This window comes from Chlamydia caviae GPIC (assembly GCF_000007605.1).
GTDB classification, from domain to species: Bacteria; Chlamydiota; Chlamydiia; order Chlamydiales; family Chlamydiaceae; genus Chlamydia; species Chlamydia caviae.
In genome coordinates, this window is sequence record NC_003361.3 from 1 (window position 1) to 57,671 (window position 57,671).

Consider the following 57,671-nt stretch of genomic DNA (forward strand, 5'->3'; position numbering starts at 1 on the left):
TATATAAATACTCTATCTTTTTCTGAAGGTGTGGAAAGTGTTGAAGGATTGTAAAAATGAGCTCATTAGCCCTGCTTCGACGTCCTCGAAGGAATAGAAAAACCGCAGCTATCCGAGATTTGGTGGCTGAAACAGCTTTATTACCCCAAGATTTTATCTGCCCATTTTTCGTTAAGGAAGGGAAGAATATTTGCGAGGAAATAGAAAGTCTTCCGGGCGTCTATAGGTGGAGTATAGACCTTCTTTTAAAAGAGATTGAAAGGTTGTGTTCTTTAGGATTGAAAGCTGTGATTCTTTTTCCTGTGATTCCTTCAGATCTTAAGGATGCTTATGGTTCGTATTCTTCCAACCCTAAAAACATCCTTTGTAAGAGTATCTATGAGGTGAAAAAAGCTTTTCCTGATTTGTGTGTGATTAGTGATATTGCTTTAGATCCTTACACCACTCACGGTCATGATGGTATTATGGATCAGGGTGAAGTGTTAAATGATGAAAGTGTCCGTATATTTGGAAATATAGCGACATTGCATGCTGAGATGGGAGCTGATATTGTGGCTCCTAGTGATATGATGGATGGTAGAGTTGCTCATATTCGCGCAAAACTCGATCAATCCGGATGGACGAACACATTAATTCTTTCTTATAGTGTTAAGTATGCTTCTTCTCTCTATAATCCTTTTAGAGATGCTTTAGGATCACATTTACAATCCGGAGATAAACGAAATTATCAGATGAATCCAAAGAATGTTTTAGAAGCTTTGTTAGAATGTTCTTTAGATGAGCAGGAAGGCGCAGATATGCTGATGATAAAACCTGCAGGATTGTATCTCGATGTTTTACATCGAGTAAGAAATTCTACAACTTTGCCTTTAGCAGCATATCAAGTTAGTGGTGAATATGCCCTAATTGCAGCGGCTGATAAGATGGGATGGTTAAACAAGGAAGCGATGTTTTATGAATCTTTAATAGCCATAAAACGAGCAGGAGCTGATATGATTATTTCCTATGCAACTCCATTAATTTTAGAGATGCTAGTTTCTTCGAAATTCTAGGTTCTTCGAAGAACTTTATTCTTTATCTTCGTATTCTAGATTTAAAATACCTGTTTCTTTCGCATAATCTTTCAGAGCGTCTTTGATTATCGTTAACATTTCTGTTTTTGAAGGATCTATGAAGGTTGGAAGAGCAAAGTCTTCAGGACAAACCTCTAAAAATCCCAACATACAGGCTAATTCAAAATCTTTTGTAATGACAGCTTTGATTAGGGGGACCACGGGGATTTTTAGAGGCATAACCTTATCATAAATTTCTGTATCTATGATGGGTCGGGTTTCACCGTGGAGATTGGTATCTGGATCCATATAAGTGTGTTTTCTTTTTAAGAATCCAGAAAGGTAGGTTCTTGTATGGGTTGGTTTGTTAATTCCTAATCTTAAGAAATTGAAAGCTTGCCGTGTTTTAGGATTAGGGAGAACGGAAATCGTGGAATCTCTCATGCCAAGACAAGGAAGGCTTTCTCTATCGCAAAGTCTTCCTGTTAAAGGATCACCGGAGATTAAAGATACGTCTGAGGAGATATCTTGCAAAGGAAGTAAACTTTCAAAATTCGCACCTTTGGTGGTGATAACGTAACGTCTTAAAGATGATTTTAAACCTGATCCTGCAAGAGCGACAACTTGTTCATTTAGAATTCTTCCTTTTAAGAATAAGTGTCCTATGGTCAGGACTTCTTGGAAGGATAGCGTAAAGACTATGTCTTTTTCGTTGGTAATAGGTGCTATATAGTGAATATGTGTAGAGGGTGATCCTGAAGGATAAGGACCTGTAATCTTGTGCAAATGCGCTATAGATTTTAAATCTTTTTCAGGAAGAGCGAGTCTATCGGTAGAAACGATGTGAGGACATAAACCGAAAAGTTTCGCTACTGCACGAACACCCACGTTAAAAACGTAAAATCCTTCTTCTCGCGAAGAAAAGACAGCAAGTTGTTTTTCTGTAGAGGGAGTAAAGGGACGATTATCAGCAAGGTTGATAAAAACATCTCTAGGAGTTTGAGTTGGAAGCGCGGGAATATCAAAAGGACGTTGCTTAAATAAAGCAAAAAGCCCTTCTTTCTTAAAGATCTCTAACAGCTCTGCTCGTGATAATTTAGATAAGTCGTAAGAGTATTCTGTTAGATTTTGTCCCGGAGTTTTTTTGATCACAACGTCCAAAAGAGAACGTTTTTCTCCTCTACGTATTTCCTTTACGATTCCAGAAACTGGACTAGTGATAAAAACGCCTGGAAAGTTTTTGTACTCCGCGATAGGTGATCCGGAAGAGATAACATCATCCTGCTCCACCTTAAGCTTTAAAGCTAAGGCAGAATAAGGGCGCAGGTCTACAGAAACTAGAGCGGGATCTATTCTTTTTAAAAACCCAGACTCTTTGGGAGACCCTTGCAAAGATAGATCTAAACCCCGAGTAATCGCAATTTTCATACTTTGGGATTATAGGCGTTTTTATAAGGGAATCCAGTTTTTTTTCTTATTTTTTTTGGATGAAGTGGTTTTTGTTTTCTTATTGGAACTAGAGGTTTTTGTTTCTCCTCCTAAGTCCTTAGTAACTTCGTTAATTAGAGCTTCAGTCTCTTTTTTATACGCGTCACACGAAGAACGTATATTTTCTAAAGCTAACCATTCTTCTGGAGAAAAGTTATCAGGATTATTAGCAAACACTTCCATTTGTTCTCTAGTCATTCCTGTTTGTTGAAGGATGTCTTGAGAACGCTTATCCAATTCCTGGATTTTTTCTTGGGTTTTTTCCATCAAATATTCGTAATCTACTTCAGAGTCAGAAGATAAGGAAGAACCAAATGAAGGATCGAAGTCTATATTATAAAGAGTAAGTATTTGTTTTATAGAGTCTATTATTTTTTGTGCGGAATTACTATTCATTAATACACCATGGATTTTAATTTATTATAAAACAAAAATTATTATTTTGTGTTGTGATATTGCTCTTTTTTATAGTTAAGCGTATATTTCCCGTTAAAAACGGGAGACATCGTGGACTATCTAGAAAAGTTGCAAGTCTTAATAGACGAAGAGCAGCCTTCAAGTTTCTTTAATTTGTGGGAAGAATATTGTTTTAACGATGTGGTGCGAGGGGCAGAGCTAGTTCAAATCTTAGAAAAAGTAAAGCATTCATCTTTAGCGCCTTTGTTTGGTAAAATAGCTGACACAGTTCTCCCTTTATGGGAAATGATTCCTGATGGAAAAGAAAAAGATCGGGTTCTTCAATTAGTTTTGGATGTTCAAAATACTAATGCTAAACCGTTTTATGACGCTGCCATCGACTATGTGAATAGAAAATATGCAGGTCGAGAAAATTTTAATGAGGCGTTAAGGGTTGTTGGCCTGCGTGATGGTCGTGAATTTCAGTATAGTTTGAGTCGTTTTGATTTCCTAATGCATTTAAGCGAGGGGAATTTTGTTTTCCATTCTGGAGGGTGGGGTGTTGGAGAGGTTATGAGCGTATCCTTTCTTCAACAAAAGGTTCTCATAGAGTTTGAGGGAGTTATGATGGCTAAAGATATCTCCTTTGAAACCGCGTTTAAGAGTTTAATTCCTTTAGAGAAAGATCATTTTTTATCACGAAGATTTGGTGATCCCGATGGTTTCGAGTCTTATGCTAAGGAACATCCCTCAGAAGTTATAGAAATGCTTCTTAAAGATTTAGGTCCAAAAACTGCTAAAGAAATCAAAGATGAACTTGTAGATTTGGTTATTCCTGAAGCTGAATGGAATCGTTGGTGGCAAGCAACAAAGACTAAAATTAAAAAAAATATCTGCATAACAACCCCAAAGACGATTAAGGATTATTATAGATATAATCCCGGAGGGGACTCTTTAATAACTCAATTAGAAACACGCCTCTCTCAAATCGAAGATACTTCTGCGAAGCTTGTTGAAATTTATCAGTTTATTCGTGATTTGCACAGTGAATTAAAGAAACCTGAAAATCGAGAAATTGTAATCAAGGCTTTACAAACCCTTTCTGTTGAGGGGAACCAATCTTTAGAAATTCAAAGAGATTTACTACTTTCTGATTTTTTAGGTGAGAAATCGAGTGTTTTAGATAGTGAATTCTTATCCTCTCTTCCTGAAGAGGAGATAGTCTCTATAGTGAACAATATTTCTATAGTGGTTTTGCAAAAAGCATTTTTAATGTTGATCAAGAAACATTCTCCAGTTTGGGAGAATGTTTTTATGAAGATCTTTCTTTCAACCACATCGCCATCTCTTAGAGAGCTTACTTTTAAAGTGTTTAGAGGTGAGGACTCTTATCGTAAAAAAATCGAGAAAAAACTTCTTGAATGTGCTGAACATCCGATGATGTATCCTGAAGTTTTTACTTGGTTTTTCTTAAAACTAGGATCTCACGATGATGGTATTTTTAAACCGAATGATAAAAAGATCGAGAGGCTGTTTTTAGAGGCAGCGCTGGTCTTTATGTATCATGTTGCGTCAACACCACAGAAAGAATTAGGGAAAAAGATTTACACCTTTCTTGTAAGCCAGCGTTATTTAGCTGTTCGTAATATGATAGAGGGGGCGCCTCTGTCTTATTTAAAAGAGATATTACTGCTGTCCACCAAGTGTAGTCAGTTTTCTTCTAGTGATCTTAGTGTATTACAAAGCCTAGCTGAGGTTGTGCACCCTGATTTGAAGAAAAATACTGTTGTTGTAGAGGAAGATATTCTTTGGACAACTCCTGAAAGCTTTACCAAAATGAAAAACAAGCTTCAGTCTCTTAGCGGTAAGGAAATGGTTGATAATGCTAAAGAAATAGAGGATGCAAGAGTTTTAGGAGACCTTAGAGAAAATTCTGAGTATAAATTTGCTTTAGAAAAACGTGCGCGTTTACAAGAAGAAATTCGCGTGCTTTCTGAAGAGGTAAATCGCGCTAGAATATTGACTAAGGATATTGTTTTTACTGATAAGGTTGGTGTTGGTTGTAAGGTTTCTTTGGAAGATGAAAACGGAAATCTTATTACCTATTCCATTCTTGGTCCTTGGGACGCAGACCCTGATAACTATATTCTTTCTTTAAAATCCAAGCTGGCTCAAGAAATGCTTGATAAGAGCGTGGGAGCGGCTGTGCAATTTCAAGGAAAGAAATATAAGATAAGCCGAATACAATCTATTTGGGATGAATAATTGGGAAAAATGGAGCATAGCGGAATCGAACCGCTGACCTCAACAATGCCATTGTTGCGCTCTACCAATTGAGCTAATACCCCGAGTAGATAAAATTATCATGAGATAAGGTTTAGAATCAATCTTTGTTGTACGAAGGATTTTCTTAAGTATGAGTTTTTTCAATCAATTACCCACGTTCTCACCTGATTCTATTTTAGGTTTGCAAAAACTATTTTTAGAAGATGAGCGAGAGGAAAAGGTGAATCTTGTTATAGGTGTCTATGAAGATCCTAGCAAGGCATATGGTGGTTTTTCTAGCGTCCGTAAGGCGCAATTTCTTTTTTTAGAAGATGAGATGAATAAGGGGTATTTACCCATCAGTGGCTTATCTTCTTTTAATCAAGAAATGGAAAAGCTGGTTTTTGGTGATGTAAATTCTAGTTTTGTTGTTGGTGCTCAGGCGCTAGGGGGAACTGGAGCTTTGCATTTAGGGGCTAAGATTTTTTCTATGGCCTATACCTCAGGCAAAGTATACATTCCCGAGCAAACTTGGGGAAACCACGTAAGAATATTTGCTCAACAAGGTTTAGAGGTTCTTAAATACCCTTATTATAGCTCAGAAAGCAAAAGTTTGCTTTTTGATGAGATGCTTTCTGTATTGAAAGCCGCTCCAAAAAATTCTTTGGTGCTTTTGCAGTGTTGTTGTCATAATCCTACGGGAATGGATCTTAATGAAGATATGTGGACACGTCTTGCTGAAGTTATGAAAGAACATCAGCTTCTTCCATTTTTTGATACCGCTTATTTAGGTTTTGGGCGAGGCATCAAAGAAGATAGGCGTCCTATAGAGATTTTCATAGAAGTTGGTAATCCCGTATTTGTAGCAGCATGCGCAAGTAAAAATTTTTCTCTTTATGGAGAGAGGGTAGGCTACTTCGCAGTTCATAGCAAAATTACTGAGGATTTAGATAAGATTTCTAGCTGTCTCGAAGAGAAAGCCCGTGGAGAATATTCTTCACCTCCTAGACATGGAGCTAAAATTGTTTCAACGATTTTATCCGACGCTTCTTTGAAGAAAGAATGGTTGTCAGAATTAGATACGATTCGTAGTTCTTTAGGGAAAACTCGCGCAAGACTTGTTCAAGCTATGCGAAATCACGTCGGTCATTCGTTTGACTTTATCTTGTCTCAGAAGGGATTTTTTGGTTATCCCGGATTTTCTGTAGAACAGGTGCTCTTTTTAAGATCAGAGAAGGGTATCTATACGACGAGTGGAGCAAGATTTAACTTAAACGGAATTACTGATAAAAATATCGACCACGTCTCTCAGAGTTTTGCTGAGGCGTATCAGTTGTCTTAGTCTGTGTTTAGATAAGAGCATTTCTTCGTCTTATCATTTTCTTTAAAGAGAAAATTTTTACTATGAATATCAGCGCAGATATCCATCTGCGCCTGTTTTTGTTTTGTTTCGTATTAAAGTTTTAATCATGTTTTATTTTATCCGTTTGTATCATAAAACAAGGTGTTAAACACTGATCAATTACATAGAAATATATTTTAAATAGGTTGATAAGGCGTTTTTATTCCGTATTGCAACAAAGATAAGAAATATGTGTGCGATAAAAAAACCAGAAGGGCATCGTTCTGCGATTAAAATGGCAGGATCTGTTGCTTATCGTCGTCATAGAAAAAACAGGCTCTATGTCTATTTAGTGCTTGCTCTAAGTGTTATTTTGTGTTGGTCTTTACCAAGACCTTTTTATGAAAATATCCAGAAGCATTTTGTATCTTTGTATACGCGTGTTTTTTTCAAACGTAGTGGGGTTCCTTCTATAGATTATACGATTCAAGATGTCGAAAATATCATCTTAAAAGACCGCATTGCTATTTTAGAAGAGCGTTTACAGGCTTATGAGATTGCTAATTATACACCGCCTGTATTTTCTGAAATCTTATCACCATATTTTCGTAAGCTAATTACTAGTCGTGTTATTTACAGAGATCCTGCTCATTGGGGAAGCTCTTGTTGGATAAATGTAGGAAAAAACCAAAAAATACAAAAAAATTCTCCGGTGTTGTCGGGGAAGGTTCTTGTTGGTCTTGTAGATTATGTAGGAGAGCAACAATCACGAATACGTTTAATTACTGATGTAGGTATGCAACCTTCTGTGATAGCTGTTCGTGGGGGAATACAAGCTTGGTTAGTAAAAGATCAGATACAGGGTCTTACTAAACACCTTGAACGCCTTTCTGATTCCTATATTCTTGAAAAAGACAAATATGAAAAAGTTGATCAGTTAGAAGAGCTCAGCTCTTCTATACAGTGTAGTGATGATAACACTTTACTTTTACGAGGGACGTTGTCGGGGAGTGGCGGTCCTTTGTGGAAAGATGAAACTTTGGTTTTACATGGTGAGGGCTTTTGTTTCTCTGATGGAAAAGGTCTTCGGGTAGGAGATATTTTAATCACAACAGGATTAGATGGGGTGTTTCCCCCAGGGCTGTTTGTTGCTGAGATTACTAAAGTTTGTCAGCCTAGGGAAGGCGCGTGTTCTTATAAAATAGAAGCCAAGTCGTTGGCCGAAGACTTAACAAACCTCTCTTCCGTTTTAATTCTTCCTGCTATGGAGTTTAATCCTAATGATAGGCCGGACATTTTCGGGTTATTGTGGGATTAGATATTTTCTGATTTGGTAGGCATAGGAATCCATTTCCCTCAGGATCCATACCCCGGATAAAAATAAATCCCATTTCTACATCGCTAACAATGTCGAATTGCTGAAGAAATCGTTTTGCTGCGTGGGTATAAATAGCACCTTGATAATCAAGGTTTTGCTCTTTTATATAGTTGAGAAGATTTTCTTTAGAGTATTCTAAGCTTGTTTCTCCTAAGAATGATGTCTTCCAATCGATAATGTAGTACTTATCATTATACTCGAAAAATAGATCGATAACCCCTTGCCATAACTGTTCTTGATTGGAAAATAAGAAAGACTCTTCGCAGGCTATTTTACTTGGGCAGATATCCTGTAAGGAAAAAGATTCTGTGGCAAAAGATAGGGGAGAAGAGAATGTTGTTACAAGCTTTTGAGAAATGATTTCCTCATAGCCTTCTAAATGCGTATTTTTAACAAAATGCGTAACTATGGACACAATTTTAGAAAAAGAAATTTTAAAATTCGGAGAGATATTTTCTAGGATTTTATGAATGATAATCCCCGTTTTCCTTCCTCTAGGAAGAACAAAAGAAGCTACAGGTTCCGCAGGAACATTATCTAAAGAAACTTCATTATCAAATGCAAGCTTTACAGAAGAGAAAGAGAAGATTTGTTTAGCAGGAGCTATGGATAATGTAAAGGTCGACGGTGGAATAATTTTATAAACGGGATCGGTAGTTTCAGAACGAGTTTCTGTAATTGATAAAGAAAAAAGGCGGGGATGTTCTTTGGTTAGCTGTTGCGCTAAATCTAGAATAGATTCGTAAGAACCTACATGTTTTACATAGTTGGTTAGTGCAGAATTGCATCGTGAATTTGAAGAGTTTTGTATAGGGATAAACAGTTGTTTTTTTGCCCGTGTACAAGCGACATACATCTCCCGTATCCATTCTGATGCGCTTTTATTTTTCTTAGACTTATCTAACCCTGGGCAAAAAACAACATCATATTCTAATCCTTTAGATGCGTGAATCGTGGTGATTTTTAATATTTCCGTATCTTCAGAATACGAAGAGAAGGAGAGGCTCTCTTCCCAGCGTCCAGTTTCAGAAAAGTATTGTAGATAGAGTAATTGATGTTGGGGATGAGAAGAAACGGTATCTAAATAAGCACAAAGCCTTTCCATTTCTTGAAAAGAAAGATCTCCTTGTGGGGTTTTTAGCAACGCTTCTCCTTGAAGAGTCATAAAATGATAGAAAGTTGCTAAAAGCCCATAATCAAAGACATAACTGCGAAGTGAAAAGAAATAGGTCGAGTAGAGCTCTTTCTTTTCTATAGTATCGCTAAGATTATGTCTAAAAAGGCTACTTAATAATACCCTTTGTATTTTTTCATAATTTTCCGGATGGAGAATAGCTTCTAACCACGCTAAGGTTAACAAATAGGTTTCTGTAAGATGAAATATCGATTTGTTCTTAGAAAATGCTACAGGGATGCTGCAATGGGTAATGAGATCGAAAGCTTGAGCAGAATCCGACACTAAAATTGCCATGCGTCCTAGGGGAATATGGTAAGTAGCCTGTAAATAAGAAGCCGTATGGGAAATCCACGCAGCTTGATCAGAAATATCATCATAGGAAAAGAAATGAATAGGAGCGTGGTGAGAATTCTCAAAATGCTCACTACTTTGAGGACATAGGGGATGATATTCTATGGGTTCATAACTAGGAATTTGTAGAAAGGGTGAACATTTACAAAAGAGAATATTAACCGCTTCCATCAGTTGAGCAGTAGAGCGGTAGTTGTTTATGAGATGCAACTGTGAGGATTTTGGAAATGAGGATTTAGCTTTTAGATATGTCGCGAGATCGGCATTTCGCCACTCATAAATAGATTGTTTCGGATCACCTATTAAAAATAGGGATCCTGAAAAAGCATCATTGGCAAATAGCTTTGAAAAGATGTTCCATTGTTTCCGATCGGTATCCTGGAACTCATCAATTAATACTAACTGAAAGCGTTTTCTTAGAGTTTCTATGATTTCTTCAGACCTTGAAGATAACAAAATTTCTTCTAAAGCTAAGATACTCTCATCAGGGGATAACCATTGTGTGTAATGATTTTTTAAATACAGTTGTACATCTTGGAGTAAGGTATTGAAAATCAGCTCTATATTACAAAATTGTTCCGTATAGAGACTCCACAAAGTCTCTTCTATATGGCTAAAAGCTTTAGAGGGTTTGTAGCGTGTTAAGCGGTTTTTAGGATGGAAAGTTTCTGCAATTTTAGAAAAAGAAAATAACTGTACAGATGTTTCTGAAGCGTATAAACACTCTACAAAAAGCCGCAGATCTTCATCTATAGGGAAAGGTTGTTTTTTAAAACCATCTTTATGCTGAAGTATTTGCCTTAGGAAGTCTTCTTTTGGAATATCTTGTATTTTAGAGCGGATAGAGTTGTGCCATGAGCGAAGTGCGTCTAAAGTAGTGCTTGTTTGCGGCAAATGCTCAAAAGTTTGCAGCGTGTAACTAGAGAGTAGCTTATCGGTTAAAAAGGCTGTGTGTTTGGAGTTAGAATTATATTTAGCTGCAAGTAAATAAAATTGCTCAGGAAATAAAACAGAGCGCCAAAGATCTTGAGACAGATATTTTTTTATATGATGAAAAACAGCCTGTGAGTGCGTAAGAGCAGCATTTTTCTGCGTCATTTGCATTTTGGGAAAATGCTGCTGTAAAACGTAATTGCAAAAGCCATGAATGGTAAAGATCGCCATACGATCTATAGTCGCTAAAGCATTACGCACCTGCATGTAAAGCAGCTTTACATTAGACGTGTCCTTTAAGTAAGGAGGAAGAGATTTTGAGGGATCTTCAAGGACTGATTTTATCTGGCATAATGCCTGTTTAAGATTGTCTTGAATTCTGAGTTTCAATTCATTGGTTGCAGCGTTTGTAAATGTGACCGCAAGAATGTTTTCCACATGAGAAACGGAACCTTCTAAAAGGGCTCGTAGAACAATTTGTTCGATAGTAAATGTCTTTCCCGTGCCTGCAGAAGCTTCTAAGAAATATTTCCCACGAATAGATGTTTGAGGATTAAAAATATCAAACGGTTTCATGCACATCCTTAAACAAAGAAAGAAGTAACAAACGTTGCTCTTCACTTATCGTGAATTGATCTTGATAATCACGGTTATGAAATTTCCAGAAAAGCGATAGGGTGGGATTGTTAGCATCTGTTTCTATCGTAGCAGAAACCGCTTCATGAAACTTTTCAGGATTGTCTAGAAATTTCCAACATTCAGAAGAAATTAAAGGAATCGGATGCTCTTTCATCATTTGATATACCTGTAATACCTGATTTAGGTATTTTTCAGGACTAGAAAAAGGCAGAGAAAGATCCTCGAAGTTATCATGAGAGGTTATGTTTCTTATGATTGCATGTTTTGTAATAGCATTGGATTGTTGTAACATTGCTATAGCAATGTAAGCTTTCAAATAGTTCTGCATTTCAAAAGAGTTTTCTGGAACAGCTCTAGTTTTCTTAAGCGTTTTTCTTGTTTTAGCTAATGGATCAATAGAACATAAATATATGCCTTTAGAGAATACTCCAGAGAATCTTCCATGCAGAGACACCTCTTTACCGTTCATATTCAGGCAAACAGGAAGGAGAATCTTATCCTGATCGTTAAGGTAATCGTGGAATAACAGAGAAGAAAAAATTACCGTATAGGGTGAGGTAGAGGGGTATTGACGTGCCTTTTCTAGCCACTTTTCTATAAGTTCATCGTAAGCGGCGAACATAGCTTTAGAAGATGAAGATAGATAATTATTTGAAATATTCTCTGACGTGTTTGAAAGCTGTTTTTCCCAAAAAAGCAGAACCTGCTTTTTTGTTGGGAAAAGCTTTTCTCTAGTTTCTAATGTTGCAGGAGATCGTAGAGATACATGATAATTAGCTTTTAAAAAGAAATCTAAGGGAGAGGAGATTGCCTTAATAATTTGTGATACAGATACATGACAAGGAAGAGTCGGGGTGTTCTTAGAGGGTTGAAATAAAGAAGGCAGGGGCTCTTTTATAGAGCAAAATGCTCGTGCGAGTTTGTGATGATACTCTTGCGAAGTATGTACCAGGGTTTCCTTAGAAAATAAAGAAGGGGTATAGGCTTTAGAAGGAAAATGAGTGACAGATAGATTTAAAGCTTCCTGAAGATAATTCACATAGGCACAGGGTAAAGCAGGATTATGAGCAGAAGACTGATAGCTCACATGGAGTTCGTGCTTTGTAGAGACTATGGCCTGAAGGAAATGGAAGTTTTCTTCATCTTCAGAAGAAGAAAATACGAGTTCTTCTTGGGTTGTTGTATCTACAAGATCTAGAAAATCAACAGTCTGTGTGCGCTTGTTTGCTCCGAGAATAAATGTATAACCTTTGGGAAGAAGGCTTAAGTCTCCTAAGGAGCCTACGTAAGGACCAGGTTTATCATAAATAGGACTGTTGCCACAGAAACGGTCAAAGAAATCCAGACAGAAATCAGTAAAAAATACCAAAGAGCATTTTGAAGATGCGAACGTAGGGAAAAGAGCGTTTCTAAGAGAGGAGATCAAAGATAATTCTTCGGAAGAGAGGACGAAGATCGATTCTAAGGAAGATATACTCTGGGTAAAGTGTTGTTCATATGTTTGAACAGTACTTGTGGAGTAAGCATTTATAAAATTTTGTAAATCATAAAGCAAAGGAAGAATGCGCTCCCAAAGTTCTATTTGGCTTACCTTCCCACATTCCTCAACAAAAGGGTATTCGTTCAGAATATTATCACCCAAGTTTTGTACATGAGTGCTATCTCCTTTATAAAGTTTCTCCCACTCGCTAGAAAGCCTTTTTAAAAGGTGAGGAGTTTTACTTATCTCTATAGAATTTTGTAGCTGTGGGTGGATAAGCAATTGAAGCAGACGGTATAGATTGCCTTGTGTTTGTATGATAGATGATAAAAGTAAAAACTTTTCTTTTAACTCTTTGGCGTGTGTTGACGTGCTATTCGTAAAATATAGAGGTAGATGAGGTTGGAATACGGCTTTTAAATACACCTCATAGGTTTCCAATTGGGAAGATAGAATAAAGATTTCTTCAGGAGCCACGCCTTTATGTAATAGTGAAGAAATCTTTAAAAACACTTCGTGAACTTCCCGAGAAGGATTTAAAGCGTTGCTAATAGTTGCTGTTTGATCTTTATCTAAAGTGTTCTCTGTTGAATTGGGGCGTAGGTAAAATAAATTACTTTGTAAGACTCCTAAAGATGTTGATTCTTGAGGAGCTACGAAAGCTTCACAGTAGTCCACTTCCTTATCTAAGAAGAAATTTTGAGATGCTTGGGATTTATGAGAGAGATTGGCAAGCAAGGCTTGCCTATCAGCTAAAACATAATGTTCCCAAGCATCTCTTTTAGGTTGATCTGCAAGCTGACGCCATAGGAAATCAATAGATTTGTCAGAGAGTAAATCTCCGAAATATTCTCGACTTGGTGAAAAACAATAAAAGTATACAGGGAAAAAATTACTTAATTCCGTAAAAAAAGTTGCAAAATGCTTAGGCAAATGAGAATAGCCAAAGACATGCAAAGAACGATTTTGTTTTTCAGAATCTAAAGAACCGAGTATCGAAGAGAAGACCTTGTCTATAGGCATAAAATGTTTATCTAATTGAGAAAACAGGTCTTTATGATAGCGATTATTTTCAGAAGGGGATTGCGAGAATGTATAAAATTTTTTAAAAATAGCTGCCAAGCTTTTTGTTGAGCTGTAAGAGGGTTCTGAAGGAAGTTTGCTAAGCCTGCCATCAACGGGAGAATCGGTAATATTTAGCAGCTCGTGTATAAATAGAGGAAGTGTTATATAGTCAGGAATTAATGCTTTTTCATGACAAACTTCGGAGAATAAATGTTTGACAAGGGAGTCAGAAGAAGAGAAAATGGTCGACCCCATGAAAATGTGGTTACTCGTAGCATTAGTAAGTTCTCTACGCAGCCAGTGCCCTATTTCTGTATTGGCAACAAGAATCCATCTTTTAGTAAAGGGCTGTTGATAGGTAGAAAATAGATCTTCTGCAAGTTTAGCTAATAGATGCGTGGGAGAATTGCTAAAAAATGCCTGACTATGTTTGGTCGCGTTCATGGATATATCAATACAGAAAAAATCTTTTCGTGCTTTAGTAATAACGCATTTTCTTACGATATTAAATGATAATCTCTACAAGTTTCTTTTAGTATTTTTCCTTCTTGAAGGAAAAGGTTTAACAGAGAATGCGAAGATATTATCCTACGTAAGCTTGTTCTTTGCTTTACCGTTTCTATTACTAGCACCTTTAGCAGGAAGTTTATCAGATAGGTACCAGAAACGAAACATTATCTTAGTCACGCGTTTGATAGAAATTCTCTGCATGTCGTTAGGGCTATATTTCTTCTACATACAATCTGCCCTTGGAGGGTATGTAGTTTTGATCCTCATGGCAAGTCATACAGCCGTTTTTGGTCCTGCAAAAATGGGGATTCTCCCCGAGATGTTGCCTTTAGATTACTTATCTAAAGCCAACGGGATAATGACTGCCGCGACCTATACAGGGAGTATTTTAGGATCGTGTTTTGCCCCCCTGCTCGTCGATCTTACCAAAAGTCTCGCAATTAATTGTTATGTGCTTTCAACATCATTTTGTGTTGCCTCCTCAATTATCAGCACATTCGTTTCTTTAAGAATACGATCTAGTAATATTAAAAACCGTAGTCAAAAAATTACTTACGTAAGCTTTAAAGATCTTTGGGAGATCTTTAAAGATACGCGTTACGTACACTACTTAACTCTATCGATTTTCCTTGTTGCTCTCTTCCTATTGGTAGGGGCCTACACACAAGTAGAGATTATTCCTTTTGTAGAATTTACTTTGGGTTACCCTAAGCACTACGGAGGGTATTTATTCCCTCTTGTAGCTTTAGGGGTTGGGGTCGGATCCTATATTGCAGGATGGCTTTCAGGGAAAGATATTAAATTAGGTTACGTGCCTATCATGACTTTATGCTTGGGCATTACTTTTATGGGCCTTTACGCTTTCTCGTGCTCTTTAGCTGGAGTGATGTTCTTTCTTCTTCTTTTAGGATTTTTAGGCGGGGTATATCAAGTACCTTTGCATGCGTATATACAATACGCTAGCCCCGAACATAAGCGGGGACAAATTCTAGCTGTAAACAACTTTTTGGATTTTGTCGGTGTATTGATTGCGGCAGGAATTGTAAGGGCTTTAGGTTCAGGCTTAAGTTTGTCACCAGAGACAAGCTTCTTGTATATGGGTGTAATCATTTTCTGTATAGGCTTATGGATTTTATGGATTTGGAAAGAGCTGGTGTATCGTTTGGTGCTCAGCGCTGTATTACTAAGGCAGCTAGGAAGCTATCTTAGACTCCCTAAATCGATAGCTCCTGTTTGTTATATGATGCGGGCCTGCTCTTATCAAGAAGTGCGCCGTGTGTTAGCTATGCTACCAAAAACCATACGCAGCACTGTAGTCATACTAGATCAGAAATTGCAACCAGGCTGGACAACCAGGATAATTTCTTATTGCGTGCCTACAGTTATTTCGGATCTTGATGAAACCAGCGATCATAGCATGAAAGAAGCTTGGGCTGTTTTACAAGCTAAGCGTTTGCAAGTACTACTGAAAAAACAACCAGATTTATGCGTGATTTGCTTAGGAAAAGAAGAGAATGTTGAAATATTTTCTAAGGTGTTGCTAGAGCAGGGAATCGATATTAAGAGTATTTATCTTTCCTGCAAAAAAGTTTCTTACCGGAGAAAAATATATGATTTATCCCTGAGCCAAGCAGAAGAGGCTTAGCTCAAGGAAAAATTAGAAATTTTAATGAGAGCAGGAACAACAGCAACTAGAGGCTTTCTTTTCTACCTGTTCGCATTCTACTTGTTCACATAGATGCATACGGCGGAAAGGTTTATTCCCTCTAGATGGTGAAAAGGCGCGAATTCTTGGTGCTTGAGAGCACTCTTGAGAACAACATCCTTTTGTTGAATCAATACAGTCTTCACAACAGATAAATAAATTGTTGCAATCCGTATTGGCGCAGTTGTAATAAGTATCGCAGCCAACCCCACAATGAGAACATTGGGCAATAGGAGCTACATCAGTGTCTGTTTCATCAATAGGCACTGCTAAACGATCGTCAAATACAAATAACTTTCCTCGCCACTTACCCGTTCCCACAGCTTGACCATAAGCTATAACACCGCCATCAAGCTGATAAACTTCTTTAAAACCTTTTTCTAAAAGGAGAGAAGAGTACAGCTCACAGCGTATACCTCCGGTACAATACATCATCACAGGAGTCGTTGCTGGGTCGTGTTCCTTGGATAACCGCTCGGCATACTCAGGAAATTCACGGAAAGTTTGAATATCTGGGAGAACAGCATTTTCAAAATGTCCGATTTTCCATTCGTAATTATTCCTTACGTCCAGAACTAGACAGCGATTTTCTTTCAGCTTCTCATGCCATTCTTTTGGAGAAATATGTTTGCCTTGGGTGGTAAGATCTACGTCGCAACCAAGAGCTACAAGCTCTTTACGATACTTCACAGTCACACGAGGAAAAATATTTTCTTCAATATGATGAATTTTAAATTTTACATTTGAAAATCCAGGACGCTGTCTTAGCCAGTTCATGTAGTGTTCTGCGTCGGGTTGATAACCACTAAACTGGCCATTAATTCCCTGTTCAGATATGTAGATACGACAAGAAACATCCAAATCTTTAAATAGTTCCTTGTGCAACGCGATTTCTAGTTGAGGATTATCTACACGAGTCAAATAATAATAAGCTAAAGCGTAATAATTCTTTTTCATAAGAAATACCCTAGCATATTCTCGGAAATAATTCCATTGTAGAAAATTAGGATTGGAACTAAAATGCTCTTTGGTATTTTGTCAAGTAGATGAGTAGTCGTTTTTCTTTATTAGCGAAGAAAATCTTCCAGGTTATACCGAAAATAGTGCCGCTACCTTTGTCTAAAATGAAGAAGGGCAGGGAGGCGTGAATAATTTCTAAGGACTAAATAAAGGACTAAAATACATGGCTCGATATTGTGGCCCTAAAAATAGAATAGCAAGGCGTTTTGGAGCGAATATTTTTGGAAGAAGCCGAAACCCTCTGCTCAAAAAGCCCCATCCTCCAGGTCAGCACGGTATGCAGAGAAAGAAAAAGTCTGACTACGGCCTTCAGCTTGAGGAAAAGCAAAAATTAAAAGCTTGCTACGGCATGATTTTAGAGAAACAGCTTGTCAAGGCTTTCAAAGAAGTTATTAATAAGCAGGGCAGCGTCACCAAGATGTTCTTAGAAAGATTTGAATGTCGTCTGGACAACATGGTTTACCGCATGGGATTTGCTAAGACTATTTTTGCAGCGCAGCAATTGGTTTCTCACGGTCACGTATTAGTTAATGGGAAAAAAGTAGATAGAAGATCCTTTTTCCTACGTCCTGGCATGCAGGTTTCTTTAAAAGAGAAATCTAGAAAATTACAGTCAGTTCAAGAGTCTTTGGAAAATAGAGACGAAGGTTCTTTGCCATCCTACATTTCTGTAGATAAGGGCAATTTTAAAGGAGAGCTGTTGGTATCTCCAGAACAGGATCAAATAGAGGCTCAGCTTCCTCTGCCTGTTGATGTTTCTGTTGTATGTGAGTTCTTATCTCACAGAACATAAAAATCTTTTTCTTCCAAAAGAGAGGCGCCAACTAAGCCTAGTTGGCGCTTTTAATTTCTTCGCTCTATTTTTGAAAACTCTGTAATTGACGAATTTCCTTAGCCCATAAGTCTGGACCTCCAGGAGTTTCTAGATATTTGGGGATCATTCGCGTGTCTTCGTTAGTCATAAGAAATTTGAAACTTTCGATGCCAATATCTCCTTCCCCTAAAGGCGCGTGGCGATCCTTATGTTGCCCTAGAGGAAACATAGAGTCGTTAAGATGAAAAGCTCTTAAATATGACAATCCTATGACATCATCAAAATTTTTGAGCACCCGCTTCCAGGACTCTGGAGAAGTAATATCGTAGCCAGCAGCAAAGATATGACAAGTATCTATGCAAACTCCTACGGGGATTTTGTGGTTGAGATTGTCTATTAGATAACTAAGTTCTTCGAAATTACTGCCAACAAGAGTGCCTTGACCCGCTGTAGTTTCAAAAAGGACAACGAGAGGAGGGGAGTTTTCAAATAAGGGCTCCATTAAAGAAAAACTTGAAATAATTCTATCTAAGCAGGTTTCTTTAGTGTCGTTGACAGCGGCTCCAGGATGGAAATTAACAAAATTTATTCCTAAAGATATGCAATCCTGGATCTCTTGCTGTATACAAATACGACTTTTTTCTAAGATTTCTGGATTGGGGGAGCCAGGATTAATTAAGTAGCCGGCATGGCTCATAATATAGGATAAAGAGGTCTCTTTAAGAGCGGTTTTAAAAGAATTTATTAGAGAATCAGTGAGGGGGCGTCTACGCCACTGTCTCTGATTCGCAGTAAACATTTGAATAGTAGAAGCCCCAATTTCTTGGCCTTCATAAATGGCGTTGTGAAGACCCCCAGCGGTCGATGTATGGGCACCTAATAAAGGAACTTGGGGAGGCGGAAATACCTGCATTTTAATGCTCCAAAAATCTCTATCTGCTATTGATAAATCAAGTATTAAGGGAGTAAGACATTTTAATGAATAGAAAAGACGGCCAGGGATCAGTAGCCAGCTCACTTTTTAATTTATTGTCAGGAACCTTTTTTAGTCGTGTGACAGGAATGTTACGCGAAATTGTTATGGCAGCCTATTTTGGAGCCGATTCTTTAGTAGCGGCTTTTTGGTTAGCTTTCAGGACGATTTTCTTTTTAAGAAAAATCCTTGGAGGGCCTATTTTAGGCCTGGCTTTCATTCCTCACTTTGAATTTTTAAGAGCGCAAGATACAAGCCGCGCGGCATTTTTCTTTAAAAGTTTTTCTAGATTTTTCTGTCTTAATGCCTGTGCATTCACGTTAATTATCGAAATATGCCTAGGCATATGGCTGCATTATGCCCAGGGGAATACAGCAAATGCCTTGCAGCTAACCATGATTCTCCTGCCATCAGGCATATTTCTTATGATGTATACTGTGAACTCCGCCCTGCTACATTGTGAGAAAAGATTTCTTAGTGTGGGTTTAGCTCCTGCTGTTGTCAATGTGCTGTGGATTCTTACCGTATTTCTCGCAAGACATAGTGATCCACGACAACGGATCATTGGATTGTCAGTGATTCTTGTCATAGGGTTTATTTTAGAATGGTTTGTTACCGTTCCTGGGGTAAGGAAATTTTTAGGTTCAGCAACAACCCCACCTAAGGAGCGTGATAGCATAAAAGCTTTGATAGCCCCGCTATCTTTAGGATTGCTCTCCATGGGGGTTTTCCAGATAAATCTTCTGGCCGATATGTGCTTGGCGCGCTACATACATGAAGTTGGTCCATTATACTTAATGTATTCCATACGCATTCAACAATTGCCTGTACACCTGTTTGGTCTCGGAGTCTTTACCGTTCTTTTACCTTCTATTTCTCGATGCATTCAGCAAGATGATAATGACGAAGGTTACAAGCTTATGAAATTCGCTTTGAATCTTACTGTTTCTGTAATGGTAATTATGACCGCAGGATTGCTACTTCTAGCTCTTCCTGGGGTACGTGTACTTTATGAGCACGGTTTATTCCCAACAAGCGCTGTACATGCTATTGTAGAGGTTTTACGCGGCTATAGCGGGAGCATCATCCCTATGGCGCTTATTCCTTTGATTTCTGTGCTTTTTTACGCACAACGGCACTACACCATACCTTTAGTCATAGGCATCATAGCCGCTATCGCCAATATGATCCTCAATGTTGTGTTTGGTTGCTGGTTGATAAAACACGTTTCGGGATTAGCCTACGCCACTTCTCTTGTTTCTTGGTTACAACTCTATTTTCTTTGGCAATATGCATCAAAAAAACATCCCGCATATTCTGGATTAATGTGGATAACATTTAAGCGTTCTATCAAGGTTGTGGGAGTTACCTGTTTAGCCTTTGCAGTTACTCTAGGGGTTAATATTCTAACACATACTACATATGTGATTTTCCTTAATCCTATGACGCCGTTAGCGTGGTCTCTAGCGTCTTTTGTAGCGCAAAGCGCCGCTTTTTTCTCAGAAAGCGTCATTTTCTTGGCTTTTTTGTTTGGTTTTGCAAAACTGCTTCGGGTAGAAGATCTTGTAAACTTAACATCTTTTCAATATTGGAAAGGACGCCAAAGCTCTTTGCATAGTTCATCAGTTATGCAAGATAGTCAGAATTAGCGAGTTGTTTCCTCCTTTCTCATTTGCAATTGTTTCGTTAGGGTTGTCTAAATAACCGTCCTTCTCGATCTTCTTATATTGAATAATTAAATCGACGCTAAGGAAACTATGAAAAAATATATTTATCAGTGGCTAGTATGCATGTCCCTATCGACAGCGATGTTTCAAGGGCTTGCAGATGCTCCTTCTGGAAAGCAGAGAATAAGCGATTCTCAAACATTTATGAACTTAGATGATATGAAGGCGTATCTAGATTCTCGTGGCTTCGTAGAAACGAGAAAACGCGGAGGAGTTTTAAAATTAGCGGGTGATGTACGTGTGAAGTGGATCCATGCTAGAGAAGACATAAAAACACCACCAGCCCAGCCAGATAAATATAAGCCGTTACCAGTAAACCGTTACCGCAGTGAATTCAATCTTTATGTAGATTATAACGCGGATAAAACCTGGTTGACATCAGAAATGAGTTGGGCGGCAATTGCTGGAGGTGAATCCTCAGCTGCTGGTATGGATATTGACAGAGCGTTCTTAGGATATCGTTTCTATGAAGATTCAGAAACGCATACGGATATCTTTGCAGAAATTGGCCGTTCTTCTTTAGGCAGTATTTTTGAATCAGAAGTACAGTTTAATAGTAACTTTGATGGTATTCATCTTTATGCAACGCGCCGTCTCTCTGAGGCTTTCCCTTATAATGTAATCATTCATGGTGGTCCTTTCGTAGTAAATATGGCGAAAAAACATTATGCATGGGTTGTTGAAGGTATTCTTAACAGATTACCAGGGAACTTCTCTGTAAAATGTAGTGTTGTTGATTGGAATTCCTTCTCTCCTACAGAGGTTCCTGCAAATCCTGCTACTGCTAATTTGAAGTATAAGTATTGTGTATGGCAATGGTTAGTTAGTAAGCACTCTCAAGTACCTTGGTTTTATGGAAAGAAAAAACCTTTGTATGTCTACGGTGCTTATTTGATGAATACCTTAGCAAAAGCAACAACAACAACCTTAAATGAAAAGCAAAACAAAGCTTGGTTCATTGGAGGAACTTTAGGTAGACTACGAAAAGCTGGAGATTGGTCAGCAACAGTACGTTACGAATACGTAGAAGCTTTAGCTGTTCCTGAAATTGATGTTTCTGGTATTGGCCGTGGAAATCAACTTAAGTACTGGTTCGCTCAAGCGATTGCTGAGAATTACGATCCTAAAGAAGCTAATGGATTTACGAACTATAAAGGCGCTTCTTGTCTCCTTATGTATGGAATCACAGACACCTTATCTTTCAGAGCTTACGGAGCTTACTCCAGACCTGCAGATGATCGCTTAGGTAGTGATTTTACTTACAGGAAGTTCGATCTCGGGTTAATTTCCGCATTTTAATCGGATTTTAATAAAATCTTTAAAAAGAGCTCACATCTAATTAAAAAGATGTGAGCTTTTTTTTTATGTTTTATAATTAAGAAAAGATTTTATTAGTTTTTTTTATTATTATGGTTAATCCTGTCGGCCCTATAGATGAATCAAAAAACATTGCTCCTGCAGACTTATCTACTTTAGGTATGCAGGCGAGCGCAGCAAATCGTAGCTCAGAAGCTCAATCGATAACCGGAATTGCAGGCAAGTCCGGGTCATCGCAGCCTTCTGTGGAAACTGTAGGACGATTGAGCTTTTTGAGCTCTGCTCGGAAAAGTTTAGCAAGTCTTTTCGATAAGATTTCCTCGTTCTTTTCAGGGAAAACGACTCCTCAAACTTTTGATGAAGCTAAGACGCAAGCAGAGAGTGCGAAAACTGCGCTGCAGAGTGCGACTACTTATGATCAGTTCAAGACCGCTTTACAGCAGCTGCAAGATGCTGTGAAACAGATGGAGCAATTAGCTACTACTGATGCAGAAAAAGCTACAGTTGCTACATGGAAAACGGCTCTTGAGGCGCAGAAGAGTACGCTGGATACACTTAACCAGTTGGGTGCTATTCTTACAGAGAACCAGAAGCTTCTTGAGGCAATAAAGACGACCTCGTCTATGGATCAGATTATGGGAGCTGCCGGACAAGTAGAAACCAATAAAACAACTGCTGAGGAGTTAATTAAACAGTTGAAGGAAGCTGGGGTTAGCTATCCTGTGATAGATGACCTTGAGAAGCAAATTACAACCTCAGGAACTCAGGTTACTGAATTAGCAGATGCTATATCGGAAGCTTATGCTGCGGGGAAAAACAGTACCGCGGCTGTGGGGCAAGCACAGGCAAATAACAGCCCCGCAAATATAGAAGCTTCCAAACAAACTATTGCAAATGCACAAAAAGTCATAGAAGACGCTCTTAAACTTGCTCCAGATTCTCCGATACTCAAAGCTGCTTTGAAAGAACAACAACAGGCAGCAAAAGATATCCTCAATGTGAAACCTAGTGGTGGTAGTGATGTGCCTATCGGTGGTCCTGGAGCTCCTGGTAGTGTGGGGACTTCTCAAAATCGCGGTGCTACCTTAGGGGAAGTTCGCGTATCGATGTTATTGACTGATGTTGATAATGAAACCGCAGCGATCATTATGCAAGGTTTCAGAAATATGATCGATAACTTCCATGATCAAAACTCTGATTTTACAGCGCCTTTAGAAGAGATTATGAATCAAGTAACCGACTTATCAACGCAGATCAATCCTGCAGATGCGGAAGCTACAGCACAACTACAAGAAATACAACAAACCATACAAGATGCCCTTCAAGGGACTGCCGGTCAAGACGGCATGATCAATGCTTTAGGAGCTATAACAACAGCAGCTTCAATTTCTACAGGAGCTCCTATCGCTTCTGCAAATCAAGGTGGATCAGCTGTAAAGCAGCTTTACAAAACAGGATCTACTGCTGCGAGTTCTAAATCTTACGCGGATTCCTTATCTGCAGGGTATGGGGCATATCAATCTTTAAATGATGTGTACTCACGTAGTAGTGCATCTAACCGTGAGGTTTTAGATCGTACATCGACTCCAGCATTAACGCAGACAGTTTCTAGAACAGAAACTCGGCCTCGTGATAATGATAACGCAGCTCAGCGTTTTGCAAGAACTATAGCTGCTAATAGTAATACTCTTGGGGATGTTTATGCATCCGTAGGTGTATTGCAAACATTGCTAGGTGTATTACAAAATAATCCCCAAGCGAATGAAGAAGAAATCAAACAGAAGCTCACTTCTGAGGTTACGAAAGCTCCGCAGTCAGGTTATCCTCATGTACAGCTTTCTAACGACTCTACGAAGAAGTTCATTGCTCAACTCGAGAATGAATTTGTTCAGGGATCGAAAAGACTTGCCGAAGCAAAAGAAGCTGCGTTTGAGAAACAGCCTTTGTTCATCCAGCAGGTATTAGTGAACGTAGCATCTCTGTTCTCGGGATACCTACAGTAAAATTAAGAATTTTCTAGGATTTACTGTCAAAAAAAAGCCCGCTTTGCATTTTCAAGGCGGGCTTTTCTATGGTTCAATTTAGAATACAAATAGGGCTTAACTTGATATCTAAATACTGGAATTTAAGTGAAAATTGGATGGAATAGGAAAGCGGGGAACCAAGAGGTTCCCCGTTTTAATTAGGTTAATTAGGGTAAATTTCGCCTACGAGTTTGGAAAGGATCTGATTTAGCACTTGCATAGATGTTGAGACTAACGTCCACTCTTGTTGTACGTTGGTCATCTGATTCTGCAAGTTTAACTGCTGGGTTTGTCCTTGAGTTGTGTAGTCTTGTTGGTCAGCTTGGATTTGAGTGAATAGAGGTCCTAAACCACCTGTAGGGGTGATATTGGGAAATCCATTGGAAATAAAACCTTCTAACGAAGCTAATGTAGGGATCCAGTCTGTGGGACCAGTCATTTTGAAAACGGTACTTTTATATGAATCATCACTATTCTTTTGTTCTTGGATTTTCAGGTTGGCAAGTAGAGAGTTTAACAAGTTGAGCTGGTTAAATGTAATCGTGAGAGCATATTTATAATTCGCAGTCGCATTAAGCATTTCAGATTTTTGAGACGAGGAGATATTGGGTAATTTATTAATTTTATTTAGTAACTCCTCTACCAAATTTTGAGCACGTCGGCAACGATCTGTATCACGAGTTATGTATTCTTTTTCCTTCGATAGGGCAAGGCACGTTTCAAAATAATCCCCACAGAATAAGTCAACACCTTCTTTACTTTGGATAAGATAGGAGGAGAGGTTGTAATACACCGAAGTTGTAGAAAAGTGGTTGGTGATTTTTAAGAGATCATTAATAGCGTTCGCAGCAAGGTTATTGAAGTTAATCTCTTCTATCAGAGGATTTAAGAAGGCCGATTGTTTAGGTAACTGGGAGTTTAAGATTAAGTAGATAAACGCAGAACCCAGGCTCTCTGAATTTAGCCAGCTTTCTACGGCTTTCCTGCGATCAGCAGTGAAACTTGCATCTGCAGGATTAAATTCCTTATACTTTTTATCTAACTCCTCTATTTGTTGTTGGAGTTTTAAGACGTGCGCATCTGCTTCTGTTTTAAAATTTTGTAAGACAGTTTTAGCTTGATTAGCGAAATCCGAAGTTATCGCTCTAATTTTTAACTCTACTTGGACAAAATTTTCAAAAGCGGGGATTTGATAACCACTTTCATCTTTAGCATAATTAACAAAGCCACTAGAATTAGTTATTGCTACCATTTCTTTCCCAACCTCAGAAAAGAACGGATAATTTTGAATGGCGGCGCCTTTGTTTTTTAAGAACGTTTTTACTTGATCGTTAGAGGTTATGGCATTATTTAGAGTGTATTCAGAAATCTCTTGAAATGCGTTCATCTTGGCAATGAATTGAGTTACAGTAGTAGCGAAACCGGTTGTATTGTCTATAGTAAGCTCTAAATACTTAGGAACATGTTTATCAAAGATTTGCTGTTCTTCTGTTGTAAGATTTCCACGCATTTGGGATAAGCTTGTCAAAGCTGCATTTGCTTCCATAGCGGCGGTTACTAGAACAGAAGTATAGTCTTTTCCTGCTACAATATTTTTAGATTCACCTACCCAGGAAGTATAAGAACTAACACCTTGTTGAAATGCTGCTAATTGATTTTCTAGAGTTTGTTTTTCGTTTTCTATTGAAGAACGTACTGTAGTGAGATTCTGCACAGCAATTTGATAGGCTCCTGTAACTCCCTCTCGGTATATAGCAGCATCTCTAGACTTTAGATACAAATCTAAAGAAGCTTTGCTAGGGAGATCTGTAGCATCGTAAATCGTTTTTAGATCGGTATTATCCAGAGGACTTTTAGTTAGAAGACCGCTCAAGGCTAGCTGTGTTTTAATAACGTCTTCTTCCCCTCCTAATGCGTGCTCTTTATTAACGGCCTCTGTAAGGCCGTTAAAGGTAGCCTGAAGCATTACCATCCCATTGACACTTTCCACATTATCTTTGGTGGGATCAGGGATTTTTGCTTCAAGAGCTTTCATGTTTTCCATCATTTTTAGGGTTTCTCCCCCAATAGAGGATCGATAAGTCATGAACTGTTCTTTAACATGAGTATCGAAGAAATCTGATGCGAATTGATCAGCGTGTTCTTCACTTGCTTTCTTAATTTCCTCTTCCGAGGCTCCTACAGCTGTGAGCTTTTCTGTTAGCTTGTCTTGACCTTTTTTAATTTCGGCAGCTTGCTCTTTTTTGATCTGTGTAAGAATCTCTTCCTTACTAGGTTGATAGCAGTTGTTGAATACTTTTTTCTGCTCATCGGCAGAAAGAGAAGGTTTATTTTTAAGTGGAGTAATTAAGGCAGTAGCAAGAATTATAGAAGCTATCTGAGCCAAATTAACTTCAGGGGTTGTAGCTATAAAAGCTTCTAAGCCATCAAGAATAAGAGGTACCAAAGCAACAGCTGCTTCTCCTTGAAAACCAGCAATTGTTCCTGCTTTCCCAGAAGCAGTATTTGGACTGCTTCCTGTATGACGCTTAGGTGCTACAGGTGGGGAGGGGAATATCGTGTTGTTGGGATTTAACAACATAGAAGCTTGGACATTACCAGATTCTATTGCAGATGCTAAACGTTTTAAAAAGTATAACCCGGAATTCAATGCTTCTATGTCTATCGCTGGCTGAGCTTTAGCATCAAAATTAGAAAACTTATGGTTTAACTTAATGTTAAATAAACCTTCACCGGAAACTGTTTTAGGCCTGTTCTGTATATAAAAAGAAGACATAGAAATTATTTTGTAATTTTTTATTTTATTTTCTTATTTTAAGAACTTTTTTTCTATTCTGCTTTTTAATTAAAATTTTTTTGTTTTCTTATAATGTTGTTAGTTTTGTTTTTATGAAAAACTATTTATTTTTGATTAATTATAAAAATAGTTTTCATGTTAATTTTATTAGAAATAAAAGTTAACAAGACTGTTCTCCGTATGGATATCATCAATAGTTATTCTATTTCAGCAAATTATAAAAAATTGCCGATAACACCTTGTGCAGAGTCGATACAAAAAAGACATCAGTTATTGGAGAGTATTTTTCATTATGAAAGAACTGAATTTGAGCGTCATATTGTGCAACATCTGTTGTGTATTTTAGATCAAAAATCCGATGAAAAATACCGACAATTAATAGAGAAGCTTCGCAAATCCGAAATAGAAGATCGCGTGGTGAGCAAGAAGAGCCGTACGGCTGCTGTGCATCATAAACCTTTATCTGACCTACACGCACCGATTGCTGTAGTGGCTCAAACCTCTACTTTAGGAGTCAGTGATAATCCGCGCGCAGAAGACCCTTTCTATAATGCTACTAAGCAACAGTGGGCGCAAAACCTGTTGAAGGGGATAAAAGAGGTTGTTGATGAGATTGTAACAGCTATCACAACAACCACACCACCATCTCCTTCTGCAGATGCTCTTAAAAAGATCCAAGCAGAGGTTAATCGTTTAATCTCTGTAGGTACAAATTTAACGAATAAGGATTTCGAAAGTTTATACGCTCTTCCTAAGTTAATTTTTACTACTGTGCAACGAGCTGATATTTTTACAGGCGGTCAGAAAACAGATTTTATAAATAAGTTAGCAGAGAAATATGGTAATTCCACTCAATTATCTCAGGTTTTTGCTGATGGTCGTATTGAGGGGTTAAAAGATGTTCTTAATGTAGTTAAAACTAAATTAACGGATGAAGAATTTGCTATTTTCTTAGAGATTGAAAAAGAGCTGAACGACTTACAATCTGCAGTAAGGACCTATGATCAAGAGAAATTTGATAGTATTGATTTGGTAGGAGATCAATTAGCAGATACAATCAATATATCTGCCTTATCAAGAAATGATAAAATCGATTTATGTGCTCAGATCTCTTATTTATATAAAGACCAAGTAGATGCTGTAGAGTCATTTAACGTTATTGTCGAAGCAACAATCTTTGTGAACCGTCACCAAGAAGCTATTTTTTCTCAAATATCCAGTTTAGTAGCTTCTTTTGTAGGAGTATTTGCTCCTATTGATTTAGGAAAAGTGACTTCTGAGATCAGTAGCGCCGCTATTGCCGGAGCTTTACAAGCCTTACGTGCGATTAATTCAAGATTTAATGATTTAACTGCGGAGCAAAAAAAACTAGTTAATGATGCTATAAAGAATATAGCAGTTTTTAAAGGCGAGGAATATATAGGGGCCGTTTGGGCTTATTTTGTTGCATCCACTGTTCTTGCTAATAAAACTACAGCAACTATGGCAGAGGTTGGTAATGCAATTAAAGAAGCAGCTAAAGAGATGGAAAATTCCTCATTGCAATTAGCTCCAAAGATTAAAACAACGATGGAGACCATTACAACTACTGGGAGTTTTCAGCCTAGTGGTACTAGTGAAAATTATACAATTTATTCTCAAAGTGGCTCTACAGTATCTATTAACCACAGTCTTTTAAATCGTGGTGATGTAGGATTTTTACCCAATATAACATCAAAAGCGACAGCTCAAGCTGAGACTACAGCCAGAGATTATTTTGCATTTAAAGGTCTTGCTCAAGTAGAAATAGCAAAACTTTTATCTAAAGTTGAAACGACTCAGACGCAGCATAAGGATTTTCAAAATCTAAAAGCAGAACTTTATAAAGATCAGTTATTTGCTCAGGCTAATGAGCTACAAGCCATGGCTTTACCTTCAGCTGTAGCTTCTGTGTTAATTGATCGCTATATGCCTAAGGAGGTGGATTTCTTAAATGATATTTACGCTCAGCTTTACTATAGCAATCTAGGCTCATCTGTTGGCAATGCTATGATCGATGCCATTTCAGAATATGTTAACGGCGCTACCTATTTCAATTTCGCCAGTTATGTTGGTCAACAGCCTGCTGTAGGGCAGAAAGGTAAAGATGAATTTCCTGGAACAGCAGATAGTGCGAGAAATAAATTAGAAACAGAGCGTCAGAAAGCAGCTGCATATCTTAAAAGCACACAGCATGCCGAAGAAGTTTTAGAAGAACAGGTCAAAAAAGTTACTGAAGATTCGAAAATTACTAACGAACAGCGCACACGTATCATCGATTCCTTAAATAACTACCGAGATAATTTAAATGCGATATCCGGATCTATAGTGTTACTGCAAAACTATTTGGCACCTTTAAGTATAGACAATGGTTCTGTGGATGGAACCTTTACTGTTAGGGGTGGGCAAGATCAGTGGCAAGAACGCTTAGAGATCTTAGAGGATGCTTTAGTTTCAGGTCTGTCAGGAAATGCCATCAACGGAGGGATGTTCCCACTACAGGCAACGATACAGTCTGACCAGCAATCTTTTGCTGATATGGGACAAAACTATCAGTTGGAATTGCAAATGCACTTAACATCCATGCAACAAGAATGGACAGTTGTTGCGACTTCTTTACAAGTTTTAAACCAGATGTATCTGAGTTTAGCTAGAAGCTTAATGGGGAATATTTCTTAAAATTATAAGATTTTTCTTATGATTTCCTGGCGGTTGGCATGATTCTCGCTTCTTGTCTTCTTGTAAGAGCAAGAAAAGATAGGGAAGAGATCATGTCCACACCACATGCGCAACAAGAATTAGCACGTTTAGAATTCATTAACGATCAGCTACGTGCGGAACTAGAATATGTAAATACGTTACTGTGTGACATAGGATTCCCTGAAGGATTAACGACTATCAAAGCGATAGCTAAAGAAGTCCTTACAGAAGATGATTTCTTAGATTAATAAGAGAAAGAATCTCCAAGATAGTGCTGCTTGACCATAGGATTGGCTATCATTTGAGAAGAAGATCCTTCGAAGAAGATCTTTCCATCAATAATGAGATAGCAACGATCTGCTATAGAAAGTAGTTCTTTAGCGTTATGATCCGTAATGAGAATACCAATACCACGACCAGAAAGAATTTTAATCAGGTATTTTACGTTTTGAATAACGAGAGGATCGACGTTTGCAAAAGGCTCATCAAGTAGGAGAACACTAGGGTTTAAAGCTAATACACAAGCGATTTCTAATCTCCGTCGTTCTCCTCCAGATAATGTTCCTGCTTTTTTATTTATGCATGAGGCGAGTTGCAGATCGTCGATCAGAGTATCTAAAAGGTGGGATTGTTGTTTTCTAGCTTTGTAGATAATTTCCAAAATGCAGATAAGATTTTCTCTTACTGTAAGATCTTTAAATACCGTAGGTTCTTGAGCGAGATAGCCAATACCTAATCGCGCTCGGTGGTCCATCGTTTTTTTAGTAACATCAGTGTTTTTAAAAATGATCTTTCCTGAATCGGGACGAATTAACCCTACTGTAAGATAAAAGGCTGTTGTTTTCCCCGCACCATTAGGCCCTAAAAGCCCAACAACCTCTCCAGCATTTACCTCGAAAGAGACGTTGTTGGTGACAGGCTTTTTGTTGTATTTTTTTACTAAATTACAAACAGAAAGTATCGGCATAAAACTCACTTTCTCAATAAAGATAGGGATAAGGTTTTCATGCCTCCTACAGCACGTTCTGCAGGAGCATCAGGATTAGGATGAATAGGATCTACATGAAAGCGACAGTCGTAAATATTTAAAGAGCAATCATGGTAGTTTAACAATCCCCCGTTGCCCTGAAATGTCATAAGCTTGTCTAAATCTTGTGTGTGGATATGCCCTGATAACTTAGACAAAATCTCCTTACAAGCATAGTTTGCATCAGAGAAGTGCAGCTCCATACAGGATTTCTCTACATGGCAGTTGAAAAACTGCTGTTCCGGAGAGACAATTTGCTTGTGTATGCCGAGTTTCTTAATTTTTAAAAAAGGCGGAGCCTTTTCAAAATGCTTGTTCATACAAGAGACATCACAAATGCTATCTACTTTGATTATAGCAACGATTGTTGAGCAAGCAACTCCGAATATCCCTAAAGAACATATCAAGCCGTAGAATAAGAATTTGGTCATACTGAGGCCATCTCAAATGAACGTACACAAGTATAGAGCTGATCCCATAGGGGAAGAAGAGCTTCAAAAGTCTTTAATGATAACATGGAAGCCGCATCGCTTTTTGCTATGGCTGGATTCGCATGGGTTTCTATGAATAAACCATGCGCTCCTGCAGCTAGGGCAGCTCGTGTTAATGTGGGAATAAACTCTGTTTGCCCCCCACTATGTGTTTTGAGTCCTCCAGGAAGCTGTACAGAATGTGTACCATCAAAAACAACGGGAAAACCCATACCCGAAAGTACAGGGATAGAGCGCATATCTGAAACAAGATTATTGTAACCGAAAGAGCAGCCTCTTTCTGTTAAAATAATTTTATTATTTCCGGTAGAGAGAACTTTATCTACAGGGCCTTGCATATCCCAAGGAGAAAGAAATTGACCCTTTTTAATGTTGATAACGGCATTTGTCTCTGCTGCAGCAACAAGAAGATCTGTTTGGCGACATAAAAATGCAGGGATTTGTAGGATGTCGCACACTTTTGCTGCTGCACGGGCTTCTTCAGGAGAATGCACATCTGTAAGGATTTCTACACCTAAAGTATCCTTAACTTTAGATAGGATTCTTAACCCCTCGTTTAATCCTGGGCCTCGGTAAGAATTTATAGAAGAACGGTTTGCCTTGTCATAGCTACTTTTGAAAATCCAATGTATACGATCGGCATACGGAGTAACTAATTCTTGAATTCTCGAGGCAATTTCTAACGTAGTTTCCTCTTCCTCTATGACACAAGGACCGGCAATTAGGATCATCTTATCTGAGAACATCGCGAGCACTCTTTTTCTTCCGTTAAAAAGCCACTATAGAGGTTTATTTGAAACAAGTCTACCCACGATTTTGTGGGGAGAGCGCTCTTCGAGGAACACAGGGAAGTTCGCCTTGGGTCGAGTCTTAATTGACTTTTTTAGATTTAGACTTATACTGGAACCTGAATTATCCTTATGCCTGGGCTGAGGTGACAAGCCCTTAGCCAAGGTTAAATATTCCTCCATAGATCTGGACCGATAGCTCAGTGGATAGAGCATTCGCCTTCTAAGCGAATGGTCGCAGGTTCGAATCCTGCTCGGTCCGAATTCCTTTTAAGAAATCCCTAAATACAAGCAGGTTGCTTCTTCTTTGCCTGCGGAGGCTCCGCAGGCTAAACAGAATATATTGGAGAGGATGAGATATTCCGGAAAATGTATCTAACGGGAGAAGCTTCTAAAACTACTTGTCTTCCATAATTTCTAAGCTGACTTTTACGTTGTTTCTGCTGGCTACAGAGACAAGTAGAGTGCGGATAGCTTTGATTGTGCGACCCTCTTTTCCGATGATTTTGCCGATATCGGGCTTCGCAACTGTTAATTCATAGATAATCGTGTGGGTGCCTTGAACTTCTTTGATATGTACTTCCTCAGGGCGGTCTACAAGGTTTTTGATAATATAAGCTAAAAAGTCTTTCATAAAGTAATCCTATAACTAAATTCGCGTTATCTGCGGGAGAACGGTAAAAAAATCGAACTCAGATTAATTTAATTTTAATTCGTCTGTTAAAATAATCAAACTTAATTAATGATCGATGTGTATTTTATAATTGATTCAAATAATTGTTTGTTAATAACAGTTTTACTATTATGAAATTCTTTTATTATCAAGATCTTCATATCCCGGGGTAGTTCTGTTGTTAGGTTTAGATGTTTACGTGTCTGAGGGTGGATAAAATCCAAGCTATAGGCGTGCAATTGTTGTTTGTCAAGACCATAACAGGCGTTTTTAGAGGGGGATCCGTAGACGGGGTCGCCTAGGATTGGGGTATTGAGATACTTCATATGCACTCTAAGTTGGTGAGTCCGTCCTGTTTCTGGATGTAGGAGTACTAAACTTAATTTTTCATTGTAGGCGAGTACCTCACAACGAGTAACGGCTTCCTTCCCTGTGGGGGAAACCGCCATTTCCTTGCGTTTGCTGTGGTGTCTAGCGAGCTTTGTTTCAATTCTCGTAGTTGTGGGTTTCCCTATACAAATAGCGATATAGCTCTTTGTTAGTTGTTTAGAGGCGAATAGCTCGCTATAAATTTTCTTTGCTTGTCGGGTTTTTGCTGTTATTAATAGACCAGAAGTATCTTTATCCAATCGATGAATAATCCCCGGTCGCCACGGCTCTTCGGGGAACTCTTGTTTAAGGCGTTCTCCTATTTCATGAAGTAAAGCATGAACAACGGTTCCTTTAGCATGTCCAGGAGCAGGGTGCACTACCATGTCTCTAGGTTTATTTATAACGAGAATCTCTTCATCTTCATAAATCTTATCTAGAGGGATCGCCTCAGGAAGGAGCTCTAAAAGTTCTTCTTTTTCTTCTATTACAATAGAAACAGAATCCCCAGGAACCAGTTGGGTGGAAACTTTTGTTTGTATCTGCTCATTAACTGTAACGCGTTTATCTACAATATGTTGTTGATAAAAAGCTCGAGAATACTCTGGATTTTGAGTAACTAAGAACTTATCTAATCGATCGCGATTAGTTTCATTAACAATAAAAATAAGAGAGTTATTTGATTTCATTGCAATGAGCAGTTTTTATTAAAACATTTTAAAATAAAGAACCTTATGGTTCTAGAGAAAGCTATTGAAAATAGCTTTAATAAGTCCTTAGTTAAGGACTTATTTCATTAATCTAGTAGGGTAGTTCGGCTTTAGAGTAGTGTGGTTTTATAGCTGATTTTTTGCTGAAGAGCTGCATGCGTAGCTAAATTATAGTTGTGTTATTTTTTAGAAACTATCTTTTATATTTGAAAAATTTAGTTTGTAGGTGCTGCCAAATCAATTTGTTGAAATTGCATGCAGGCTAAAAAGGTAAGAGCATCGGTAGATGTGCATAGAAATGTATGGGTAAGAAGGCTAGATACGTGGTTTAGGGATTTTTGCCATTCTTCAGCTGAGCAAGGGAAAGAAGACATTTCTTTAGCAAGGTAGTAAGTATCATTGTGGAAGATAAGAGAAAGATAGAGCTTCTGATTTAAAAATGGAGCCCAGCGTTTTGCAGAGTTTAGAAAACGCGAAGAATCTTCTTCAGTGAGAGGTAAAGCTAGAAAGTAGGTAATCCCCATACTATTCTTTATAGATAGAGCGCATTTTCTTAGATGCTTTCTGAGCGCGATCCATTTCTTTATGGATATTGCCGAAAGAAGAAATAAGGATAGATTGGATGAACTTGTCATACATCTCTTTTCCTTTTTCTTCGCCCATTTTTTGAATGAGAGCTAGTCTTAGCTGATCTAAAGTACGTACAGGACCTTCAAATGTCATGTTTGTTGGAGATAAATATTCGGGAGTATTGATCTCTTTTGCTGGTGAAGTTTCTTGAGTCTCAGCTTTTTTGATATTGATGTAACGCGGTTCCATAACCCTACAGACCTTGATGCCTAGCTTAATTACGTATTTTACTATGCAGAGAAGTTATTTTCTATAATCATAAAATAAAAAGTTTCAAAAATAGAAAATTTTTTGTTTTTGATTATACTAAAGCTTGTTGTTTAAGAACTGATTTCTTTTGTTTAGAAAACGATAGAACTTGTGTTTTTCTTTTTCCAAGCTCGCCGTATTTTGCTAAAAGGCCTTTAAGATATTTGATCGTGAATTTCTTCATGTTATTCAGATCTTTTTCTACAGCTGCTTGCTTTTTCTCTATCTTTGCAAGATCTTTAGTATAGTGACTTTCGTTAAAGCAGAGGATTTTCTTAATAGCCAAGCTAGCAAGCTGTCCCGTTGCTTCCTTATTTGGAGTTTCAGGTAAGCTGGCAAGGAAAGGGGATAAAGAAGATAAAACAGCTTCATGAAGATCTTCTTGAGAAACTTTATTGCCTAATTTCGAGAGGTTTTCTCTGACAGTATCATACAAACGATGCTTAATGAAAATGTATTCTAAAGATTTATAGTAATGTTCTTGAGAGAGTTCATCATGAAGTATTTGGAGCTCTTTTTGTAAGTAGCCTTCGAGAACTTCTGTATGGAGCCTTAGAATTTCAGAAATCGTTGTTTCTACGGGTTTATTATTATAGATAGCTGTAGGTTTTGATGTGAGAACGACCTGACATTCGGTATGTTGAAATAGCGTCTCAAGAATGTCTTTAGCATAAACTCCTTTGGGGAGTTTGATTTCTATATGAGGTTGATCTGTTGAGAAATCTTGAATGGAATCGATTTTAATCACACCGCGTTTTGCAGCATTTTCTATAGAACGAATTAGCGTTTCTGTTGTTGTTGAAGGGCAGATTTCTTTTATGATTAAGGTTTTTTGATCCGCAATTTGAATAGAAGCTCGCATCGTTATCGATCCTAAGCCATCTTGATATTCTGAGGCATCCATAACGCCTCCAGAATAGAAATCAGGAAGAAGGGTAAAGGCACGATTATTTAAAACAGCAATTTGCGCTGCTATAAGCTCACAAAGGTTATGGGGGAAAATTTTTGTAGTCATGCCTACAGCAATGCCCTCAACACCGTGGAGTAGAAGTAAAGGGAGTTTTGCAGGAAGAATATCAGGTTCCTTTTCTCGTCCATCATAGGAATCATGGAAAGACATTAAATCTGTGTTAAATAGAATCTCTTTAGCAAGAGGGCTAAGGCGTGCTTCAATATAGCGGGCTGCGGCATGGGGATCTCCCGTTAGGGGATTCCCGAAATTTCCCTGCATATCGATCAGATAACCCTTATTTGCCAAAACAACAAGGGCTTCAACGATCGGAGCATCTCCATGGGGATGCAATGCCATCGTGCGCCCAGCAATATTGGCAACCTTGTGCATTTTACCATCATCCATGCGAAACAATGTCCAAAGAAGACGTCGTTGTACAGGTTTGAGGCCATCAAGAATATGAGGAATAGCTCTTTCTAGAATCACATAAGATGCGTAGTGCATGAAATGCGTTTTAAAAAGATCAGAAACATTATGCATAAACTACAAGTTGGTAATAAGGTTATCCATAATAAATTGTTTTCGTTCTTTAGTGTTTTTCCCCATGTAAAATTGCAAAAGAGTCTCTAAAGATTCTAATGAACCAATGGTTACAGGAGTTAGGCGCATATCTGCACCAATAAAGGTTTTAAACTCTTTAGGAGATATCTCTCCTAAACCTTTAAATCTTGTTATTTCTAAATTCGCTTCTTTTTTTCCTAATTTCTGTATTGCTTGCACTTTTTCCTGATCTGAATAGCAATATAGAGTTGTGTCTTTATAACGCACCTTGAACAAAGGGGTTTCTAAGATAAATAGATGATGATTTTCAACAATGGGCAAGAAGGTTTTTAAAAAGAATGTAATTAATAAATTTCGGATATGCATACCATCGACATCAGCATCGGTGGCAAGGATAATTTTATTATAACGCAAGTGTTGCGTATTGTTTTTTGTAATTCCCAAAGCTGAGGCTAAATAAAATAGCTCATCATTTTTATACATTTTTTCTTCTTCCAAAGAAAAAACATTCATAGGCTTCCCTCGAAGGGAAAAGACAGCTTGGGTGAGAGGATTTCTTGAAGATAAAATAGAAGCCGAAGCGGATTCTCCTTCGGTGACAAAAATAGACGAAGCCTCACCATAAAGAGAGCGCTCGTTATAGTGAAACTTACAATCACGAAGTTTTGGAATCTTATAATGGAGTTTCTTTTGCTTATCTTTAAGATCTTGCTTGATAAATTGAATATTTTTTCGCGTCTTCTCATTGAGTTTAATTTTATCGAGAAGAAGGTCAGCATAGGATTTATTTTTTTTGAGCTCTTGAATAATCGCACTTTTAACATCTTTGATTATTCCCGAGCGAATTTGTGTATTTCCAAGCTTATTTTTTGTCTGTGATTCAAAAATGGGCGAGGCAATTTTTATTGCAATGCAGCCTACAAGGCCATCACGGATGTCATTACTTGTAAATGTTTTTCCGAAATACTCATTGATTCCTTTAACAATAGCTTCTTTAAACGCTGCTAGGTGTGTGCCGCCATCTACGGTTTCCTGACCATTAACAAAGGAGAAATACCGTTCATTATGTGTTTCTAGATGGGTAAATAGAAAAGATAATTCAGAATTTTGGAATGCTATAGGAGGATAAAGAGTTTCCTCTGTAATTTCTTCTTTAAATAAGTCTTGAAGGCCTTGTTGTGATACGAAAACTTCATCGTTACATAGTATTTCGAGCCCAGGATGCAGATAGGTATAACGACGGATTTTTTTTCTTAAAAACTCATCATTGAAAGAGAAATCGGTAAAGATCGTTGGATCCGGAGAAAAGGTGATTTCTGTTCCATCAGGGTCTTTCGTAGACCCTTGACGGGAATTTTGCAAAATACCTTTGCAAAATGTGGCAGCATGGTATTTTTTCTTGCGTACAGAACGCACTGTAAATGTCTCTGAAAGGGCATTTACAGCTTTTAACCCTACACCATTTAATCCTACAGAAAAATGAAAAACATCTTGAGTGTACTTTGCTCCTGTGTTGATTTTAGAGACACATTCGATCATTTTCCCTAAAGGAATGCCTCGACCATAATCACGCACAGTTACACTAGTGGCCTGCGTAGAAATGGAAATGCGTTTCCCATGTCCCATGATAAATTCATCAATCGCGTTATCCACAACTTCTTTAAATAATGTGTAGATCCCATCTTCAACTTGAGAGCCGTCTCCTAATCTCCCTATATACATACCCGCACGTAAGCGGATATGTTCTAAAGAGGCTAGAGAAACAACACTAGCTTCAGTATATGTTGCCATATTTTTCTATTCTTCTTACTGGTTTCTAGGGAAAAGGCTTACATTAGAATTGAGTGGTGTTTGACTAAACAACTTAATGATTACTCATAGCAATGCTATGAGTATTTCTCAACAACAGCTCTGTTTGTTATTAGATTTCGAAGTGTCTGAGCTCTTCTCCCAGAAGATTTGCCAGATTACGACATTTCTTTTTCTCAATCAAGATAGACTAATTCTTAGAGTCATGCTCAAGATTTTTATACTTTATAAGTCTTTTTTCTAATTTTAAAATAGGAGATGTTTTTGTTTTACTGAGTTGTTGTTCTTTACGATAGAGTAGGAGTGCTAAAGTGGAGCCATCAAGAATTAGGGTCTCTACAGGATGATCTTGTGTTTAGGCTAAGGATTAAGCTCAGCTTCTTCGTGTTTTCTATACAAAAATGCTGGTTTAAAAAAGATAAATAGATGGCATCTAATTTTGTCTTGGGCTATACACCTAGATTACTTTCGTTCTCACTTTTCTATTGTTTTTCTTGTAGTTAGAGAATAAGCGAAGAATTTACTGCAACGTGCTTATGGTCCTAGGGGTTGTTGGAATTAGCTATCGGGAGGCTGCTTTAAAAGAAAGAGAAGCGGCGATTAATATCCTAAAGGATTTTGAAGCTAATACATTATTTTCTCAGCGTTTTTTTGGTGGTGAGGGGTCTTTCGTTTTACTGCTTACATGTCATAGAGCTGAAATTTATTATTTTTCTAAAAGCAATCATAATGTCCAATCGGAATTGCTTTCGCGGATTTCTGCTTTAGGAGCGCGTCCTTACTGTTATCAAGGATTAGCATGTTTCACACATTTATTTACTGTTACTAGTGGTATGGACAGTTTAATTTCTGGTGAGACAGAAATTCAGGGACAGGTGAAACGCGCCTATATTAAAGCAAAAACCGATCGAGAATTGCCTTTCGCGCTACATTTCCTATTTCAGAAGGCTTTAAAAGAAGGAAAGGATTTTCGTTCTCAAGTCTCTTTATCTCATCCTGTTGTGACTATAGAGTCTGTGGTTGAACAAACTCTAGACTTGCATGGTAAATCAACAAAAGACAAACTTTTATTTATCGGTTACTCCGATATTAATCGGAAAGTCGCAAACGGGTTGAGTGCGAAAGGTTACCGCAATCTAATTTTTTGCTCTCGAAAAAACATTTCCATACCCTACGCTACAGTAGCTCGTAGCCAACTTTCTTTTAGGGAACCCTATGATGTCATTTTCTTTGGATCTTCGGAATCGGCTAAAGATTTTCCCGGACTGTCTTTAGAAAATTTGGCAAGCATTTCAAATCGCGTGATCTTTGATTTTAATGTTCCGCGTACCTTTACCTTAATGGAGCGTCCCAAAGATATCGTATGTTTGGATATGGATTTTATTAGCGAGCAAGTGCAGAAGAAGCTTCAAATTAGTAAGCAATGTACAAATAAAGAAAAACCATTTTTAGCTCTAGCAGCAAGAAAACAATGGGAAGTTTATGAAAAAAAGTGCTCACATATATCTTCGAGCCAACTTCAAACTTCTCGTCCTAAACTGTTGATTCTTTAGCGTCTAATTCATCACTTGACATATACAGCTATCGAAAATACTCTAGGCTTTCATCGTCAATGCGATGAATTTGTATGCAAGTGTGGTCTAGTACTGGCAGATCGTAGTTGATAACAAGTGCAATAAAAATCAGCTCGATTTTTCTTAGGTCTTTTGTTCTTTATAGTGAAAAAGATGAACAAGAAAACGAACATGATATTGTTTATAGAAACAAGAAATCGTTTTTATTTTTAAAGTTTGTATTGGCATAACTCGATTTAAGGGCTGAAAAAGCTAAGTCTAGAAAAGAGGTTGTCTAATTTTTCGATGAAGAAGAGACAGCCGTTCCTGTATAGGAAGAGCGTGCATGTTGGAGAAATTGATAAAAAATTTTGCCACGTATATTGGTATAACGTCAACCCTCGAATTCGATGCTGATGGAGCATATGTCTTGCCTATAAGCGATCTTGTCAAGATACGTGTACTACAAAATGCAGATAATGAAATTGTATTTAAAGCTTTCTTAGGGGAATTGGCTCCTTCTGCGGACATAAACAAAGTATACTTACAGATGATGACGGCGAACTTGTTTGGTAGAGAAACAGGAGGTAGTGCTTTAGGATTGGATTCTGAAGGCCATGTCGTCATGACGCGTAGAATTCCCGAAGAAGTTTCATATGAAGATTTTGCACGTTACATAGAGAGTTTTATGAATTTTTCTGAAACCTGGCTAGAAGATTTGGGACTAAATAAAGCACAACAAGGACAATAGGCAACAGGGGTAGAAAAACATGGGTGCACGTTTAATTATTGATAAAGGCCCGTTGTCAGGATTTGTTCTAGTCCTTGAAGAAGGGACAAGCTGGTCGATAGGAAGAGATGACGCGACTAGCGATATTCAGTTAGAAGATCCTAAGATTGGCGATACCCAAGTTGTTATAAGTTTAGAAGCAGGTGTGTACTCTGTCACAAATTTAGACACTGCGTACCCTGTTATTGTAAATGGCAAAGAAATACAAGAGATAACAACTCTGCAAAACGGTGACATCTTAACGTTTGGAAGCAATCAATATTCTTTCTTCACGAATGAGTTTGATCCTGAGGACGTTGTTTACGATTTTGACCTTTCTTCGAAAAATACTACTAATGTCACGCCCGAACCTGCCGATAGTAAAAAGAAGACGAAGAAAGAGAAAAAGTCTTCACAAGACAGTGGAAAAAAATCTTCTTCGAAACAGCAAGATTCTTCCAATACTTCTCCTACCGATAAAGACAAAGAACTTGCTGAAGCTTTCTTAGCTTCTGCAAAGACAGGAAAGAAAGCTCTCGATCAAAAGGTAGATATAGATACGCTACCCGATTCTGGAATAAAAAAGAAAAAATCTCCATTAGGAGATATAAAAAATACTGAAACCCAGCATACTACTATGGAAGAAAACGGAGCTTTGCCTAATCAAAATCAGCAGCCGTTGCCAGATTCTGATCCTGTTAAACAGGAGCAATCGCAAGAAGGTGGTGACCGGCCTAAAGAAGGTGAACCTGTTAAAGAATCTCCTGCTTCTAAAGAAGAAGTATCTCCCCAAGGAACTGCACCTGATGAGAAGCGGGATGTAGAAGATGCCCTTGATGACAAAGAAGCTTCTGAAGATGTAGAGGATAAAAAAGAAACTTCCGAGGAAGTAGCGGATGATAAAGAAGCTGCTGAAGAAACTCCGGAGAACAAAGAAGAAACCGAAGAAAAGTCTGAAGAGGCTGACGAGAAAGCTGAAGAGGAAAACGAACAGGAAGATAAAAAGGCTGAAAAAGCTGAAATCTTGTCCCCGTTTAATGTGCAAGATCTCTTTAGATTTGATCAGGGTATTTTCCCTGCAGAAATAGATGATATCGTTCAGAAGAATGTTTCCGTAGATCTTTCTCAGCCCTCCCGCTTTTTACTAAAAGTATTAGCCGGAGCGAATATCGGTGCAGAGTTCCATCTAGATACAGGAAAATCCTATGTTTTAGGCAGTGATCCTGCTTCTGCGGATATTGTCTTTAACGATCTTAGCGTCTCAGGTCGCCATGCAAAGATCATCGTAAGTAACGATGGATCTATCATGGTAGAAGATTTAGGAAGTAAAAATGGCGTAATCATTGAAGGAAAGAAGATAGAGAACAGCTCTACTTTAAGTTCCAATCAAGTTGTTGCTCTAGGAACAACGCTATTCTTATTGATAGACCATTTGGCTCCTGCCGATACGATTGTAGCCTCATTTGCTCCAGAAGATTATGGTTTATTTGGTCGTCCTCAAGATGCTGAAGAAATAGCTCAGCAGGCAGCTCAGGAAGAAGAAGAAAAGCGTAAGCGAGCTACTCTGCCTACGGGATCTTTCATTCTCACATTGTTCATTGGTGGACTTGCTATCCTTTTCGGTATAGGTACAGCTTCTTTATTCCATACAAAAGAAGTTATCCCTATTGAAAATATGGACTTCCAAGAAGACATCGAGCGTGTAGTAAATGCCTTCCCAACAGTTCGTTACACATTTAATAAAAATAACGGTCAGCTCTTTTTAATCGGGCACGTAAAAAACAGTATTGATAAAAGCGAGCTTCTCTATAAAATGGACGCTTTGTCTTTCATCAAATCTATCGATGACAATGTGATTGATGACGAAGCCGTCTGGCAAGAAATGAACATCTTGTTATCAAAAAGAACAGAGTTCAAAGGTGTCAGTATGCACTCTCCAGAACCTGGACAGTTTGTGATCACAGGATACCTAAAAACAGAAGAACAGTCTGTATGTCTCTCAGATTACCTGAATGTGCATTTCAACTATCTTTCCCTGCTTGAAAACAAGGTAATCATAGAATCACAAATGTTGAAAGCAATTGCTGGTCAACTTTTGCAATCAGGATTTGCAAACATTCACGTAGCCTTTGTTAATGGCGAAGTTGTTCTTACCGGTTATGTAAACAATGCCGATGGTGAGAAATTCCGTTCTGTTGTTCAGGAAATTTCTAGTATACCTGGCGTACGTCTTGTAAAAAACTTTGTTGTTTTGCTTCCTGTTGAAGAAGGCATCATAGATTTAAATTTACGGTATCCTAGCCGTTATCGTGTAACCGGATATTCAAAATACGGTGACGTGAGCATTAATGTTGTAGTCAATGGTAGGATTTTGACCCGTGGTGATGTTATCGATGGAATGACGGTAACAAGCATCCAACCAAACTGTATCTTTTTAGAGAAGGAAGGGTTGAAATATAAAATCGAGTACAATAAATAGCCGATGTTAAGGCTTGATAATTCTTTTGTATTTAGGAAGAAATACTATGTTTAATATGGAAAATACAGCTGCTAAAGAAGATAAATCTTCTCGTCAGCTGTTTGATTTAGAGAAAGATATGCAGGATCTGAGTAAAGCTCAGGAGATCAAAGCTAACGTGCAGGATAAAGTGCAGAAATTAAATGCTTCTCTTCGAGAAGGTTCTGATAAAGTATTTTTCGAGAAGCAACAAACATTGTTAGCAGGATATCTAGCCCTTCAGAAAGTTCTCGGGCGGATCAACCGCAAAATGGTTTAACAGACTAGATAAGTGGAGAATTTATGAGTAGTGGTAGCGGGAGCAGTTGCTCAGCATTTAATTTTAATGACATGCTCAATGGCGTATGTAAGTACGTCCAAGGTGTGCAACAATATTTAACAGAATTAGAAACCTCAACGCAAGGTACTGTTGACTTAGGTACGATGTTTAATTTGCAGTTTCGTATGCAAATTTTATCACAGTACATGGAAGCAGTATCCAACATCTTGACAGCAGTGAACACAGAGATGATTACTATGGCAAGAGCTGTTAAAGGAAGTTAATAAACTAAGAGAAGGATCATGGCAGATTTGGAATTATTTAAAGCAGATTTTGCGTTGTTGTTTGAAGCTGGCATGTTGGCCATCAAACAAGGTGATGAAGAAAGCGCAAGAAAGCTTTTTCAATCTCTAGAAATTTTAAATCCTGACCACTACGGTCATGAATTGGGATTAGCATTGATTGACCTGCATAAGATGGAAATTTTTGCTGCAGAAGAGCGCTTAAGTGCTTTAGCACAAAAAGAAGTAGATAATTGGAGCATTAAGTCTTTCCTTTCTCTAACACATATGATGATTGTGTTACATCAAGGAAGCTCTTTTGAAGTGCGTCGTGAAAGCTTGGAAAACTGCTTAAAATTAGCAGATCAAGTGTTAGAAAATTGTGAAGTAGAATCAACAAGAATTCTTGCTCAATCCGTTTTAGACTGGCATGATACTCTAGTAGCTAAAAGTAGTGGACCTTTAGGTTAACCTAGTTTTTGGTTCTAAATAAAATATATACGGTTGTTGTCTTATGATAGATCCTTTACAGCTTTTTCCGAAGCTTGACTCCGATAAAGAAACAGCTTCTATACAAAAGCCCTCAGGAACTCCTTTAGCTAGCGAGCTGAATAAGGAAGTTCCTGCATTTTCTTTAGGAATGTCCGCGGATACTCTGAATAAAAATGTAGAGGATGTAAAGCCTAATCCTATGGCGATGATGCAAGATAGAAACTCTAATATCATCGATCCTGAATTGGAAGAAGCCTTAGATTCTGAAGAGCTCAAAGAGCAAATAAACAACCTAAAAGAGCGTTTGTGGGACGCACAAACAACTCTAAACCAAGATCAAAATAAACTATCTCCTGAACATTTTGAAGCTGTCAGTGTGATTATTGATTTAATCAATGGAGATCTTAGTGATATAGCTGAACATACACAGCAGAGCTTACAGAAAAAGACAGATGAGGAAAGCGATTCTGTTACACGTAAGATGATCAACTGGGTATCCTCAGGAGAGGAAGTTTTAAACAGAGCTCTTCTATATTTCTCTGATAGAAATGGAGAGCGAGAAAACTTAGCTGACTTTTTAAAAGTACAATACGCTGTGCAACGAGCAACACAAAGAGCAGAGCTCTTTGCTAGTATCGTAGGAACTACGGTAAGTAGTATAAAGACGATAATGACCACGCAATTAGGTTAACATGGACGAATTGACGACAGATTTTGACACTCTGATGTCGCAATTAAACGACGTGCATTTGACTACCGTTGTAGGTCGTATCACTGAAGTTGTCGGTATGTTAATCAAAGCCGTTGTTCCCAATGTTCGTGTTGGGGAAGTGTGCTTGGTTAAACGTCAGGGTATGGAGCCTCTTGTTACCGAAGTTGTTGGCTTCACACAAAGTTTTGCTTTTCTATCACCATTGGGAGAACTTTCTGGGGTTAGCCCTTCTTCAGAAGTGATCCCAACTGGTCTCCCTTTGTACATCCGTGCAGGGAATGGTCTTTTAGGGCGTGTGTTGAATGGTTTGGGAGAACCTATTGATACCGAACTGAAAGGACCCTTAGTCGATGTTAATGAAACCTATCCTGTTTTCCGTGCTCCACCAGATCCGTTGCATAGGGAAAAGTTAAGAACGATCTTGTCCACAGGCGTGCGCTGCATCGATGGTATGCTCACAGTAGCTAGAGGTCAGCGTATCGGGATTTTCGCTGGAGCCGGTGTGGGTAAATCCTCCCTTCTAGGGATGATTGCTAGAAATGCTGAAGAAGCCGATGTTAACGTGATTGCTCTCATAGGAGAGCGGGGACGTGAGGTTCGCGAGTTTATTGAGGGGGACCTTGGAGAAGAAGGAATGAAACGATCGGTGATCGTCGTTTCTACATCCGATCAATCATCACAATTACGATTAAATGCTGCTTATGTGGGTACTGCTATAGCAGAATATTTTCGTGATCAGGGAAAAACTGTCGTTTTAATGATGGATTCTGTAACCCGATTTGCCCGAGCCTTAAGGGAAGTAGGATTAGCTGCTGGAGAGCCTCCAGCTAGAGCAGGATACACACCTTCAGTATTTTCAACGTTACCTAGACTTCTAGAACGTTCGGGAGCATCAGATAAAGGAACAATCACAGCATTTTACACTGTGCTTGTCGCTGGAGATGATATGAACGAACCTGTTGCCGACGAAGTTAAATCGATTCTTGATGGACATATTGTCTTATCAAATGCTTTAGCACAGGCATATCACTATCCTGCTATTGATGTTTTGGCATCAATTAGCCGATTGCTAACAGCAATTGTTCCTGAGGAACAAAGACGCATCATAGGAAAAGCTCGTGAGGTATTAGCAAAGTATAAAGCAAACGAAATGCTTATACGTATTGGAGAATACCGCCGAGGTTCTGATCGCGAAGTGGATTTTGCTATAGATCACATAGACAAACTGAATAGATTCTTAAAGCAAGATATCCATGAAAAAACTAATTACGAGGAAGCTGCGCAACAACTTCGGGCTATTTTCCGATAAGATATTAAGGGTAGAATACCGTGCCTAAATACCCGTTAGAACCTGTCCTTACGATTAAAAAAGATCGTGTAGATAGAGCAGAAAAAGTTGTTAAGGAAAAGCGTCGTCTTTTAGAGATAGAACAAGAGAAGTTACGAGAAATCGAAGCGGCTCGTGACAAAGTAAAAAATCACTATATGCAAAAGATTCAGCAATTACGAGAATTGTTGGATGAGGGCACAACGAGTGATGCTGTTTTGCAGAGAAAAGCTTACATTAAAGTTGTTGCTGTGCAACTTGCTGAAGAAGAAGAAAAAGTTAACAAACAAAAAGAAAGCGTTTTAGCAGCTTCTAAAGAGCTGGAAAAAGCAGAAGTTAATTTAGCCAAACGGCGAAAAGAGGAAGAAAAGACGCGTTTGCATAAAGAAGAGTGGATGAAAGAAGCTCTCAAAGAAGAAGCGCGAGAAGTAGAAAAAGAGCAAGATGAAATGGGACAACTGCTTCATCAGTTACGCAAGAATAAACAACGTGAATCGGGGGAATCTAGTTCATGGAATTAAATAAAACATCCGAGTCTTTGTACAATTGCAAGACAGATCGCCATTCAGTACAACAAGAAGTAGGTCCAGAGCCTAAAGATAACCGTGACGTTAAAGTGTTTTCTTTAGAAGGCCGTCAACAATCAAAACAAGATCGTCAGGATAAAGTTTCCAGTAAAGATTCTCGTCAAGAATCTCGAGGAGCTGATGATAAGCATGTAGAAGAGAAAACATCAGCAGTATCTTCTAAAGAAGAAGATAAAGAAGAGAGTGATGGTTTCATGGCTTATGACAATCCTACAGCAGGCATGGCATTTGTAGATGTTGCTGCTTCTGTATCTAGTGAAGCCGTTGTAGAAAGTACTACAGTAGCTATCGGCAGTGCAGATTTACAGTGGGTGCAAGATGTTATTGCTAGTACTGTAGAATCTATGATGGTTGCTGATGTTAACGGTCAGCAATTAATCGAGTTAGTTTTAGATGCTGAAGGTAATGTTCCTGACATTTTTGCAGGTGCGAATTTAACATTAGTACAAACAGGAACAGACCTATCTGTAAAATTCTCTAATTTTGTAGATAATGCTCAGATGGCAGAAGCAATGAGTCTCATTGTGAATAACCCTTCTCAGCTTGCTGGTTTAGTAGAGGCATTAAAAAATCGTCATTTGAATTTGACAGAATTGGCTGTTGGATCAAGTATTGTACAATTGCCAACTATTGAAGAGGTGCAAACACCTCTACATATGATTGCTGCTACAATTCATCAAAGAGATGAAGAGAGAGATCAAGAAGGACAAGATCAGCAGCAACAGCAAGATCAAGAACAAAACCAATATAAAGTTGAAGAAGCACGTTTGTAAAGGTGATTTCTCATGGCAGTAGCAGCGGAGCCTAGCACTAGTTGGTTAAAATCCAGAAATGATTTTCTAAGTTCTTTAGTAAAAACGGAAGAAGGGGTTTCCCTTCCTCCGTTTCCTGAAGATCTATGCCAACAAAAGTTGAAAGAAAAATTTCGTTTAGAAGACACGAGCCTTACGATTCAACCTCGAGGCTCCCTCTCTGCTGCTCAGGCTGTTAAAGATTTTGGAACACATCTTTTAGTGCAGTCATTTTTAGCGCAGCCCTTAGATTCTGGAACCTTTTTCTTTGTTACTTCAGAAGCAGATCTTCAATCTTTCATGGTTGCTGTATTCAATGACTCCAGTTTAGCCTCCTATTTTTATGAAAAGGATAAGCTGTTAGGATTCCATTACTACTTTTGTGCAGAGCTATGTAAGTTACTCCAAGAATTAGCTTGGATACCTTCGTTATCTGCTAGGGTCGTAGGAGATGCACGGTTTTCTAGTAAGAATCTGCAAGAATCATATCAAGCTGTAGATATCACTTTTGGGTTAGATGGAAACTCTATGCGTTTCCGTTTACTTTTCCCAGAAGCTCTATGCGACAGTTGCCAAAAGTTTCTCTCAGCATCGAATCAAAACTTTGATGTGCATCAACTAGATCCTACGCCTTTGACAATGTCCGTAGAAGTGGGCTATTGCCAACTCACACAAGATGAGTGGCAGCAAGTTGTCCATGGTAGTTTTATCTTGTTGGATAGTTGTTTATATGATCCCGATACAGAAGAAAGCGGTGGTTTACTTACTGTTCAAGGACATCAATTTTTCGGTGGTCGTTTTCTCGATCCAGCCTCCGGTGAATTTAAAATTACTAGCTATCCGAATTTACAACAGGAAGAACCTACTAAAGAAACTCCAGAAGTTCTCCCCGCAGCACCTTTACCAGGAAATTGTAAATTAGTAGCGGAAGCTTCTAGATACTCATTAACGGTGGAAGAGTTTTTAAAACTTACTCAAGGTAGTGTTTTAAATTTCAATGGTGTCCATCCTTCGCGAGGTGTGGATCTCATTCTCAATGGAGCAAAAGTAGGAAGAGGAGAGATAGTATCTTTAGGAGATGTTTTAGGAATTCGAGTCCTAGAAGTATAAACGCATAATTATCTCCCATGGATTGTCAATCCGAAATGCTTTCTCACAATCAGGTAATTGGTGCATACCACATCAAGAAGCTCTTGAGTAAGAAAGAGGGAAGCACAGTATATCAGGGTGTCCATCCCGATACTCTACAGCCTGCAGCTATTAAAGTTCTTGCAACGCCTTTGGTTACTGATACACCACGAGTTCATAATTTCTTAAAAGAAGCACGGATTATTGAGCAGATCTCACATCCTAATATTGTTAAGCTATATCAATATGGACAATGTCGAGAAGGTCTATATATAGCTATGGAATATATTCAGGGAGTTTCTCTTCGACACTACATCCTCTCTCAGCTCATTCCCTTATCACGTGCTATCGATATTATCCTACACATCGCACAAGCTATTGAATATTTACATAGCCGAGGCATACTCCATAGGGATATAAAACCAGAAAATATCCTTATAACATCTCAAGGAAACATCAAACTTATAGATTTTGGCCTTGCGATAAGTTCTATAGATAAGGACGCTCGTCCTTTATATTTAGGAACACCATCGTATATGAGCCCTGAACAACGTCAGGGAGATAAGATTTCTGAACTTTCAGAAATCTATTCCTTAGGCTTAATAGCCTATGAATTGATCTTAGGGAATTTAGCTTTAGGTAAAGTCGTTTTGTCCTTAATTCCAGATAGAGTGAGTAAGATCTTAGCGAAGGCTTTACAGCCTTCTCCTACAGATCGTTACGCATCTATGAAGGAGTTCATTATTGACTTACATAGATACCGTCATGGCGAAGATCTGCAAAAAGATCTGCGGAATAAAGATCATACAGCCATGGTGAATGATCAGCTATATCATCAGAGATTCTGGTTATCTCCCTTAGAGATTGTGGTTCCTGAATACCTAGCAGTTTCTATACATGAACACGGTTATCCTACGCATCCCCACGTATACTACGAAGCTTATATGAGTGGAGATACTTTTAGATTATGGTTTTGTTATAGTCTTTCGGGAAATCCAACTTTAGTATTAACTGTTATGAAAAGCTTCGTAAGTCAATGGGGTCATGAAGAGAACATTCGAAGCACAATTCGTAAAATGCATAGCGAATTAATGCGTATCAATGTTCCTATCAATGGAAAAGGAATCTCCTTATTTTGTGTAACGATCCCTAAAGAAAAAAAGGAACTTTCTTGGATTGCTTGTGGGAAAACTAGTTTCCGGTTAAAAAAACAAGGAAAGGTTCCTGAGATTTTTACTACTTCGTCCGCGGGTTTAGGGAAAATTAGTTCTTTACAAATTCAGGAAACCAAGGTTGCATGGGAAATAGGTGATGGAGCAGTATTACATACCTTACAGGCAGACGATTCCATGTCATCTTTACATAGTCCTTTATTCACAGAGTTGAAAGATAGAGGACAAACAGCTATATTCTGCCCAATAGAGAGCGTACGGTACGGGATAGAAGAAAATCATGACGGAAATCTTTGTCCCTCAACACTTATCAGCTTAAAAAGAATCCGGTGAAAATAGTGACGTCGAACATTGGAAGAAAGATCTTACAGGTCATAAATAAGAAAAAAGGGAAAATAGGTGTACTTTCTGTTCTGTTTTTCTTGGACCTGGTTTTACTTGGTGTAAATTCTCAAAAACCACCAATTAGTGAACCAAGATCTCGAGCTAAAAACTCCCAGGCTGACGAGAAAAGCCAAATTGCCGCTTGTCCTAAGAACATAGTGAATAAGACCTCGGCAAGAAAATCTGAGAAGCAATCTATTGCTAAAAACGTAACACAGAATCAGCCGCGTCATTTTAAAAAGTCTACGCAGACATTCTCCCCAGGGTTTTCTGAGGGATCTCCGTTTGCTAAACCTGAAGTTAAAAAACGCCCTCTCGATAACCGTTACACACAAACCGCTGCAAAAAAAAACCCACGCTTCCTTCCTAAACAAGAAGAAAAAACCGAAGTTGTCGAAGAGAAGAGTGAAGATGCACAAATTTGGGAAGATAAGCGTGCTTATGCTAAACGTGCTGTAAATGCTATAAACTTTAGCGTAAAAAAGCTTGTTGAAGAAAGCGAAAAAAAGAGTGCAAATGAAGAAGGCTTTAAAATTGATAACAAAGCATCTTCGCAATCTATAAAAACACAATCTCCAGATAAGCAGCCTTCTGTTGATACAGTAGCAGTACACGCCGATCCCGAAAAAGATGATAAGCAGCTTCCCCCAACATTATTGAAAGGGAAGCAAATTACTTGCGCCGATCTTAAAGATAACGGCTATACTGTAAACTTTGAAGACATCTCTGTTCTTGAATTATTACAATTTGTCAGTAAGATTTCTGGAACAAATTTCGTTTTCGACAGTAATGACTTAAACTTTAATGTCACCATTGTTTCTCATGATCCTACATCTGTAGACGATCTTTCTACAATCCTTTTACAAGTCTTAAAAATGCATGACTTGAAAGTGGTAGAACAGGGAAATAACGTTCTTATTTATCGTAACCCTCGCATTTCTAAATTATCTACCGTGGTTACCGACGGTTCTGCAAAGGATAATTGTGAAGCTGTTGTGGTTACTCGTGTATTCCGTTTATACAGCGTACATCCGACATCTGCTGTAAATATTATTCAGCCTCTACTTTCGCACGATGCTATAGTCAGTGCTTCAGAAGCTACACGACATGTCATTGTTTCTGATATCGCAGGAAATGTTGAGAAAGTCGGAGAGCTGTTAGCAGCTTTGGACAGTCCAGGGACATCCGTGGATATGTCAGAGTATGAAGTGCGTTATGCAAATCCTGCTTCACTAGTGAGCTACTGCCAGGATGTCCTCGGTGCTATGGCTGAAGAAGAAGCTTTTCAGATCTTCATACAGCCAGGAACAAATAAGATTTTCGTAGTGTCTTCGCCGCGCTTAACTAGCAAGGCAATACAACTACTAAAATCTCTGGATATTCCAGAAATGGCACATACATTAGATGATGTCACAAGCCCCGCCTCAGCTTTAGGAACATCAGGAGCTGCAAATCCTAAAAGCTTGCGTTTTTTCATGTACAAGCTGAAGTATCAAAACGGCGCAGCTATTGCTCAGGCAATTCAAGATATTGGTTACAATCTCTATGTGACAACAGCGATGGATGAAGATTTCATCAATACGCTAAACAGTATCCAATGGCTAGATGTTAACAACTCTATCGTTGTTATCGGAAACCAGACAAATGTAGATAAAGTTGTTAGCTTACTGAATGGTTTAGATCTACCTCCAAAGCAAGTATATATCGAAGTATTGATTCTAGAGACTAGCTTAGAGAAATCTTGGGATTTCGGAGTTCAGTGGGTAGCACTTGGAGATGAACAAGGTAAGGTTGCCTATGCTTCAGGATTATTAAGCAATACAGGTCTTGCTAATCCTGCAAAAGCTACAGCACCTCCTCTAAAACCTTCTCCAGGAGATATTCCGTTACCGACACCTGGTCAGTTAGCAGGCATTAGCGATATGATGTATGCATCCTCAGCTTTTGGATTGGGGATCATAGGAAACGTTCTTAGCCATAAAGGGAAATCTTTCTTAACCTTAGGGGGACTACTCAGCGCTTTAGATCAAGATGGCGATACTGTCATTGTTCTTAACCCAAGAATTATGGCTCAGGATACACAACAGGCATCTTTCTTCGTTGGGCAGACGATTCCTTTCCAAACGACAAGTACGATCATTCAGGAGACAGGAACTGTCACACAAAATATCGAATATGAAGATATCGGTGTTAACCTTGTTGTCGCTTCAACGATTGCTCCAAATAACGTCGTCACTTTACAAATAGAACAAACTATTTCTGAACTACATTCTGCTCAGGGAACTCTTACACCTGTAACTGATAAAACATACGCAGCCACACGTTTACAAGTTCCAGATGGATGTTTCTTAGTAATGAGTGGTCATATCAGAGATAAAACTACAAAAATTGTTACGGGAGTGCCTCTGCTAAACTCTATACCTTTAATTCGAGGTTTGTTCAGCAGAACAATAGATCAAAGGCAAAAACGTAACATTATGATGTTCATTAAGCCTAAGGTTATTAGTAGTTTCGAAGAGGGCACAACATTAACGAATAAAGAGGGTTATAGATATAACTGGGAAGCTGATGAAGGATCTATGCAAGTAGCACCACGACATGCTCCTGAATGTCAGCGCCCTCCTGCATTACAAGCAGAAAGTGATTTTAAAATGCTAGAAATAGAAGCCCAATAAATGCTATATAGAAAAAATAAGATGATATTCTACGCCATGGAATAGCTTCTGACTCTGTTGTACTTCAGGGGGAAAGCCAAGAAAACATCGTCGGCCGTATGATTGTTGTTTTCTTGGCTTTTTTATTCCCCCAATTTTATACTTATCTTTTCTTTTTTCGCCTAAATAGCTCAGTTGGTAGAGCAACGCATTCGTAACGCGTAGGTCGTCGGTTCGATCCCGGCTTTGGGCAAACATGGTAAAAAATATTTTCAGAAAATAAAAAGAACACTTTCCGTCTGATGACTTCTTAGTGGAAAGGCAGGGACTTCTAAAGAGTACGATCATCTCATAATAGCGATTATGAGATTTGGTGTTTTGCTTTCTATTTTAGAACTTTTTCTTCATCTATTTCTATAATGAACACCCATACTCATAAATGACTATGCGAAAGTCCATAGAATTTCTCTAATTCATTGAAACATCTGTTAGGGAGAAGGAAGGGACAACGGATGTTTCCTAAGATGCTAGGGTCCTTAGGAAACGTTGTCCTCGAAGCTTTTCAAGATCCCTTTTACAAGGTATATTGGGGCTTTTAATGGCCTCAGGGAGAACATTACTGTTGTCCGTATACGGTGATGCGAGGGTATTAAAAGCCGGTAGGGGATAAGTTGCTCGCAAGTTTCTTTAACACATCCGCGCGTAATTGCGTGATGACTTCTTTTTGCAGATTTTTATTATCTGCAGGTTGTTGTGAGAGCGCTAAATGTCCACGACGTGCTTGCCAGAATACAGGATTCCACATAGGGCTATTGTCAGCTCCTTGGATCCATCCTAGACTGATCCCTAATTGAATCCAGCTTAACGCGTCTAATGTTTCCTGAAGGTCTAAATGATACGCATGCGTAAGCAGGCCTAACGCGCGTAGAATATGATTTTTTAACTCTCCAGAATTTTGTTCAGCAGCCTTCTTTTTAGCAGAGGCTTCTGCAACAGATATTTTCGATGACCATATTCTTAATGATGATAAGATCTGCTCTTCAGTAAGCCCTAAAGAGTATTTATTGGATAATACTAGCATATTTCCAATGTACCCTGGCGTTGCTGGCAGTATTCCTGAACAAGCAACTTCTGTATCCTCATCAATAATATCGTTTAATTCCTTAGAATATACTAATGCCGGAGCATGCAAGAAACACTGACTTTTTAGTCCTGTACCGCATTCTCGAGGATTTGTAGTTAGAAAACCAAAATCTGAAGAAAAAGCAAACTCTAACTTCTCATTAAGATAAGCATCTAATCGTACAAGCTGATCTAAAGCTTTTTCAGGCTCACAGGTAAAATCTATAGTATGGAGAATCAGATGATCTCGGAAATTTATAGCTGCTAGGATAGTTCCAGAACGATTTACAATAAGAGCTTCGCCTTCAGGGTTCCCTGTTAGGTCATAGGGAAATAGAAAATGCTCCATAAGAAATTCTTTTTGCCAAGCAGGAGCCTCTTTAAGAGGTAAAACTAGAAACTCATCAAAACCTTCAATAGCATTGAAATGCGAAGAAATAGCCTCTAAAATTTCCTGCTTTTTCTCCCTAGATAAACAAGGAAGAAACTTCGCTATGGAAAGATTCCTAGATAGTGAGAACGTTGTTATCGGCCAGGTTTTATTTGTAGGAGGGGCGTCTTTCTTACTAGCAAAATTAAGAAGTAAGTCATTGGGAAGAATCATGCGAATTCTGATTTTTTAAATGATTAATCTGGTCTCGTATTACAGCAGCTTGCTCGTAATCTTCACGAGCTAACGTATCCTGAAGAGCCTCATTTAAAGCTATGAGTTTAAGAAGAGGGTTCATACTCGCCGCTTCTCCAGGAGCGCGACCAATATGCAAGCAACCGCGACTAGTGTCAGAAGTTGCCGAAGAGAAAATCGCTTTAGTATGCATTAGCTTGGCAATAAGCTGTGTTTTGAAATTAGCATAACATAAATGACAACCAAATAACTGATCTTCATCAGCAGTCGGTTGCCATACAGTTTTGCAATTACCACACTCTAAAGTTACTAAAGATCCCGAAATCCCCACAGCAGTGTTGTCACGACTGTAGTAGTGACTGGGACAAGGACAAGACTCACATACATAAGAACGTAAAATCTTATCCTTATCTACTTCAGTATAGCAAATCATTGCTGGCTTTTGACAGTGATAACACTGATGAGGTTTAGAAGTCGCCATGGAGATCTACCATTAAAGCCAAATACTAATACACCCAGTACCAATAACAAAAAAGTGACAAAGGAGAAAAAGGTTTTTTTAAAGAAACGTAAAAGAACCAAGAATAATCAACTGGGCCTTGAAGGATTTGAACCTTCGACCCCCTCATTAAAAGTGAGGTGCTCTAACCGCTGAGCTAAAGGCCCGAAGTGCACTTGATAATTTTACATTTTGACCCCAAGGGGATTCGAACCCCTGTTACCGGAATGAAAATCCGATGTCCTGGGCCAGGCTAGACGATGGGGCCAAGACAACTACAATATTACTAGTTCTACTCCTTTAGAGCAATCTTTTCCTCTCTTTGTTTTATATGAAAAACCAAAGAAAGAGAGGAGGATAAAGATTGCTCATAAGAAACAGAACTTATCATATCGACGAAAGTTCAGCTTCTTTTTGCTTTGTGATTTCGTCGATTTGCTTACAGAACTTATCTGTTAATTCCTGGACTTTCTTTTCCATTCCTTTAACAGCATCTTCTGTTAAGTCAGAATCTTTTTTTAACTTGTCGTTAGATTCCCTACGGATATTGCGAATAGCTACTTTCGCTTCCTCAGATTTACGACGTAACTGCTTGATAACTTCATTTCTGTATTCTGCAGTAGGCTCTGGAACCTTAATACGTACTATGGTTCCTTCTACATCGGGTTGCAAATTTAAATTTGCAGCAATGATACCCTTAGATATCGCAGAAACGTTATTCGCATCATAAGGAGAAATAACTAACTGACGTGTATCCGCTACAGAAATAGAGGCTAAATCAGATAGCCTCATTGTGGTTCCATACACATCCACAGTTACGGTTTCTACTAAAGCAGGATTAGCCTTTCCTGTTCTAAATGATCTAACTTCTTTATGGAAGAATTCTAAAGCAGCAGCCATTTTCTTTTCGGTATCAGTTAGACTGGACATGTTAAGCGTCTCCACAAATTAATGTTCCAATATTCTCATCGAAAATTGCTTGTTCTAAAGAATGCTTAACAAAGCTAAAGACACGAATAGGAATATTAGAATCCATACATAAAGATACGGCAGAAACGTCCATGACACCTAATCCTTGAGCTACGAAATCCTTATAGCTAATGCGATCGTATTTTACAGCGTCGGTAAACATCAGAGGATCTTTATCGTAAACTCCGTCAACATGCATAGTTGCTTTAAGTAGGATATCCGCTTTTAACTCACAGGCGCGCAAAGCTGCTCCTGTATCTGTAGTTAAGTAAGGAGATCCTGCTCCTGTTGTGCAAATTAAAACTTTGCCTTGGCTTAATGCCTCCTCAGACTTTTGAGGAGTGTATAAATCTGCTAATTGAGGGCAGGAAAGGGTAGAAGTTAATAAACAAGGAATGTCATCAGCTTTTAATGCATCTGCTACTGCCATGCCATTAATCAAAGTAGCTAGCATACCCATTTGGTCTGCAGATACGCGATTGATTTGTAGTTCTTTTTGCTGAGCAAGACCTCTTAAGATATTTCCACCGCCTATAACAAGAGCTGTTTCGATATCGCTGTTACGTACAGCACGTAATTCTGATACTAATCTGGATAAACGAACTTCATCAATTCGGTTTCCACTATCTGTTGAGAGAGATTCTCCAGAAATCTTAAATAAGACTCGTGTTATTCGCTTAGACATATTTCCTCTCGCTTATTAAGCTCCTATTTTCCATAAAATGAATTCCTTCACTTCGACGGAATTGCCACTAGTTTTACTAGCGTCGTCAACCAAACCTTGAATGGTTATATCAGGATTTTTAATGAAAGCTTGTTCTAGTAGACAAACATCTTGGAAGAATGTTCCCAATTTGCCACTGATGATCTTATCAATAACAGCTTGAGGTTTTCCTTGTACTTGAGAAGAAATTACTTCTTTTTCTCTTTCTAAAGCATCTGCAGGCACACTTTCTTTATTTAAGAACAGAGGTTGAGCCGCAACGATGTGCATAGAAATATCTTTAGCCAAGCTTTCTTTATCAGCGACTCCAGAAAGAACAGTCACGGAAACAGCTTTCCCGTTGCCGTGAGAGTAAATTCCCACACTTTCTTCTGTTGTTTTTGGTAAATACTTGATTCTGCTAATGCGAATGTTTTCTCCGACAGTTTGCATGGTTACAGCACGTAACTCATCAATGGTAAGAGAAGCATCTTGAGATGAAGTTAGAGGTAATAATGCATCTACACTATTTACTTTGTGATTTAAGACATCCTCAACAAGACCATCGACAAAGGTGCGGAATACAGCATTATTAGCTACGAAATCTGTTTCTACGTTAACTTCGACAACAGCAGTGCCTCGAGCATCGCTCTTCGCTGCAATAACGCCTTCTTTTGTTTCTCGGTGTTCTTTTTTACTAGCAGAGGCAAGGCCTAACTTACGTAAGTGAACAACAGCTTCTTCAAGATTGCCATTGCATTCAGCTAAAGCTTCCTTACATTTGGTTAACCCTACACCGGTTTGTTGTCTTAAGAGTTTGAGGGTTTCCATAGAAAAGTTGCTCATTAGTTAGCCTCATTACTGTCATATTTTTTTGCTAATAGATCTTCTTTACGATTGTCATCACCTGCTGCGATATCGATCTCTTCAGATCCATCTTCGGTGCTTAAAGTTTTAATTGGGGAAACAATTTCAACGCCAAGTTTTTTCTTGGTGTTGATGATGTTATCCTTAATAGCGCTAATGATTAAGCGAATGCTTTTTAAAGAGTCGTCGTTACATGGAACAACATAATCAATCGGTGTTGGGTCACAGTTTGTATCAACCAAGGCTAATACAGGAATGCCGAGCTTTTTAGCTTCCGCAACAGCGATTTTTTCATAGCTAGGGTCAACAACGATAACCAAACCTGGAATCTTTCTTAGGTAACGGATACCTTCCAAGTTTTTCAATAATTTCTGATGACGCTTAGCAAGTAAGGCAATTTCTTTTTTTGTTAGGCAGGAACTATTTTGAGTAAGATCTTTTTCGATTTTATCCAAAGTTTTAATGGAGTTTCGGATAGTCGCCATGTTGGTTAACATACCGCCTAACCATCTCTCAGCAACAAAGTACTCGCCAGCTTCTATAGCCGCTTCTTTGATGACGCATTTGGCTTGTTTTTTGGTTCCTACGAAGAGAATAGGCTTATTCTCTTTAATGACCTTACACACATGTGGAAGGGCGTTACGTAATTGGTAAAGAGTTTTTGCTAAATTGATAATGTAAAGACCGTTTTTCTCCTCAAAGATGTAAAGTTTCATCTTTGGGTTCCATCTTCGCGTTTGGTGCCCAAAATGAGCCCCCGCTTCCATTAAGTCTTTAACTGAAAGAGTGCATAGTGGTTGTTCTTCCAAGCTTTGTACCTCTATTTCTT

46 protein-coding genes and 5 tRNA genes are annotated in these 57,671 nt (G+C 38.4%); 26 read left to right on the forward strand and 25 right to left on the reverse strand.

Annotated elements, in window-relative coordinates; all coding sequences use genetic code 11:
• Positions 1–56: 56 nt before the first annotated feature.
• A complete protein-coding gene (hemB, locus tag CCA_RS00005) occupies positions 57–1,052 on the forward strand; it encodes a porphobilinogen synthase (RefSeq protein ID WP_011005975.1) in 996 nt (331 codons plus the stop codon).
• Between the two features lie 15 nt (positions 1,053–1,067).
• Here hemB and CCA_RS00010 read toward each other — a convergent pair whose 3' ends face one another.
• Both CCA_RS00010 and CCA_RS00015 read right to left on the reverse strand, forming a co-directional pair.
• Positions 1,068–2,480, reverse strand: a complete 1,413-nt coding sequence (locus CCA_RS00010; protein WP_011005976.1) for a Na(+)-translocating NADH-quinone reductase subunit A — start codon at positions 2,478–2,480, stop codon at positions 1,068–1,070.
• A gap of 21 nt (positions 2,481–2,501) precedes the next feature.
• A complete protein-coding gene (locus CCA_RS00015) occupies positions 2,502–2,936 on the reverse strand; it encodes a hypothetical protein (protein ID WP_011005977.1) in 435 nt (144 codons plus the stop codon).
• Positions 2,937–3,047: 111 nt separating this feature from the next.
• Here CCA_RS00015 and CCA_RS00020 point away from each other — a divergent pair, with 111 nt between their 5' ends.
• Positions 3,048–5,201 carry a GreA/GreB family elongation factor gene (locus tag CCA_RS00020; RefSeq protein WP_011005978.1) on the forward strand — a complete coding sequence of 718 codons (2,154 nt, stop codon included), beginning with the start codon at positions 3,048–3,050 and terminating at the stop codon, positions 5,199–5,201.
• Positions 5,202–5,211: 10 nt separating this feature from the next.
• Here CCA_RS00020 and CCA_RS00025 read toward each other — a convergent pair.
• A tRNA-Ala gene (locus CCA_RS00025) sits at positions 5,212–5,284 on the reverse strand.
• A gap of 68 nt (positions 5,285–5,352) precedes the next feature.
• Between CCA_RS00025 and CCA_RS00030 the strand changes: the two genes are divergently transcribed.
• Positions 5,353–6,543 carry an amino acid aminotransferase gene (locus tag CCA_RS00030; protein WP_011005979.1) on the forward strand — a complete coding sequence of 397 codons (1,191 nt, stop codon included), beginning with the start codon at positions 5,353–5,355 and terminating at the stop codon, positions 6,541–6,543.
• Positions 6,544–6,793: 250 nt separating this feature from the next.
• A complete protein-coding gene (locus tag CCA_RS00035) occupies positions 6,794–7,861 on the forward strand; it encodes a rod shape-determining protein MreC (protein WP_041462184.1) in 1,068 nt (355 codons plus the stop codon).
• Here CCA_RS00035 and recB read toward each other — a convergent pair.
• Positions 7,821–10,958, reverse strand: a complete 3,138-nt coding sequence (gene recB / locus CCA_RS00040; protein WP_011005981.1) for an exodeoxyribonuclease V subunit beta — start codon at positions 10,956–10,958, stop codon at positions 7,821–7,823. The genes CCA_RS00035 and recB overlap by 41 nt on opposite strands.
• On the reverse strand, positions 10,945–14,010 hold the full coding sequence (locus CCA_RS00045) for an exodeoxyribonuclease V subunit gamma (RefSeq protein ID WP_011005982.1): 3,066 nt from the start codon (positions 14,008–14,010) through the stop codon (positions 10,945–10,947). Before CCA_RS00045 ends, recB begins: the two co-directional genes overlap by 14 nt.
• On the opposite strand from CCA_RS00045, the gene CCA_RS00050 reads away from it, so the two are divergent.
• A complete protein-coding gene (locus CCA_RS00050) occupies positions 14,009–15,721 on the forward strand; it encodes an MFS transporter (RefSeq protein ID WP_011005983.1) in 1,713 nt (570 codons plus the stop codon). The two genes, CCA_RS00045 and CCA_RS00050, sit on opposite strands and share 2 nt — an antisense overlap.
• 21 nt (positions 15,722–15,742) lie before the next feature.
• On the opposite strand, the gene CCA_RS00055 is transcribed toward CCA_RS00050, so the two are convergent.
• On the reverse strand, positions 15,743–16,738 hold the full coding sequence (locus CCA_RS00055; RefSeq protein WP_011005984.1) for a rhodanese-related sulfurtransferase: 996 nt from the start codon (positions 16,736–16,738) through the stop codon (positions 15,743–15,745).
• A gap of 226 nt (positions 16,739–16,964) precedes the next feature.
• Between CCA_RS00055 and rpsD the strand changes: the two genes are divergently transcribed.
• The gene (gene rpsD, locus CCA_RS00060; protein WP_011005985.1) at positions 16,965–17,594 is read left to right on the forward strand and encodes a 30S ribosomal protein S4; all 630 of its coding nucleotides are present in this window, start codon (positions 16,965–16,967) and stop codon (positions 17,592–17,594) included.
• Between the two features lie 64 nt (positions 17,595–17,658).
• On the opposite strand, the gene CCA_RS00065 is transcribed toward rpsD, so the two are convergent.
• Entirely contained in the window at positions 17,659–18,528 is an 870-nt protein-coding gene (locus CCA_RS00065; RefSeq protein WP_011005986.1) for a deoxyribonuclease IV, read from the reverse strand.
• A gap of 65 nt (positions 18,529–18,593) precedes the next feature.
• On the opposite strand from CCA_RS00065, the gene CCA_RS00070 reads away from it, so the two are divergent.
• The 3 genes from CCA_RS00070 (at position 18,594) to CCA_RS00080 (ending at position 23,635) form a co-directional block, all read left to right on the forward strand.
• On the forward strand, positions 18,594–20,237 hold the full coding sequence (locus CCA_RS00070) for a lipid II flippase MurJ (RefSeq protein ID WP_011005987.1): 1,644 nt from the start codon (positions 18,594–18,596) through the stop codon (positions 20,235–20,237).
• A 108-nt stretch (positions 20,238–20,345) separates the two neighbouring features.
• A complete protein-coding gene (locus CCA_RS00075; RefSeq protein ID WP_011005988.1) occupies positions 20,346–21,614 on the forward strand; it encodes a hypothetical protein in 1,269 nt (422 codons plus the stop codon).
• A 110-nt stretch (positions 21,615–21,724) separates the two neighbouring features.
• On the forward strand, positions 21,725–23,635 hold the full coding sequence (locus CCA_RS00080) for a hypothetical protein (protein ID WP_011005989.1): 1,911 nt from the start codon (positions 21,725–21,727) through the stop codon (positions 23,633–23,635).
• Between the two features lie 184 nt (positions 23,636–23,819).
• On the opposite strand, the gene CCA_RS00085 is transcribed toward CCA_RS00080, so the two are convergent.
• Complete coding sequence (locus CCA_RS00085) at positions 23,820–26,432, reverse strand: CT620/CT621 family type III secretion system effector (protein ID WP_011005990.1); 2,613 nt, start codon at positions 26,430–26,432, stop codon at positions 23,820–23,822.
• A gap of 201 nt (positions 26,433–26,633) precedes the next feature.
• Between CCA_RS00085 and CCA_RS00090 the strand changes: the two genes are divergently transcribed.
• Complete coding sequence (locus tag CCA_RS00090; protein WP_011005991.1) at positions 26,634–29,150, forward strand: CT620/CT621 family type III secretion system effector; 2,517 nt, start codon at positions 26,634–26,636, stop codon at positions 29,148–29,150.
• A 92-nt stretch (positions 29,151–29,242) separates the two neighbouring features.
• Entirely contained in the window at positions 29,243–29,419 is a 177-nt protein-coding gene (locus CCA_RS00095; protein WP_238374165.1) for a hypothetical protein, read from the forward strand.
• Here the strand turns inward: CCA_RS00095 and lptB are convergent.
• From lptB to kdsA, 3 genes are read right to left on the reverse strand one after another with little or no spacing between them, the layout of a single operon-like run.
• The gene (gene lptB, locus CCA_RS00100) at positions 29,416–30,138 is read right to left on the reverse strand and encodes an LPS export ABC transporter ATP-binding protein (RefSeq protein ID WP_011005993.1); all 723 of its coding nucleotides are present in this window, start codon (positions 30,136–30,138) and stop codon (positions 29,416–29,418) included. The genes CCA_RS00095 and lptB overlap by 4 nt on opposite strands.
• 5 nt (positions 30,139–30,143) lie before the next feature.
• Positions 30,144–30,629, reverse strand: a complete 486-nt coding sequence (locus CCA_RS00105) for a DUF1137 domain-containing protein (RefSeq protein WP_011005994.1) — start codon at positions 30,627–30,629, stop codon at positions 30,144–30,146.
• Positions 30,626–31,435, reverse strand: a complete 810-nt coding sequence (gene kdsA / locus CCA_RS00110; protein WP_011005995.1) for a 3-deoxy-8-phosphooctulonate synthase — start codon at positions 31,433–31,435, stop codon at positions 30,626–30,628. Before kdsA ends, CCA_RS00105 begins: the two co-directional genes overlap by 4 nt.
• Positions 31,436–31,666: 231 nt before the next feature.
• Here kdsA and CCA_RS00115 point away from each other — a divergent pair.
• Positions 31,667–31,739, forward strand: a tRNA-Arg gene (locus CCA_RS00115).
• A 135-nt stretch (positions 31,740–31,874) separates the two neighbouring features.
• Here CCA_RS00115 and CCA_RS00120 read toward each other — a convergent pair.
• The 6 genes from CCA_RS00120 to CCA_RS00145 all read right to left on the reverse strand — a co-directional run bounded on the left by CCA_RS00120 (position 31,875) and on the right by CCA_RS00145 (position 37,412).
• Positions 31,875–32,111: a KH domain-containing protein gene (locus CCA_RS00120; RefSeq protein ID WP_011005996.1), complete on the reverse strand. Its 237-nt coding sequence runs from the start codon at positions 32,109–32,111 to the stop codon at positions 31,875–31,877.
• Positions 32,112–32,212: 101 nt separating this feature from the next.
• Positions 32,213–33,208: an RluA family pseudouridine synthase gene (locus CCA_RS00125; RefSeq protein ID WP_041462186.1), complete on the reverse strand. Its 996-nt coding sequence runs from the start codon at positions 33,206–33,208 to the stop codon at positions 32,213–32,215.
• Between the two features lie 236 nt (positions 33,209–33,444).
• Positions 33,445–33,753: a hypothetical protein gene (locus CCA_RS00130; protein WP_011005997.1), complete on the reverse strand. Its 309-nt coding sequence runs from the start codon at positions 33,751–33,753 to the stop codon at positions 33,445–33,447.
• Between the two features lies 1 nt (position 33,754).
• Positions 33,755–34,048, reverse strand: coding sequence for a hypothetical protein (locus CCA_RS00135; RefSeq protein WP_011005998.1), 294 nt, complete (start codon positions 34,046–34,048; stop codon positions 33,755–33,757).
• Positions 34,049–34,160: 112 nt separating this feature from the next.
• On the reverse strand, positions 34,161–35,600 hold the full coding sequence (locus CCA_RS00140) for a DNA gyrase subunit A (protein ID WP_011005999.1): 1,440 nt from the start codon (positions 35,598–35,600) through the stop codon (positions 34,161–34,163).
• Positions 35,601–35,603: 3 nt separating this feature from the next.
• Complete coding sequence (locus CCA_RS00145; RefSeq protein ID WP_011006000.1) at positions 35,604–37,412, reverse strand: DNA topoisomerase IV subunit B; 1,809 nt, start codon at positions 37,410–37,412, stop codon at positions 35,604–35,606.
• A 554-nt stretch (positions 37,413–37,966) separates the two neighbouring features.
• Between CCA_RS00145 and CCA_RS00150 the strand changes: the two genes are divergently transcribed.
• From CCA_RS00150 to CCA_RS00215, 14 genes are all read left to right on the forward strand, one after another.
• Positions 37,967–38,983, forward strand: a complete 1,017-nt coding sequence (locus CCA_RS00150) for a glutamyl-tRNA reductase (protein ID WP_011006001.1) — start codon at positions 37,967–37,969, stop codon at positions 38,981–38,983.
• A 346-nt stretch (positions 38,984–39,329) separates the two neighbouring features.
• Entirely contained in the window at positions 39,330–39,734 is a 405-nt protein-coding gene (locus tag CCA_RS00155; protein WP_011006002.1) for a CesT family type III secretion system chaperone, read from the forward strand.
• Between the two features lie 19 nt (positions 39,735–39,753).
• Positions 39,754–42,231, forward strand: a complete 2,478-nt coding sequence (gene sctD / locus CCA_RS00160) for a type III secretion system inner membrane ring subunit SctD (RefSeq protein WP_011006003.1) — start codon at positions 39,754–39,756, stop codon at positions 42,229–42,231.
• 46 nt (positions 42,232–42,277) lie between these two features.
• A complete protein-coding gene (locus CCA_RS00165; RefSeq protein WP_011006004.1) occupies positions 42,278–42,529 on the forward strand; it encodes a DUF5398 family protein in 252 nt (83 codons plus the stop codon).
• 23 nt (positions 42,530–42,552) lie between these two features.
• The gene (locus CCA_RS00170) at positions 42,553–42,813 is read left to right on the forward strand and encodes a DUF5407 family protein (RefSeq protein WP_011006005.1); all 261 of its coding nucleotides are present in this window, start codon (positions 42,553–42,555) and stop codon (positions 42,811–42,813) included.
• 18 nt (positions 42,814–42,831) lie between these two features.
• Positions 42,832–43,281 (forward strand): hypothetical protein, encoded by a 450-nt coding sequence (locus CCA_RS00175; protein ID WP_011006006.1) that lies wholly within the window; start codon positions 42,832–42,834, stop codon positions 43,279–43,281.
• 43 nt (positions 43,282–43,324) lie between these two features.
• Positions 43,325–43,993 carry a hypothetical protein gene (locus CCA_RS00180; protein ID WP_011006007.1) on the forward strand — a complete coding sequence of 223 codons (669 nt, stop codon included), beginning with the start codon at positions 43,325–43,327 and terminating at the stop codon, positions 43,991–43,993.
• A 1-nt stretch (position 43,994) separates the two neighbouring features.
• Entirely contained in the window at positions 43,995–45,323 is a 1,329-nt protein-coding gene (sctN, locus tag CCA_RS00185) for a type III secretion system ATPase SctN (RefSeq protein ID WP_011006008.1), read from the forward strand.
• Positions 45,324–45,343: 20 nt separating this feature from the next.
• Entirely contained in the window at positions 45,344–45,862 is a 519-nt protein-coding gene (locus tag CCA_RS00190) for a hypothetical protein (RefSeq protein ID WP_011006009.1), read from the forward strand.
• Complete coding sequence (locus CCA_RS00195) at positions 45,853–46,701, forward strand: DUF5421 family protein (protein ID WP_011006010.1); 849 nt, start codon at positions 45,853–45,855, stop codon at positions 46,699–46,701. Before CCA_RS00190 ends, CCA_RS00195 begins: the two co-directional genes overlap by 10 nt.
• A gap of 12 nt (positions 46,702–46,713) precedes the next feature.
• Positions 46,714–47,829, forward strand: coding sequence for a type III secretion system cytoplasmic ring protein SctQ (gene sctQ, locus CCA_RS00200; RefSeq protein ID WP_011006011.1), 1,116 nt, complete (start codon positions 46,714–46,716; stop codon positions 47,827–47,829).
• Between the two features lie 17 nt (positions 47,830–47,846).
• Entirely contained in the window at positions 47,847–49,352 is a 1,506-nt protein-coding gene (locus CCA_RS00205) for a serine/threonine protein kinase (protein WP_011006012.1), read from the forward strand.
• Positions 49,349–52,078: a secretin N-terminal domain-containing protein gene (locus CCA_RS00210; RefSeq protein ID WP_011006013.1), complete on the forward strand. Its 2,730-nt coding sequence runs from the start codon at positions 49,349–49,351 to the stop codon at positions 52,076–52,078. Before CCA_RS00205 ends, CCA_RS00210 begins: the two co-directional genes overlap by 4 nt.
• 159 nt (positions 52,079–52,237) lie before the next feature.
• Positions 52,238–52,310 (forward strand) — tRNA-Thr (locus tag CCA_RS00215).
• Between the two features lie 396 nt (positions 52,311–52,706).
• Here CCA_RS00215 and CCA_RS00220 read toward each other — a convergent pair.
• From CCA_RS00220 to rpsB, 8 genes are all read right to left on the reverse strand, one after another.
• The gene (locus tag CCA_RS00220) at positions 52,707–53,783 is read right to left on the reverse strand and encodes a protein arginine kinase (RefSeq protein ID WP_011006014.1); all 1,077 of its coding nucleotides are present in this window, start codon (positions 53,781–53,783) and stop codon (positions 52,707–52,709) included.
• Positions 53,767–54,285, reverse strand: coding sequence for a UvrB/UvrC motif-containing protein (locus tag CCA_RS00225; protein ID WP_011006015.1), 519 nt, complete (start codon positions 54,283–54,285; stop codon positions 53,767–53,769). The genes CCA_RS00220 and CCA_RS00225 overlap by 17 nt, the downstream gene beginning before the upstream one ends.
• A gap of 112 nt (positions 54,286–54,397) precedes the next feature.
• Positions 54,398–54,470: transfer RNA gene (locus CCA_RS00230), tRNA-Lys, on the reverse strand.
• Between the two features lie 26 nt (positions 54,471–54,496).
• Positions 54,497–54,571: transfer RNA gene (locus CCA_RS00235), tRNA-Glu, on the reverse strand.
• 119 nt (positions 54,572–54,690) lie between these two features.
• Positions 54,691–55,233: a ribosome recycling factor gene (frr, locus tag CCA_RS00240; RefSeq protein ID WP_011006016.1), complete on the reverse strand. Its 543-nt coding sequence runs from the start codon at positions 55,231–55,233 to the stop codon at positions 54,691–54,693.
• Between the two features lies 1 nt (position 55,234).
• Positions 55,235–55,957: a UMP kinase gene (gene pyrH, locus CCA_RS00245; protein ID WP_011006017.1), complete on the reverse strand. Its 723-nt coding sequence runs from the start codon at positions 55,955–55,957 to the stop codon at positions 55,235–55,237.
• Between the two features lie 15 nt (positions 55,958–55,972).
• Positions 55,973–56,821 (reverse strand): translation elongation factor Ts, encoded by an 849-nt coding sequence (gene tsf, locus CCA_RS00250; RefSeq protein ID WP_011006018.1) that lies wholly within the window; start codon positions 56,819–56,821, stop codon positions 55,973–55,975.
• Positions 56,821–57,651: a 30S ribosomal protein S2 gene (rpsB, locus tag CCA_RS00255; RefSeq protein ID WP_011006019.1), complete on the reverse strand. Its 831-nt coding sequence runs from the start codon at positions 57,649–57,651 to the stop codon at positions 56,821–56,823. The genes tsf and rpsB overlap by 1 nt, the downstream gene beginning before the upstream one ends.
• Between the last annotated feature and the right edge of the window lie 20 nt (positions 57,652–57,671).

Coding starts and splice junctions, on each gene's coding strand:
- hemB (WP_011005975.1), top strand. CDS start 57: ATGAGCTCATTAGCCCTGCTTCGACGTCCTCGAAGGAATAGAAAAACC.
- CCA_RS00010 (WP_011005976.1), bottom strand. CDS start 2,480: ATGAAAATTGCGATTACTCGGGGTTTAGATCTATCTTTGCAAGGGTCT.
- CCA_RS00015 (WP_011005977.1), bottom strand. CDS start 2,936: ATGAATAGTAATTCCGCACAAAAAATAATAGACTCTATAAAACAAATA.
- CCA_RS00030 (WP_011005979.1), top strand. CDS start 5,353: ATGAGTTTTTTCAATCAATTACCCACGTTCTCACCTGATTCTATTTTA.
- CCA_RS00035 (WP_041462184.1), top strand. CDS start 6,794: ATGTGTGCGATAAAAAAACCAGAAGGGCATCGTTCTGCGATTAAAATG.
- recB (WP_011005981.1), bottom strand. CDS start 10,958: ATGAAACCGTTTGATATTTTTAATCCTCAAACATCTATTCGTGGGAAA.
- CCA_RS00050 (WP_011005983.1), top strand. CDS start 14,009: ATGGATATATCAATACAGAAAAAATCTTTTCGTGCTTTAGTAATAACG.
- CCA_RS00045 (WP_011005982.1), bottom strand. CDS start 14,010: ATGAACGCGACCAAACATAGTCAGGCATTTTTTAGCAATTCTCCCACG.
- CCA_RS00055 (WP_011005984.1), bottom strand. CDS start 16,738: ATGAAAAAGAATTATTACGCTTTAGCTTATTATTATTTGACTCGTGTA.
- rpsD (WP_011005985.1), top strand. CDS start 16,965: ATGGCTCGATATTGTGGCCCTAAAAATAGAATAGCAAGGCGTTTTGGA.
- CCA_RS00065 (WP_011005986.1), bottom strand. CDS start 18,528: ATGCAGGTATTTCCGCCTCCCCAAGTTCCTTTATTAGGTGCCCATACA.
- CCA_RS00070 (WP_011005987.1), top strand. CDS start 18,594: ATGAATAGAAAAGACGGCCAGGGATCAGTAGCCAGCTCACTTTTTAAT.
- CCA_RS00075 (WP_011005988.1), top strand. CDS start 20,346: ATGAAAAAATATATTTATCAGTGGCTAGTATGCATGTCCCTATCGACA.
- CCA_RS00080 (WP_011005989.1), top strand. CDS start 21,725: ATGGTTAATCCTGTCGGCCCTATAGATGAATCAAAAAACATTGCTCCT.
- CCA_RS00085 (WP_011005990.1), bottom strand. CDS start 26,432: ATGTCTTCTTTTTATATACAGAACAGGCCTAAAACAGTTTCCGGTGAA.
- CCA_RS00090 (WP_011005991.1), top strand. CDS start 26,634: ATGGATATCATCAATAGTTATTCTATTTCAGCAAATTATAAAAAATTG.
- CCA_RS00095 (WP_238374165.1), top strand. CDS start 29,243: ATGTCCACACCACATGCGCAACAAGAATTAGCACGTTTAGAATTCATT.
- lptB (WP_011005993.1), bottom strand. CDS start 30,138: ATGCCGATACTTTCTGTTTGTAATTTAGTAAAAAAATACAACAAAAAG.
- CCA_RS00105 (WP_011005994.1), bottom strand. CDS start 30,629: ATGACCAAATTCTTATTCTACGGCTTGATATGTTCTTTAGGGATATTC.
- kdsA (WP_011005995.1), bottom strand. CDS start 31,435: ATGTTCTCAGATAAGATGATCCTAATTGCCGGTCCTTGTGTCATAGAG.
- CCA_RS00120 (WP_011005996.1), bottom strand. CDS start 32,111: ATGAAAGACTTTTTAGCTTATATTATCAAAAACCTTGTAGACCGCCCT.
- CCA_RS00125 (WP_041462186.1), bottom strand. CDS start 33,208: ATGAAATCAAATAACTCTCTTATTTTTATTGTTAATGAAACTAATCGC.
- CCA_RS00130 (WP_011005997.1), bottom strand. CDS start 33,753: ATGGGGATTACCTACTTTCTAGCTTTACCTCTCACTGAAGAAGATTCT.
- CCA_RS00135 (WP_011005998.1), bottom strand. CDS start 34,048: ATGGAACCGCGTTACATCAATATCAAAAAAGCTGAGACTCAAGAAACT.
- CCA_RS00140 (WP_011005999.1), bottom strand. CDS start 35,600: ATGCATAATGTTTCTGATCTTTTTAAAACGCATTTCATGCACTACGCA.
- CCA_RS00145 (WP_011006000.1), bottom strand. CDS start 37,412: ATGGCAACATATACTGAAGCTAGTGTTGTTTCTCTAGCCTCTTTAGAA.
- CCA_RS00150 (WP_011006001.1), top strand. CDS start 37,967: ATGGTCCTAGGGGTTGTTGGAATTAGCTATCGGGAGGCTGCTTTAAAA.
- CCA_RS00155 (WP_011006002.1), top strand. CDS start 39,330: ATGTTGGAGAAATTGATAAAAAATTTTGCCACGTATATTGGTATAACG.
- sctD (WP_011006003.1), top strand. CDS start 39,754: ATGGGTGCACGTTTAATTATTGATAAAGGCCCGTTGTCAGGATTTGTT.
- CCA_RS00165 (WP_011006004.1), top strand. CDS start 42,278: ATGTTTAATATGGAAAATACAGCTGCTAAAGAAGATAAATCTTCTCGT.
- CCA_RS00170 (WP_011006005.1), top strand. CDS start 42,553: ATGAGTAGTGGTAGCGGGAGCAGTTGCTCAGCATTTAATTTTAATGAC.
- CCA_RS00175 (WP_011006006.1), top strand. CDS start 42,832: ATGGCAGATTTGGAATTATTTAAAGCAGATTTTGCGTTGTTGTTTGAA.
- CCA_RS00180 (WP_011006007.1), top strand. CDS start 43,325: ATGATAGATCCTTTACAGCTTTTTCCGAAGCTTGACTCCGATAAAGAA.
- sctN (WP_011006008.1), top strand. CDS start 43,995: ATGGACGAATTGACGACAGATTTTGACACTCTGATGTCGCAATTAAAC.
- CCA_RS00195 (WP_011006010.1), top strand. CDS start 45,853: ATGGAATTAAATAAAACATCCGAGTCTTTGTACAATTGCAAGACAGAT.
- sctQ (WP_011006011.1), top strand. CDS start 46,714: ATGGCAGTAGCAGCGGAGCCTAGCACTAGTTGGTTAAAATCCAGAAAT.
- CCA_RS00205 (WP_011006012.1), top strand. CDS start 47,847: ATGGATTGTCAATCCGAAATGCTTTCTCACAATCAGGTAATTGGTGCA.
- CCA_RS00220 (WP_011006014.1), bottom strand. CDS start 53,783: ATGATTCTTCCCAATGACTTACTTCTTAATTTTGCTAGTAAGAAAGAC.
- CCA_RS00225 (WP_011006015.1), bottom strand. CDS start 54,285: ATGGCGACTTCTAAACCTCATCAGTGTTATCACTGTCAAAAGCCAGCA.
- frr (WP_011006016.1), bottom strand. CDS start 55,233: ATGTCCAGTCTAACTGATACCGAAAAGAAAATGGCTGCTGCTTTAGAA.
- pyrH (WP_011006017.1), bottom strand. CDS start 55,957: ATGTCTAAGCGAATAACACGAGTCTTATTTAAGATTTCTGGAGAATCT.
- tsf (WP_011006018.1), bottom strand. CDS start 56,821: ATGAGCAACTTTTCTATGGAAACCCTCAAACTCTTAAGACAACAAACC.